General features: G+C 65.1%; 51 protein-coding genes, 1 tRNA gene and 1 pseudogene (1 of these 53 running past the window's edge). 34 read left to right on the forward strand and 19 right to left on the reverse strand.

All coding sequences use genetic code 11. The annotated features are described in order from the left end of the window. Positions 1 to 147: 147 nt before the first annotated feature. Positions 148 to 372 carry a DUF3072 domain-containing protein gene (locus QN347_RS07585; protein ID WP_133191834.1) on the reverse strand — a complete coding sequence of 75 codons (225 nt, stop codon included), beginning with the start codon at positions 370 to 372 and terminating at the stop codon, positions 148 to 150. 108 nt (positions 373 to 480) lie between these two features. On the opposite strand from QN347_RS07585, the gene dut reads away from it, so the two are divergent. The 6 genes from dut (at position 481) to QN347_RS07615 (ending at position 5,416) form a co-directional block, all read left to right on the forward strand. Beyond that, the gene (dut, locus tag QN347_RS07590) at positions 481 to 939 is read left to right on the forward strand and encodes a dUTP diphosphatase (RefSeq protein ID WP_133191833.1); all 459 of its coding nucleotides are present in this window, start codon (positions 481 to 483) and stop codon (positions 937 to 939) included. Next, a complete protein-coding gene (locus QN347_RS07595) occupies positions 936 to 1,316 on the forward strand; it encodes a hypothetical protein (protein WP_322162304.1) in 381 nt (126 codons plus the stop codon). Before dut ends, QN347_RS07595 begins: the two co-directional genes overlap by 4 nt. Then, complete coding sequence (locus QN347_RS07600) at positions 1,313 to 2,062, forward strand: molybdopterin-synthase adenylyltransferase MoeB (protein WP_322162303.1); 750 nt, start codon at positions 1,313 to 1,315, stop codon at positions 2,060 to 2,062. Before QN347_RS07595 ends, QN347_RS07600 begins: the two co-directional genes overlap by 4 nt. Positions 2,063 to 2,096: 34 nt before the next feature. After that, positions 2,097 to 3,236 (forward strand): non-hydrolyzing UDP-N-acetylglucosamine 2-epimerase, encoded by a 1,140-nt coding sequence (wecB, locus tag QN347_RS07605; RefSeq protein ID WP_322162301.1) that lies wholly within the window; start codon positions 2,097 to 2,099, stop codon positions 3,234 to 3,236. A 76-nt stretch (positions 3,237 to 3,312) separates the two neighbouring features. Further along, positions 3,313 to 4,614 (forward strand): UDP-N-acetyl-D-mannosamine dehydrogenase, encoded by a 1,302-nt coding sequence (gene wecC, locus QN347_RS07610; protein WP_322162299.1) that lies wholly within the window; start codon positions 3,313 to 3,315, stop codon positions 4,612 to 4,614. A 61-nt stretch (positions 4,615 to 4,675) separates the two neighbouring features. Beyond that, positions 4,676 to 5,416, forward strand: coding sequence for a metallophosphoesterase family protein (locus tag QN347_RS07615; protein WP_322162297.1), 741 nt, complete (start codon positions 4,676 to 4,678; stop codon positions 5,414 to 5,416). A gap of 157 nt (positions 5,417 to 5,573) precedes the next feature. On the opposite strand, the gene galU is transcribed toward QN347_RS07615, so the two are convergent. From galU to rpsU, 4 genes are all read right to left on the reverse strand, one after another. Next, positions 5,574 to 6,443 (reverse strand): UTP--glucose-1-phosphate uridylyltransferase GalU, encoded by an 870-nt coding sequence (galU, locus tag QN347_RS07620; protein WP_322162295.1) that lies wholly within the window; start codon positions 6,441 to 6,443, stop codon positions 5,574 to 5,576. Between the two features lie 91 nt (positions 6,444 to 6,534). After that, a complete protein-coding gene (locus QN347_RS07625; RefSeq protein WP_322162293.1) occupies positions 6,535 to 7,092 on the reverse strand; it encodes an FKBP-type peptidyl-prolyl cis-trans isomerase in 558 nt (185 codons plus the stop codon). A gap of 1 nt (position 7,093) precedes the next feature. Further along, positions 7,094 to 7,681: an FKBP-type peptidyl-prolyl cis-trans isomerase gene (locus QN347_RS07630; RefSeq protein WP_322162291.1), complete on the reverse strand. Its 588-nt coding sequence runs from the start codon at positions 7,679 to 7,681 to the stop codon at positions 7,094 to 7,096. Positions 7,682 to 7,760: 79 nt separating this feature from the next. Beyond that, complete coding sequence (gene rpsU / locus QN347_RS07635; protein WP_010162663.1) at positions 7,761 to 7,967, reverse strand: 30S ribosomal protein S21; 207 nt, start codon at positions 7,965 to 7,967, stop codon at positions 7,761 to 7,763. Positions 7,968 to 8,120: 153 nt separating this feature from the next. Between rpsU and cysS the strand changes: the two genes are divergently transcribed. Then, positions 8,121 to 9,548 (forward strand): cysteine--tRNA ligase, encoded by a 1,428-nt coding sequence (gene cysS / locus QN347_RS07640; RefSeq protein ID WP_322162287.1) that lies wholly within the window; start codon positions 8,121 to 8,123, stop codon positions 9,546 to 9,548. Between the two features lie 203 nt (positions 9,549 to 9,751). Then, entirely contained in the window at positions 9,752 to 10,687 is a 936-nt protein-coding gene (locus tag QN347_RS07645; protein ID WP_322162286.1) for a D-2-hydroxyacid dehydrogenase, read from the forward strand. Between the two features lie 42 nt (positions 10,688 to 10,729). Here the strand turns inward: QN347_RS07645 and QN347_RS07650 are convergent, their stop codons facing one another. Together QN347_RS07650 and QN347_RS07655 are read right to left on the reverse strand one after the other, a co-directional pair. After that, positions 10,730 to 11,035: a hypothetical protein gene (locus tag QN347_RS07650; protein WP_322162284.1), complete on the reverse strand. Its 306-nt coding sequence runs from the start codon at positions 11,033 to 11,035 to the stop codon at positions 10,730 to 10,732. Positions 11,036 to 11,272: 237 nt separating this feature from the next. After that, on the reverse strand, positions 11,273 to 12,550 hold the full coding sequence (locus QN347_RS07655) for a hypothetical protein (RefSeq protein ID WP_322162282.1): 1,278 nt from the start codon (positions 12,548 to 12,550) through the stop codon (positions 11,273 to 11,275). A gap of 159 nt (positions 12,551 to 12,709) precedes the next feature. Between QN347_RS07655 and QN347_RS07660 the strand changes: the two genes are divergently transcribed. Continuing rightward, positions 12,710 to 14,296: a class II 3-deoxy-7-phosphoheptulonate synthase gene (locus tag QN347_RS07660; RefSeq protein ID WP_322162280.1), complete on the forward strand. Its 1,587-nt coding sequence runs from the start codon at positions 12,710 to 12,712 to the stop codon at positions 14,294 to 14,296. A gap of 21 nt (positions 14,297 to 14,317) precedes the next feature. Here the strand turns inward: QN347_RS07660 and QN347_RS07665 are convergent, their stop codons facing one another. Further along, positions 14,318 to 14,464, reverse strand: coding sequence for a lmo0937 family membrane protein (locus tag QN347_RS07665; protein ID WP_010407531.1), 147 nt, complete (start codon positions 14,462 to 14,464; stop codon positions 14,318 to 14,320). 159 nt (positions 14,465 to 14,623) lie between these two features. On the opposite strand from QN347_RS07665, the gene QN347_RS07670 reads away from it, so the two are divergent. The 8 genes from QN347_RS07670 (at position 14,624) to QN347_RS07705 (ending at position 22,197) form a co-directional block, all read left to right on the forward strand. Then, positions 14,624 to 14,698, forward strand: a tRNA-Glu gene (locus QN347_RS07670). Between the two features lie 79 nt (positions 14,699 to 14,777). Continuing rightward, positions 14,778 to 16,610: a site-specific integrase gene (locus QN347_RS07675; RefSeq protein WP_322162278.1), complete on the forward strand. Its 1,833-nt coding sequence runs from the start codon at positions 14,778 to 14,780 to the stop codon at positions 16,608 to 16,610. Positions 16,611 to 16,656: 46 nt separating this feature from the next. Then, positions 16,657 to 17,106: a hypothetical protein gene (locus QN347_RS07680; RefSeq protein ID WP_322162276.1), complete on the forward strand. Its 450-nt coding sequence runs from the start codon at positions 16,657 to 16,659 to the stop codon at positions 17,104 to 17,106. Between the two features lie 55 nt (positions 17,107 to 17,161). Beyond that, entirely contained in the window at positions 17,162 to 17,848 is a 687-nt protein-coding gene (locus tag QN347_RS07685) for a hypothetical protein (protein ID WP_322162275.1), read from the forward strand. A gap of 125 nt (positions 17,849 to 17,973) precedes the next feature. Continuing rightward, positions 17,974 to 18,684 carry a vWA domain-containing protein gene (locus QN347_RS07690; RefSeq protein WP_323494006.1) on the forward strand — a complete coding sequence of 237 codons (711 nt, stop codon included), beginning with the start codon at positions 17,974 to 17,976 and terminating at the stop codon, positions 18,682 to 18,684. A 5-nt stretch (positions 18,685 to 18,689) separates the two neighbouring features. After that, positions 18,690 to 19,445, forward strand: a complete 756-nt coding sequence (locus QN347_RS07695; protein WP_322162272.1) for a PP2C family serine/threonine-protein phosphatase — start codon at positions 18,690 to 18,692, stop codon at positions 19,443 to 19,445. Next, complete coding sequence (locus QN347_RS07700) at positions 19,442 to 21,505, forward strand: hypothetical protein (protein WP_322162270.1); 2,064 nt, start codon at positions 19,442 to 19,444, stop codon at positions 21,503 to 21,505. Before QN347_RS07695 ends, QN347_RS07700 begins: the two co-directional genes overlap by 4 nt. A 338-nt stretch (positions 21,506 to 21,843) precedes the next feature. Next, positions 21,844 to 22,197: a hypothetical protein gene (locus QN347_RS07705; protein ID WP_322162269.1), complete on the forward strand. Its 354-nt coding sequence runs from the start codon at positions 21,844 to 21,846 to the stop codon at positions 22,195 to 22,197. Between the two features lie 29 nt (positions 22,198 to 22,226). Here QN347_RS07705 and QN347_RS07710 read toward each other — a convergent pair whose 3' ends face one another. After that, positions 22,227 to 22,529, reverse strand: a complete 303-nt coding sequence (locus QN347_RS07710; protein ID WP_322162267.1) for a hypothetical protein — start codon at positions 22,527 to 22,529, stop codon at positions 22,227 to 22,229. 389 nt (positions 22,530 to 22,918) lie between these two features. Here QN347_RS07710 and QN347_RS07715 point away from each other — a divergent pair, with 389 nt between their 5' ends. From QN347_RS07715 to QN347_RS07725, 3 genes are all read left to right on the forward strand, one after another. Then, positions 22,919 to 23,452: a hypothetical protein gene (locus QN347_RS07715; RefSeq protein ID WP_322162263.1), complete on the forward strand. Its 534-nt coding sequence runs from the start codon at positions 22,919 to 22,921 to the stop codon at positions 23,450 to 23,452. A 153-nt stretch (positions 23,453 to 23,605) separates the two neighbouring features. Further along, the gene (locus QN347_RS07720) at positions 23,606 to 23,974 is read left to right on the forward strand and encodes an ATP-grasp fold amidoligase family protein (RefSeq protein WP_322164173.1); all 369 of its coding nucleotides are present in this window, start codon (positions 23,606 to 23,608) and stop codon (positions 23,972 to 23,974) included. A 94-nt stretch (positions 23,975 to 24,068) separates the two neighbouring features. Next, positions 24,069 to 25,604: a L,D-transpeptidase family protein gene (locus QN347_RS07725; protein ID WP_322162262.1), complete on the forward strand. Its 1,536-nt coding sequence runs from the start codon at positions 24,069 to 24,071 to the stop codon at positions 25,602 to 25,604. A 375-nt stretch (positions 25,605 to 25,979) separates the two neighbouring features. Here QN347_RS07725 and QN347_RS07730 read toward each other — a convergent pair whose 3' ends face one another. From QN347_RS07730 to QN347_RS07745, 4 genes and pseudogenes are all read right to left on the reverse strand, one after another. Next, a complete protein-coding gene (locus QN347_RS07730; RefSeq protein ID WP_322162261.1) occupies positions 25,980 to 26,507 on the reverse strand; it encodes a hypothetical protein in 528 nt (175 codons plus the stop codon). 514 nt (positions 26,508 to 27,021) lie between these two features. After that, positions 27,022 to 27,435, reverse strand: coding sequence for a helix-turn-helix domain-containing protein (locus tag QN347_RS07735; RefSeq protein ID WP_322162257.1), 414 nt, complete (start codon positions 27,433 to 27,435; stop codon positions 27,022 to 27,024). A gap of 66 nt (positions 27,436 to 27,501) precedes the next feature. Next, complete coding sequence (locus tag QN347_RS07740) at positions 27,502 to 28,662, reverse strand: glycoside hydrolase family 97 catalytic domain-containing protein (RefSeq protein ID WP_322164172.1); 1,161 nt, start codon at positions 28,660 to 28,662, stop codon at positions 27,502 to 27,504. Beyond that, positions 28,651 to 29,553 (reverse strand): annotated as a pseudogene (locus tag QN347_RS07745) (glycoside hydrolase family 97 N-terminal domain-containing protein); the annotation flags it as partial. The pseudogene QN347_RS07745 and the gene QN347_RS07740, both read right to left, overlap by 12 nt. Before the next feature lie 141 nt (positions 29,554 to 29,694). On the opposite strand from QN347_RS07745, the gene QN347_RS07750 reads away from it, so the two are divergent. From QN347_RS07750 to QN347_RS07790, 9 genes are all read left to right on the forward strand, one after another. Beyond that, entirely contained in the window at positions 29,695 to 30,975 is a 1,281-nt protein-coding gene (locus QN347_RS07750; protein ID WP_322162256.1) for a mechanosensitive ion channel family protein, read from the forward strand. Positions 30,976 to 31,072: 97 nt separating this feature from the next. After that, a complete protein-coding gene (locus QN347_RS07755; protein WP_322162254.1) occupies positions 31,073 to 32,887 on the forward strand; it encodes a PQQ-dependent dehydrogenase, methanol/ethanol family in 1,815 nt (604 codons plus the stop codon). Continuing rightward, positions 32,887 to 33,459 (forward strand): c-type cytochrome, encoded by a 573-nt coding sequence (locus QN347_RS07760; protein WP_322162252.1) that lies wholly within the window; start codon positions 32,887 to 32,889, stop codon positions 33,457 to 33,459. The genes QN347_RS07755 and QN347_RS07760 overlap by 1 nt, the downstream gene beginning before the upstream one ends. Next, entirely contained in the window at positions 33,456 to 34,448 is a 993-nt protein-coding gene (locus tag QN347_RS07765) for a cytochrome c oxidase subunit II (protein ID WP_322162251.1), read from the forward strand. The genes QN347_RS07760 and QN347_RS07765 overlap by 4 nt, the downstream gene beginning before the upstream one ends. Continuing rightward, a complete protein-coding gene (ctaD, locus tag QN347_RS07770) occupies positions 34,445 to 36,403 on the forward strand; it encodes a cytochrome c oxidase subunit I (protein ID WP_322162249.1) in 1,959 nt (652 codons plus the stop codon). The genes QN347_RS07765 and ctaD overlap by 4 nt, the downstream gene beginning before the upstream one ends. Beyond that, complete coding sequence (locus tag QN347_RS07775) at positions 36,396 to 36,995, forward strand: cytochrome c oxidase subunit 3 (RefSeq protein ID WP_322162247.1); 600 nt, start codon at positions 36,396 to 36,398, stop codon at positions 36,993 to 36,995. Before ctaD ends, QN347_RS07775 begins: the two co-directional genes overlap by 8 nt. Continuing rightward, positions 36,992 to 37,426: a hypothetical protein gene (locus QN347_RS07780; protein ID WP_322162245.1), complete on the forward strand. Its 435-nt coding sequence runs from the start codon at positions 36,992 to 36,994 to the stop codon at positions 37,424 to 37,426. The genes QN347_RS07775 and QN347_RS07780 overlap by 4 nt, the downstream gene beginning before the upstream one ends. Next, positions 37,399 to 38,307: a cytochrome c oxidase assembly protein gene (locus QN347_RS07785; protein WP_322162243.1), complete on the forward strand. Its 909-nt coding sequence runs from the start codon at positions 37,399 to 37,401 to the stop codon at positions 38,305 to 38,307. Before QN347_RS07780 ends, QN347_RS07785 begins: the two co-directional genes overlap by 28 nt. Further along, positions 38,300 to 40,579 carry a TonB-dependent receptor gene (locus QN347_RS07790; RefSeq protein WP_322162242.1) on the forward strand — a complete coding sequence of 760 codons (2,280 nt, stop codon included), beginning with the start codon at positions 38,300 to 38,302 and terminating at the stop codon, positions 40,577 to 40,579. The genes QN347_RS07785 and QN347_RS07790 overlap by 8 nt, the downstream gene beginning before the upstream one ends. Positions 40,580 to 40,585: 6 nt before the next feature. Here the strand turns inward: QN347_RS07790 and QN347_RS07795 are convergent, their stop codons facing one another. Together QN347_RS07795 and QN347_RS07800 are read right to left on the reverse strand one after the other, a co-directional pair. Further along, complete coding sequence (locus tag QN347_RS07795) at positions 40,586 to 41,797, reverse strand: hypothetical protein (protein ID WP_322162240.1); 1,212 nt, start codon at positions 41,795 to 41,797, stop codon at positions 40,586 to 40,588. Between the two features lie 15 nt (positions 41,798 to 41,812). Next, positions 41,813 to 43,216 carry a DUF2254 domain-containing protein gene (locus QN347_RS07800; RefSeq protein ID WP_322162238.1) on the reverse strand — a complete coding sequence of 468 codons (1,404 nt, stop codon included), beginning with the start codon at positions 43,214 to 43,216 and terminating at the stop codon, positions 41,813 to 41,815. A 269-nt stretch (positions 43,217 to 43,485) separates the two neighbouring features. On the opposite strand from QN347_RS07800, the gene QN347_RS07805 reads away from it, so the two are divergent. From QN347_RS07805 to QN347_RS07825, 5 genes are read left to right on the forward strand one after another with little or no spacing between them, the layout of a single operon-like run. After that, a complete protein-coding gene (locus QN347_RS07805) occupies positions 43,486 to 45,048 on the forward strand; it encodes a DUF389 domain-containing protein (protein ID WP_322162237.1) in 1,563 nt (520 codons plus the stop codon). Further along, positions 45,045 to 46,325: a sodium:proton antiporter gene (locus tag QN347_RS07810; RefSeq protein ID WP_322162235.1), complete on the forward strand. Its 1,281-nt coding sequence runs from the start codon at positions 45,045 to 45,047 to the stop codon at positions 46,323 to 46,325. The genes QN347_RS07805 and QN347_RS07810 overlap by 4 nt, the downstream gene beginning before the upstream one ends. Next, positions 46,322 to 48,046: an SLC13 family permease gene (locus QN347_RS07815; RefSeq protein ID WP_322162233.1), complete on the forward strand. Its 1,725-nt coding sequence runs from the start codon at positions 46,322 to 46,324 to the stop codon at positions 48,044 to 48,046. Before QN347_RS07810 ends, QN347_RS07815 begins: the two co-directional genes overlap by 4 nt. Next, positions 48,043 to 49,395: a chloride channel protein gene (locus tag QN347_RS07820; RefSeq protein WP_416194488.1), complete on the forward strand. Its 1,353-nt coding sequence runs from the start codon at positions 48,043 to 48,045 to the stop codon at positions 49,393 to 49,395. The genes QN347_RS07815 and QN347_RS07820 overlap by 4 nt, the downstream gene beginning before the upstream one ends. A gap of 8 nt (positions 49,396 to 49,403) precedes the next feature. Next, positions 49,404 to 51,782 (forward strand): hypothetical protein, encoded by a 2,379-nt coding sequence (locus QN347_RS07825; protein WP_322162232.1) that lies wholly within the window; start codon positions 49,404 to 49,406, stop codon positions 51,780 to 51,782. Positions 51,783 to 52,221: 439 nt separating this feature from the next. Here QN347_RS07825 and QN347_RS07830 read toward each other — a convergent pair whose 3' ends face one another. From QN347_RS07830 to QN347_RS07845, 4 genes are all read right to left on the reverse strand, one after another. After that, the gene (locus tag QN347_RS07830) at positions 52,222 to 52,860 is read right to left on the reverse strand and encodes a MobA/MobL family protein (protein WP_322162230.1); all 639 of its coding nucleotides are present in this window, start codon (positions 52,858 to 52,860) and stop codon (positions 52,222 to 52,224) included. A 153-nt stretch (positions 52,861 to 53,013) separates the two neighbouring features. Next, a complete protein-coding gene (locus QN347_RS07835; RefSeq protein WP_322162228.1) occupies positions 53,014 to 53,631 on the reverse strand; it encodes a hypothetical protein in 618 nt (205 codons plus the stop codon). A gap of 121 nt (positions 53,632 to 53,752) precedes the next feature. Then, a complete protein-coding gene (locus QN347_RS07840; protein ID WP_322162226.1) occupies positions 53,753 to 54,589 on the reverse strand; it encodes a hypothetical protein in 837 nt (278 codons plus the stop codon). Between the two features lie 254 nt (positions 54,590 to 54,843). Then, positions 54,844 to 57,671, reverse strand: partial view of a hypothetical protein gene (locus QN347_RS07845; RefSeq protein ID WP_323494007.1) — the 3' portion only. 724 nt of this gene lie beyond the right edge of the window; the window shows 2,828 of its 3,552 coding nt (coding positions 725–3,552); the start codon falls outside the window, past its right edge — the gene reads right to left on this strand; it ends in the stop codon at positions 54,844 to 54,846.

Below are 57,671 nucleotides of genomic sequence, written 5' to 3' on the forward strand. Positions count from 1 at the left end.
CCCCCCCCCCCCCCCCCCCCCCCCCCCCCCCCCCGGCGGGGGGGGGGCCCCCCCCGGCCCCCCAATTGCCCCCGCCCGGCCGGCGCCCGGGGGCCCCCCCCCCCCGAGGCCGGGGTGACGGTTTGGGCGCACGGGGAGGGCAAACCCTTACAGGTCGAGCTTGCCCTTCAATTCGTCGATCCGCTTCGACGCATCGGCCTTGCTCAGGTCGGGGCTTGGCGGCTCGACATGCGCCTCTTCGCTGAGCGTGGTCAGATACGATTCCTGCGCGCCGGTCATTGGGTCACCGCCCGAAACCCACTGGTCGGGGTTCTTCTCGGTGTTCGATCCCGGATGCTCGTCGAGCTTCGGATTGTGCGGGGTGTCGGCCATGGGATACTCGCATGTTTCTGGTATGTTCTGAACCACCGAGACGCCGCGCGGTTCCGTTGCACGCGGCAGGCTTCGACACCGAGTGCCAGACTTGCTAAGGCTGTCCGCATGCATACGCCTGCCACGCCGCCGATCACGATTGCGCTCAAGCGCTTGCCGCACGGCGAAGACTTGCCCCTGCCCGCGTATGCGACCGATGGCGCCGCCGGGCTCGACGTCGTCGCCGCCGAGGCGCTGACGCTCGCGCCGGGCGCGCGTGCCGCGGTCGCGACGGGGTTTGCGATCGCGATCCCGCATGGCTTCGAGGTGCAGGTGCGCCCGCGCTCGGGGCTCGCGCTGAAACATGGCATCACGTGCCTCAACACCCCCGGCACGATCGACAGCGATTATCGCGGCGAAGTGAAGGTGATCCTCGCCAATCTCGGCCAGGCGCCGTTCGAGATCGCGCGCGGCGACCGGATTGCCCAGCTCGTTCCGGCCCCGGTTCAACGCGCGATCCTCGACGAAGTCGCCACGCTCGACGATACCGAGCGCGGAACCGGGGGCTTTGGATCGACCGGACGATGATACTTTTCCTGCTGCTGCAGGCCGCGGAGCTTCCCGCGGTCCCCGCCGACTGGGCGACGCTCGCGCCGCTGCCCTATGTCGCGGCGCCACGCCTCACGCCGCAATTGACGAGCTTCGTCGCGAGCGAGATCACCGCCAATCGCTGCCCGATGGCCAAGCCCGCCGACGGGCATTACGTCGTCAAGGTCGACGTCGCGATGCTGGTCGGCGCGGACGGGATCGTCCGCCGCACCGTGCCGCACGCGATCAACTGCCCGACGGTCGAGCAATATGCCGCGGGTCTCGTGACGGGGTTCGCGCGCGGCAACCTCGCGCTGCGCGCCGGGACGACCGATCATTGGTACCGCGCGACCATCGTGTTCGACTGGCGCGGATGACGCTCTCCGACGCCGAGCTCGAGCGCTATGCGCGCCACATCGTGCTGCGCGAGGTCGGCGGGGCGGGACAGCTTGCACTCAAGGCAGCGAGCGTCGCGCTGATCGGCGCGGGCGGGATCGGCAGCCCGGCGATCCAGTATCTCGCCGCAGCGGGTGTCGGGCGGCTCGTGCTGATCGACGACGACACGGTCGATCTGTCGAACCTCCAGCGCCAGACGCTGTTCGGCGAAGGCGACATCGGCGCATCGAAAGTCGCCGCCGCGGCCGACGCGGCACGCGCGATAAACGCGCATGTCGTGATCGACGCACGCCCCGCGCGGCTGATGCCCGCCAATGCCGTCGATCTGCTCGGCGGGGTCTCGGTCGTGCTCGACGGCAGCGATTCGTTCGCGACGCGGCTTGCGGTGTCCGATGCGGCGCACGCGCTGCGCATTCCGCTGGTGTCGGCCTCGGTCGGGCAGTTCGAAGGGCAGCTCGGCGTCTATCGCGGCTGGGAGCCGGACAAGCCCTGCTACCGCTGCTTTGTCGGCGACGCGCGCGACCGCGCGGGCGACAGTTGCTCCGAGCAGGGCGTGCTCGGCGCGATGGCGGGCGTCATGGGCAGCCTCGCCGCGCTCGAGGCGCTCCGCGCGATCGTCGGTTTCGGCGAGGATACGGCGGGCAAGTTGCTGCTCGTCGACGCGCTCGCCTTCCGCTTTCGCACGATCGCCTTGCCCAAGGATCCCGGCTGCCCGGGCTGCGGTTAGCAGCGCCTTAAGGGTGGCACGCTAGGACAGTCTCATGAAACGCGCGCGCATCCTCGTCATCTTCGGCACCCGCCCCGAAGCGATCAAGCTCTTCCCGGTGGTCGCCGCGCTCAAGGCAGTGTCCGGGCTCGACGTTCGCACCTGCGTCACCGCGCAGCATCGCGGGCTGCTCGACCAAGTGCTCGCGATCGCCGGGCTCACCCCCGACGTCGATCTCGATTTGATGGAGCCGGGCCAGTCGCTCGACCGCCTCACCGCGCGGTTGCTCACCGGCCTCGGTGACGTGATGGACGCCGAGAAGCCCGACCGCGTGATCGTTCAGGGCGATACCGCAACCGCGATGGTCGGTGCGCTCGCGGCCTATTACCGCAAGGTCCCAGTCAGCCATGTCGAGGCGGGCCTACGCTCGGGCGACATCTACCAGCCCTGGCCCGAGGAAGTGAACCGCCGCATCGTCGCGCCGATCGCCGACCAGCATTTCGCGCCGACGCAGACCGCCGCCGATGCGCTGTTGCGCGAGAATATCGATCCGGCGATGATCCATGTCACCGGCAACACCGTGATCGACGCGCTTCACGCAACGCGCGCGAAGCTCGCCGCCGATCCGTCGCTCGCCGCCGGGCTCGACGACATCGCGACACGCTTTGCGGGCAAGAAGATCGTGCTCGTCACGACGCATCGGCGCGAGAATTTCGGCGGCGGGATGGACAATATCGCGCACGCGCTCGGGCAGATCGCAGCGCGCGATGACGTTGCGATCGTCTTCCCGATGCATCCCAACCCCAATGTCGTCGAGGCGATGAACCGCGTGCTGGGGAATCGCCCCAATATCGCGCGGATCGACCCGCTCGATTACCCGCACTTCATCCGCGCGCTCGGCCTGTGCCATATCGCGCTGACCGATTCGGGCGGGGTGCAGGAGGAAGCCCCCGCGCTCGCCAAGCCCGTGCTGGTGATGCGCGAGACGACCGAACGCCCCGAAGGCGTCGTCGCCGGCACCGCCAAGCTGATCGGCACCGACCCGGAGCGCATCGTCGCCGAGGTCACCACGCTGCTCGACGACCCCGCCGCTTATGCCGCGATGGCACGCGCGCACAATCCGTTCGGCGACGGCCACGCGAGCGAACGGATTGCCAGCATCGTCGCCAACGGTTTTGGTGTGGCGACGCCGTGAGCGCACGCCGCGTTTCCGAAATATCAACGCTCCGCGCGCATGAGCCGGAACGTGAGCAAGTAAAGGCGCAGGATCGATGATGTCGCACGCTGACCTGAAGGTCGTTGTCGTTGGTCTGGGCTATATCGGCTTGCCGACCGCCGCGGTGATCGCGCGGACGGGCGCGAGCGTGCTCGGCATCGATGTCTCGGCGCACGTCGTCGAGACGGTCAATTCGGGCAAGGTCCATATCGAGGAGGTCGATCTCGACGGCCTCGTCTCGGGCGTCGTCGCGCGCGGCACGCTGCGCGCATCGACGCGGATCGAAGCCGCCGACGTGTTCGTCATCGCGGTGCCGACGCCGTTCGCCGCCGATCATGCGCCCGATATCGGCTATGTGCTCGACGCCGCGAAGTCGATCGCGAGCGTGTTGAAGGCCGGCAACGTGGTGGTGCTCGAATCGACCTCGCCGGTCGGCACGACCGAAAAGGTGCGCGATCTGCTCGCCGAGCTGCGCCCCGATCTCAAGGTGCCCGGCAAGAGCAACGGCGACAGCCCCGACGTTGCGATCGCCTACTGCCCCGAGCGCGTGCTGCCCGGCCGAATCCTCGTCGAGCTGATCGACAATGACCGCGTGATCGGCGGCATCACGCCGCGCTGTGCGCGCAAGGCGCTCCAATTCTACCGGCGCTTCGTGCGCGGCGCGTGCGTCACGACGACGAGCCGCGCCGCGGAAATGACCAAGCTGACCGAAAACGCCTTCCGCGACGTCAATATCGCGTTCGCCAACGAACTCAGCCGCGTCGCCGACACGATGGATGTCGATGTATGGGAGGTGATCCGCCTCGCCAACCGCCATCCGCGCGTCAATATCCTGTCGCCCGGCCCCGGCGTCGGCGGGCATTGCATCGCGGTCGATCCGTGGTTCCTCGTCCATGCCGACCCCGCCAACACGCCGCTGATCCGCACCGCGCGCGAAGTCAACGACGCCAAGATCGACTATGTCGTCGAACGCGCCGAGGCGATGGTCGCGGCCAATCCCGGCGAGCGCGTCGCCTGCCTCGGCCTCGCGTTCAAGGCCAATATCGACGATTTCCGCGAGAGTCCGGCGTTGAAGGTCGCGCTCGCGCTGGCGGCGCGCTTCGGCGACCGGCTGTGTGTCGTCGAGCCGTATACCGACACGCTCCCGCCGAGCTTCGATGGCAGCGGCACGACGCTGATCGACGTGGACAGCGCGATCGAGACGTGCGGGATCATGATCGTGCTGGTCGACCACGACATCTTCAAATCGGTTCCGCTCGACGAGCGCGCCGACAAGCACGTCTATGACACGCGCGGCATCTGGCCCGATCAGCCGCGCAGCGTTCCGCGCGGCGAAGCGTTACGACTGGCGAGCTGACGCGCGTGGCCTCCGAGCCGCGCGGTTGCTGCGAGTCGGGTCGCGATGAAAGGTCCAACGATTGCTGACGACTGACCCCCGCCCGCCCAGCGGACCACCCGAATCGCGCGCGTATGCGATCGGCGACCTGCATGGCCGACTCGACTTGCTCGACGCACTGCTCGAACAGATCGCGGCGGATCGCCAGGCCCGGCCCTGCGCGCGCGAATTCCTCGTCCTGCTCGGCGACGTGATCGATCGTGGTCCCGATTCGCAAGGGGTCATCGCGCGGCTGCGCGGGCTCGATGACCCGACGCTCCACACGGTGTTCCTGATGGGCAATCACGAGGAAATGCTGGTGCGCGCGCTCGGCGCGCAGCCGCAGCGGCTGCGCGACTGGCTCAAGTTCGGCGGCGCCGAATGCGTCGAGAGTTACGGCGTCGATGCGGGCGACGTCGCCGAGCTCGATCCCGCCGCCGCCGCCGCGGTGATCCGCGCTGCGATCCCACGCGGCGATCTCGCCTTTATCGATGGTTTCGCCGACAGCTTCCGCTTCGGCGACTATCTCTTCGTCCATGCCGGCATCCGCCCCGGCATCGCGCTCGAGCATCAGCGGACCGGCGACCTGCGCTGGATTCGCGAGGATTTCCTCGACAGCGAGGCCGCGCATCCGCTGTTCGTGGTCCACGGGCATACGATCAGCGTGGGGCCCGAGGAACGACCCAACCGGATCGGGATCGATACCGGCGCCTATGCCAGTGGCGTGCTGACCGCGCTGTGCATCGAGGGCACTGGGCGACGGTATCTAGCGACTGGGAGCTGACAGCGGGCCATCGCTCAGCTGAAGTGCCAGGCCCTTTCGTCACCCCGGCCTTGTGCCGGGGCCCACCGGGCAGCGTATCCTCCGCAGACAGCATGTGCGTCTCGGTGGACCCCGGGACGAGCCCGGGGTGACGAAGCGTTGGTGCCGTGGATCGCCGCTAGCGCAGCAGATCCACCGCGAACGCGCGCACCGTTTCGCCGATATCCTCGCGCCCGATCGCGACCGACAGATTGGCGGTGACGTACCCGGCCTTGTCGCCGCAATCATAGCGCTTGCCGTCGAAGGTCAGCCCGTGGAACGGCTGGTCGCCGATCATCCGCGCCATCGCGTCGGTCAGCTGGATCTCGCCGCCCGCGCCTTTCTCCTGATTTTCGAGCACGCGCATCACCTCGGGCTGGAGGATGTAGCGGCCGATCACCGACAGATTCGACGGCGCGGTGCCCTTGGCCGGCTTCTCGACCAGACCTTTGACCTCGGTCAGCGGCCCGTTGCGGACGCCCGGCGTGATCACGCCGTACATGTGCGTCTGGTCCTCGGGGACTTCCTGCGCGCAGATCAGATTGCCACCGACCTGCATGTACGCATCGACCATCTGCTTGAGGCAGCCTGGCTTGCCGAGCATGAAATCGTCGGCGAGCAGCACCGCGAACGGCTCGTCGCCGACGATGTCGCGCGCGCACCACACCGCATGGCCGAGCCCCATCGGCTCCTGCTGGCGGACATAAGCGACCGCGCCCGGCGCGAGACGCGTCTGATCGAGCACGTCCAACGGCTTGCCGCGCGCCGCCATCGTCGCCTCGAGCTCATAGGCGATGTCGAAATGATCCTCGATCGCCGACTTGCCGCGCCCGGTGACGAAGATCATCTGCTCGATCCCCGCTTCGAGCGCTTCGTCGACCGCATATTGGATCAGCGGACGATCGACGATCGGCAGCATTTCCTTTGGCATCGCCTTGGTCGCCGGCAGGAAGCGCGTCCCAAGCCCGCCTACGGGAAAAACGGCCTTACGCAGGGGTTTAATCGGCATCGATGTCTTTCGAATTCAAAGCACTTGGTACGCTTGATACGCCGCGTCCGACGCCAAGGAAAGCAACGACGCTCAGTCCGTTGCGGAGCGCTCAGGGCGCGGCGGGCGCTGGCGCGGCAGCCTGTTGCTGCATCTGCCGGAATTGCGCATTGGAGACGAAATCGAGCAGTTCGATATCGAACGCCAGTACCGATCCAGCCGGGATCGGCCCGGTCGCCCGATCGCCATAGCCGAGGCTCGGCTTTATCCAGACGCGGTATTTCGCACCCTTCGGCATCAGCTTCAACGCTTCGCTAAAGCCCGGGACGACGCCGGAAACCGGCATCGGCGTCGGGCGCGCGCTCTGGTCGAAGGTCGTGCCGTCGATCAGCTTGCCGACATAATTGACCAGCGTGACGTCCGCATCGGTTGGCTTGGCGGGGCCGACGCCGGGGGTCAGCACGCGATATTGCAGGCCCGACGGCGTCGTCACGACGCCGCGCTGCTTGCCGTTGCTAGCAAGGAAGGCTTCAGCCGGGTTCAGCGGCACGGCCGTCGCAGCGGGCTTCGCCTTGACCGCCCGGTGCACGACCTTGTGAGTCGCCGCGTGCAGTGGCGCCGCTGGGAGAAGAATCGCGCCGATCACGCCGGCAATCGCGAGGTTGCGCATCTCAGCGGCCGGTCGGCGGCCCGCCCGCACCCGGCGGCATGCCACCGGCCCCACCCTGCTGCTGCATCATCTGTTGCTGCTGCTGGATCTGGCGATAGGTGCTCATCGGGATGAATTCGAGCATCTCGACATCGAAGGCGAGCGTCGAATTGGCCGGGATGCCGGGGGGCGATTTGTCGCCATAGGCCAGGGTCGGCTTGAGCCAGATGCGATACTTCGCACCCTTGCGCATCAGCTTGAGCGCTTCGCTGAAGCCCGGCACGACGCCCGCGACGGGCATCGGGGTCGGCTGCTGCGACTTGTCGAATACCGTGCCGTCGAGCAGGCGGCCTTCATAGTTGACCAAAGCGACGTCGTCGTCGGTCGGCGACGCGCCGGTCCCCGGTGTCAGCACCTGATACTGCAGACCAGACGGCGTGGTCATGACGCCCGCCGCACGCGCGTTGCGCGCCAGGAAGCTGGTCGACGGATCGACCGGCGTCTGGAACGCCAGCGCGATCGCGGCGATCACCAGCACGGCGATGCCGATCCACAGGTACACCAAAATACCCCGCTTCACGGGCTTTAGCGGGACAGCGGTGATCGACATGGTGGCTCCCGGGCGGGGGTCGTGAGGTCTTTACGGACTTGAGGCAGGCAAAGCGGGCGCGACGGCCCGCTTTATCGTCTTACCGTGCGCCGTCGCGTTCCATGCGCTTGCGCTCGAGCTTGCGCGCGCGACGAACCGCAGCGGCACGCTCGCGGGCGCGCTTCTCGCTCGGCTTTTCGTAATGCCGGCGCAGCTTCATCTCGCGATAGACGCCCTCGCGCTGCAGCTTCTTCTTGAGCGCGCGCAGCGCCTGGTCGACATTGTTGTCGCGTACGATGATTTGCATAAAACCGAACAGCTCCGAATCGATAGAAAAGCGCCGCCGCAAACCCACGGCCCGCGTCGCAAGGCAGGCGCCCTACACGGGAGGTGCCCAACTTTCAAGCGATCCGTCACCTTTTACGTGACTTTGGGCTCGCCCGGTCTGTAAGCGAGCGGGATGACCGCAACCCCGCTCACGCTCTACAACAGCCTCACGCGCAGCCTGACGCCGTTCGTCCCGATCGATCCGGCGCAGGTGCGGGTCTACACCTGCGGGCCGACAGTCTACAATTATCAGCATATCGGCAACATGCGCGCCTTCCTGTTCGCCGACACGCTCGGGCGCGTGCTGCGCTGGAAGGGGTATCCGACCAAGCATGTCATTAACATCACCGACGTCGGCCATCTGACCTCGGATGCCGATGCCGGCGACGACAAGATGGAGAAGGCCGCCGCGGCCGAGGCCAAGTCGATCTGGGAGATCGCGGCGCACTATACGCAGGCGTTCAAGGCCGACGTCGCGCGGCTCAACATCGATCCGCCCGCCGAATGGACCGTCGCGACCGAGCACATCCCGCAGATGATCGCCTTCGCGCAAGCGATCGAGAAGGACTGCTACCTGATCGAAGGCGGCCTCTATTTCGATACGACGCGCGTGCCGAACTATGGCAGCCTGGCACGTGCGGTCTCCGATGAGGGCGAAAGCCGGATCGACCCCGTCTCGGGCAAGCGCCATCCACAGGACTTCGCGATCTGGCGGCGCTCGCCGCCCGGCGAGCAGCGCCAGATGGAATGGGAGTCGCCGTGGGGGCCGGGCGCGCCGGGCTGGCATCTCGAATGTTCGGTGATGAGCCGCCAGCATCTCGGCCATCCCTTCGACATCCACACCGGGGGAATCGACCACCGCGAGATCCACCATCCCAACGAGATCGCGCAGAACCAGTCCTTCTGCGGCTGCGACGACAGCGGCGCACGGATCTGGATGCACAACAATTTCCTGGTGGACCGCGGCGCGAAGATGTCGAAGTCGACCGGCGACTTCCTCCGCCTGCAGACGCTGGTCGACGCCGGCGTCCATCCGCTCGCCTATCGCCTGATGTGCCTCCAGGCGCAGTATCGCAGCGAATTGGAATTCACTTGGGAGAACCTCGCCGCCGCCTTCACGCGGCTCAAGCGGCTGGTGATCGCGCGCGACGCCTTGCGCGCGCGCGATGATTACGTCCTCAAGGGCGATCCCGAGCCGTATCTCGCGCAGCTCGACGCCGCGGTGAGCGACGATCTCAACACCCCGCGTGCCCTGATCGCACTCGACGAGATGCTGGCCGACAAGCGGCTGTCGCCCGCGACGCGGCTTCGCGCGCTCGAGGATTTCGATGCGGTGCTCGGGCTCGAGCTGGTCACGCTCAAGCGCGCGGCGCTGCGGCTGCGCCCGGTCGATGCGACGCTCGACGAATCCGCGATCGATGCGCAGCTCGCGGCGCGCAAGGACGCGCGTGCGGCAAAGGATTTCGCGGCATCCGATGCGATTCGCGACGCGCTCGCGGCGGCGGGCGTCGAAGTGATGGACGGCGATCCGCTCGGCTGGGACTGGAAACTCGCGCTCTGAACCCGTCGCCCCGGCGCAGGCCGGGGCCGCTTCGTAACCGCGCGCGTCGGTTCGACCAACGGAGCAGCCCCAGCCTTCGCCGGCGCGGCTACGAAACGGTCCGCAAGCGGAGCGCACCGCTTCCCTTCTCGCCCGTGCGCGCTACGCTCTTGCGCTATCGAGGGCGACGGTACTTGCTCACCGCGCCTATTTGGAGCCTCGCCATGAAAGTCGTCCTCCCCGCCCTCGCCCGCGCGCTGCTCGAGCCCAAGCTTCCCGCCGGGCTCGACATCAGCTGGGTCATGACGCGCGAAGAGGCGACCGCGGCGATGGCCGATGCCGATATCGGCTGGGTCGACCTCTATCCGCACGGGCTGACCGAGGAAGCCGTCGCCGCTGGGACCGCGCTCAAATGGCTGTTCACCGCGATCGCCGGGCTCGATTCGCTCGATCTGCCGGCATTGGCGCGGCGCGGGACGATCGTCACCAACGGCACCGGGATCAACGCGATCGCGGTCGCCGAATACACCGTGCTCGGCGTCCTCGCCGCAGCGAAGCGCTTCGACCAGGTGGTACGGATCGCCGACCGCCACGAATGGCCCGATTCGGCGCCCGGCCGGATCGAATTGTTCGAAAGCCGCGCGCTGATCGTCGGCTATGGCGCGATCGGCACGCTCGTCGCCGAGCGGCTGCGCGCGTTCGGCGTCGCGGTGACCGGCGTCACGCGTTCGGGGCGCGACGGCACGCTGACCCCCGATGCGTGGAAGGCCCGGCTCGGCGAGTATGACTGGGTGATCCTCGCCGCCCCCTCGACCGACACGACCAAGGCGATGATCGGCGCCGAAGAGCTCGCCGCGATGAAGCCCAGCGCCTGGCTGATCAACATCGCGCGCGGCGACATGATCGACCAGGACGCGCTGATCGCCGCGCTCACCGCAAAGACGATCGCCGGCGCCTATCTCGACACCGTCACGCCCGAGCCGCTGCCCGCCGACCATCCGCTGTGGTCGGCGCCCAACACGATCCATTCGATGCATCTGTCGGGCCGCAGCCAGACCAAGATGTTCCAGCGGGCGGCTGCGCTCTTCCTGCGCAACCTCGATGCGTTCCTGGCGGGTAGGCCGATGGAAAATGTGGTCGATCTCGACGCCGGCTATTGAGGCGACAACGGCGCCCGATCCATTCGGGCGCCGTCCTGCCGATCAATAGCCGTCGCTGCGCCAATCGCGACCGCGGCCCCAGCCGCCATGTTCGAAGCGCTCGCGCTGCCAGTGGCGGCGGCGGGCCTGCTCCTGCCAGCGACGATGCTCGATCCAGCGCTGACGGGCATAGCCCCCGCCGCGATAGCCGCGATCGTCATAGCGGCGGTCGCCGCGGTCGTGGTAGCCGTCCTGATACTGCGACTGTCTGTTCCAGCCATCGTAGCGCTGTGCCGAGGCCGCGCCGGGGATGATCGCCAGCAGGGCCGTCAGGCCGAGCGACGCCGGAAGGATCAATTTACGAAACATGCGCGAACTCCTCGTCGGCAAGAGGCCGATCGCCATCACCTAGCAATCCCCCGATGCGCCGACGCTGAACGCAGGATGCAGCCAAGGTTAACGTCGCCGGTCGCCAGGACGACGAATGCCCCGCCATTGCTGACGGGGCTTCGAATACACGAAGCGACGTTTTAGGGTTCGCCAGAGTCTTCGGCACCGAGCGTCGGCACGTCGAGAATCTCGACGCGCAACCTCACACGGCGCGTCTCAACAGCCGCCAAGCCCGGTGACCGCACCGAGCAGGCTTGGCTTGCAGCGTTTCCGCGGGCGTTCGCTGCTCGAACGGTCGCCGTTCGAGCGCTCACCGCCCGATTCGTCGTCCATCTCGGGCATGCCGGGGAAGAAGGTCGCCGAGGTGCGGAAGCGCACGCGCGCGCTCCATTCCTGGTTCCACGGCCCGGTCGCGGGCCGTTCGGGATAGACGAAGGTCGATTCGGGACCGTAGCCGATCAGCGTGCCGAACATCATTTCGCCCGCCGCCTGCTTCACTTCGGCGGGCACGACGCAATTGGTCTGCGTCGGTGCGAGCAACGTACCATCTGAGACGAGCCGCTGCGCAATGGCCGGGCTGATCCAGTCCCACAGCGCACCACCGAATTCACGGCTGGTCGAGGACGACCACCAGACGATGTCGCCGGTATCATTGTTGCCGCGCCGCCCGGCGTCCTTCGCCCCCATCATCCACGCGTAATAGCCCGTCGCCATCGGCACCCCGTTCCACGACAGCTGGACCGCGCCGTCGGGGCCGCCCCCGGTGCGGACGTGGAGCCCCTGCAGATAGTCCTGCTGGAGGTTGAAATTGATCGACGGCGCAAAGGTTGATTGGATGCGGTGATCGCCGAGCAGCGACCCGCCCTGCGGCTGACGGCCCGAGCGCGGGTTGGGCCATTCGGCATAGCTGCGGCTGTTGGCGAGCGTCGGCCCGCGATCGACCGGAACGCGCGCGCTGAACAGGTCGGGCGGCATCTGCCCCGCTGCCAGCTTCGCGAAATCGATCACGACCGGCTGCCCCGGCCGCGCATGCGCGCCGCATCCCCAGAAGATCAGCAACCGCCCCTTGGGTCGCTGGAAGCTCTCGGGCACATCCTCGCGCCCGCCGGTCCGCTGTGGCGCGAGCAGCGGGACCGACGCACCCATCGCCGCTTGCGGGAGGAAATAATGATCGCCCTGCGCCGCGCCCGTCGCGGCTATGGTCGATCCAAGGCGCAGACGAAGTTCATGCTGGTCGCCGCCGCGACGCCCGCCCATTCCCGCCATCATCTCGCCGATGTTGGGTCGGCCGCCGCCACCGGCCATGCCACCCATGCCGCCCATCCCGCCGATGCCCGTCATCGTCCCGACATCCATCGCATAGCGCGCCTTGGGCCCGGTGACGGTCTGGCTCGATGCGGGTCTGTTGGTTTTCGGGGCGGTCTTGCGTTGCGCCAGGACAGAACTGGCCGTCAACACCGCAGCTGCGGACGCGATCACGATCAGACGGCGCACAACGACCCCCTTCGAAACGGTCTCGAAACAATAGTCCCAAAACGGTCGTAAATCCAGCGCCGGTTTCGCGGCAGGCAAGATCCGCCATGCGCCCGCCGATTTACCCCGTCAGGGAAAATCACGCTTGCCTGCTTTACCCCGACTGGGTAACACCGACCCATGACGACGATGGCCGGCCTCAAGATCAAACGCTTCCGCGAGGAACGCAGCCTTACCCGCGCCGCGTTCGGGGCGTGGTACGGCGCGCCGGGCTCGACCGTCCAGGGATGGGAAGAGGATGGCAAGCGCGCCAGCGGCCCGGTCGTCAATCAGATCGCCGCCAACGCCATCGCCACGCACGCCGACTGGTACGTACAAATTCGCACGGAGAATGACATGAGCAGCTGGGCCCCCGATAGCTGGACGCGCGCCGACGCTCGGCAGATGCCGACCTATCCCGACGCCGCCGCGCTCGATGCCGCGACCGACCAGCTCGCCTCCTTCCCGCCGCTCGTCTTCGCCGGCGAAGCGCGCAACCTGACCGCCGATCTCGGCCGCGTCGCGGAAGGGAAAGCGTTCCTGCTGCAGGGCGGCGACTGCGCCGAATCGTTCGCCGAGCACAGCGCCAACAACATCCGCGACACCTTCCGCGTCATCCTGCAGATGGCGGTCGTGCTCACCTTCGCGTCGAAGCTGCCGACGGTGAAGCTCGGTCGCATGGCCGGCCAGTTCGCCAAGCCGCGCTCGGCCGATACCGAGACGATCGGCGACGTGACGCTTCCGTCGTATCGCGGCGACATCGTCAACGACATCGCCTTCACCCCCGAAGGCCGGCAGAACGACCCGCAGCGGATGATCCGCGCTTACTCGCAGTCGGCGGCGACGCTCAACCTGCTCCGCGCCTTCGCGACGGGCGGCTATGCCAACCTCCACCAGGTCCATCGCTGGACGCACGATTATATGGGTCGCAGCCCATGGGCCGAAAAATACAGCCACGTCGCCGACCGGATCGGCGAGGCGCTCGACTTCATGGAAGCGTGCGGGATCAGCCCCGAGACGGTGCCGCAACTCGCGCAGACGCAATTCTACACCAGCCACGAGGCGCTGCTGCTGCGCTACGAGCAGGCGCTGACGCGGCAGGATTCGCTGACCGGCGACTGGTACGACACCTCGGCGCACTTCCTGTGGATCGGCGATCGCACGCGCTTCGAGGGCAGCGCGCATGTCGAATATCTGCGCGGTATCGGCAATCCGATCGGGATGAAATGTGGGCCAAGCCTCGAGCCCGACGCGCTGCTACGGCTGCTCGACACGCTCAACCCCAACCGCGTCCCCGGCCGCATGACGCTGATCACGCGCTACGGTCACGACAAGATCGAGGCGGGGCTCCCCAAGCTGGTGCGCGCTGTGTTGCGCGAGGGGCATCCGGTGGTGTGGAGCTGCGACCCGATGCACGGCAACACCGTCAAGGCCGCGACGGGTTACAAGACGCGGCCGTTCGACCGGATCCTCGCCGAGGTGCGCGGCTTCTTCGCGGTACACCGCGCCGAAGGCTCGATCGCGGGCGGCATCCATGCCGAGATGACGGGGCAGAATGTGACGGAGTGCACCGGCGGTGCGGTCGACGTCACCGAGCAGTCCTTGGCGGACCGCTATCATACGCATTGCGACCCACGGCTGAATGCCGGTCAGTCGCTCGAGCTCGCGTTCCTGCTGGCCGAAATGCTCAACGAGGAAATGGCCGAACGGCGGCGCGCGGCGGCCTGAGCCGCCCCGCGCCACCCGGGGTCAAAGCGCGCTGCGGCCCTGCAGCAGGCGGACGACGACGACGATCAGAGCGATGACGAGCAGCAGATGGATCAAGCCACCGCCGATATGCACGGCAAACCCGAGTGCCCAGAGAACGAGCAGAACGACGACGATAGTCCAAAGCATCGGAGAACCCCTTTATTTGCAGCCGGAAATTCAAACCGCATCTGAAACGAAAACGTCCATCCGCGCGGCAAGTTCCGCTTCATCGGTGAATTGCCCCGGCTCGACCGCACCGTCTTGACGCCGCGTGCGCCGATGCGTATTGCGCCGTCTCGCGCAAGCGGCCCCTTCGTCTAGCGGTTAGGACGACGCCCTCTCACGGCGTAAGCACGAGTTCGATTCTCGTAGGGGTCACCATTTCCGGTTAAAGGCTGGAAATAGCCGGATTTACGTGCTCTTTACCCGTTGTGTGTACAGAACATGGGTACAGAAACACGTGAAGAAGACCAGCATGGCGTCGCCATTTGCAGACCCTCGGACGGGGCAGCTTTATTTCCGGCGCGCGGTTCCAGACGCGCTGCGGACGGCCTTCGACGGCAAGGCTCAGGTTAAGGTCACCCTCGGCACGAAGGACCCGGTTGCGGCCAAGGCGGCATTCGCGCGGGAGAACGCGAAGTTCGAGGAGCAGCTCGTCGATGCCCGCCGGCGCATGGCGGAGGGCACCTTACTGCCCACGCCTGCAGCACTCGTGCGGCGCTGGTGCGAAGGGACAGCCGTTGACGGCGGGCTGACCGGCCCGCAGCGTTTGATCATGACCTTCATGGAACTCGATGCCGCCGTCGGCGGTCGTTACACCGCCAGCGCGAGCGATATTTATCCACCGGCCATGCTCGGGCCCGCCGCGAATACGAACTGGGCAGCACTTCTCACGGACAAGGCGCGTTTTGATGCAGTGCTGTCCGAAGGGTATGGCGGCGACGCCGAGCAGGCCGGTACGAACTGGATCCGCGCCCGCTGGTACACCCCGGAGGAGCAATGGGTGCGCGGTCTCGCGGGCCCGGTCGCCCGGCTCCGCGCGTTCGACGACAGCGCTGCCCGCTTTGCCGACGACGACCTCGCCAAAGCACTGCTCGCAATCGTCGATGAGAAGCGCACAGGTGATGAAGAGGTCAATCGCGCGCGGCTCGCCCGCCATCGGCCGCGTACGCAGCAACCCAGGCTGCGTCCTCATATGCGGCTGAAGCAGCTGTACACCGAGTGGAAGGCCGGCAATAAACCCCGCCCGCAGAGTGCGCTTGAATACGAGGCAGCCGTCGATGATTTCATCGACTTCGCAGGCGATGTCGCGGTTTCCACGATCGATGCCGATATCCTGTATGATTATCGCGACGAGGCGGCGAAATTGCCCGCGACCATGCCGCGCGTTGATCGCGCCCTGCCCTTCCGCGCCCGTGTCGCGAAGCATGCGAACGCCGACCCGAAGATCGCAGCACCGACGCTCAAAAAGCGCATCGGCGCGCTCCAGGCGCTGCTGACCTATGCGTTTCAACAGCGGTGGACAGCGGCCAATGCTGGCACTGGCATCTTGATCGTCGGCTACAGCAAGAAGCGCCGCACGCGGCGCAGTTTCGAAGACCACGAACTCGCCAAGCTTTGCGAATGCCCACTGTTCGTCGATCCGCAAGGGTGGAGTTCGTCATCAAAGATCGGCGACGCGACGATTTTCTGGATATTCCTCCTGGCGATCACCACCGGCGCGCGACTGGAGGAAGTAGGCCAGGTCGCGTTGGCCGACGTGAAGCGCGACGGCGAGATCGTCTATCTCGACATCGATGAGTATGCAGCCGACGAAGAAGCGCCCGACAAGAGCGTCAAAACCGACGACTCGGTCCGGCTCGTGCCCGTCCACGCCAAGCTGATCGAACTCGGATTTTTGAACTATTACGATGCGCTGATTGCATCGGGCGAAACGCAGCTGTTTCCCGATCTAAAAGAGAATAGCGTTGGCAAGCGTACCAAGGAAGCCTCGCAGCGAATGAACCGGATCATCGACCGTCACGTCTCCGTGGACCGGCGGCTGGTATTTCATTCGCTTCGGCATGCTTTCAAGGCCAAGGGCAATGACGCCGGGATCACCGACAAGACGCTCGATCAGATTTGCGGGCATGCGCCGGTGAGCACGGGCAGCCGGTACGGCGCGGAACCTCGTGTGCGCACAATCCATCGTGAGTTGCACCTGATCGACTTCTCTTGCATCGACTGGGATCGTGTAGCCGAGGGTGTAAGCAAGATCAGCTGGGCTACCAACTTGCGAAATAATAAGGCTTGATGCCTATGCCGGCAGATCGTCATTCAATTGGCTCGGAGACGTCGCGATGAAGCGATACCTCTCCAGCCCCGCGCTGGAACTTTTCAACCGAACAGGTCTGTCGCCCACGAGTGTCGACGCCGCCCTTGAGGACCTGGTGTGGGGCAAAGGCAGCGCCATCCTTCGCAGCCACCATCCGCTGGTGCAACGCATTCGGCAGGTGACCGCCTTAAATGTCGTTCAGATATCGCGTCGCTCGCACTACGTGCTGCTTCAGATCGAACAGCAAAAGGACGGTGCGCCATCGTGGCAGTACCGCGAGATTACGCCACTAAACTGCAATTTCTCGTGCCGCGGGCAATTGCCCACAACCATCGAGGTCGCGCTGAACGGCGAACTGCTCGACAAACTCGTGAAGCCCGCGATCGCGATGGGAGGCACGGTTATCAAACACGTCGGCCCGACCGGCGACGGTTGGCTGACCGTCGACGTGACGCCGCCGTGGCACCTGTTTTAGCAGGGCGCCGGAGACCGAGGTTACGCAAGCAACCGCTAGGATGTAGCAATCGAGAATGACTGATTCGGACATCCAGCGCGTGCCGTCGGCACAACTCGAAGATCTCGCCTTCATCGTCCTGTCCGCCCGTACCGACGGGGAAGGGTTTAGCCCCTACCCGGACATTGGTGATGACATGCGCACACGGCTCAGGTCTCGGATCAAGCAGCTGTCTCGTTACGATTGGCCGTCCTCCCTGCGTGACGACCCGGCATTCCGGCGCGGTCTTACGCTGCGCCAATGCCTGCGGCTGACCGTCGCACTCTTGCTACTCGATGCGCACCTGCCGCCGAGCTTGGCGGTCATGCTGGCGCAGAACAATGAGTTGGGTGTTCTGCGAGCGGTCAGCGCGGCGTTGTCTCCTAAACCGGAAGCTCGCATGACCGCGGACGACGCCGTCGCCGTGATCTTCGCGACCGAGATACAGGACACGCTGGAATTTCTCAATCGTTTCGAGGTGCAAGAAGAGCGTATCCGCTTCGTGCGCCGAGCTGACGTTGCGCAAATTTGGTCAGGAGATTGCGCAGGATCTGGTGCAAGAATTATCGTCGATGCCGTAACGGCAACCGCGGCGCTCTGGCGTTGGCTGAGCGAGCGGCGACTGATGAGCGATGCCGCAAGGGTAGAACTAATGGTAGAAATCGAGGTCGCTTCCGCCAGGCCTGAGTTCGAGCGGGTGACCGATCGAAAGCTCCGACGATAGGAACAAAGAAAGTACGGGTGTCTTACGCGTCTGTGCACTAGCTATTGTCAAACAAGGTGTTATATTCCCACTCGAGGCTACTCGCTGCCGTAGCGGAGAGGAGCCTTGGTATGGAAGGTAACGATATGACCGACGACTATGCACAGGTGCCGTTCGGCGACGATGTCGCCCCGGGCGGGTTCGATCTGATTGAGTTTGCCGACAACCCCGAGCCGCGCTGCGCCTGCGTACTGCTGCTCGATGTCTCGGGTTCGATGAACGGCGTTTCGCTCATCGCGCTCAACGCGGGGCTGCAGCAATTCGCGAAGGATGTTCGCGCGGACAGTCTCGCAGCAAGGCGCGTCGATCTGGCGGCCGTGACTTTTGGCGATTCGGTGAACGTGGTCGCCGAGTTCGGGTCGGCGCAGCACTTCTATCCTCAGCCGCTCACGGCAAAGGGTAGCACTCCGATGGGCGAGGCGATCAACGTCTCGCTCGACCTCATGGCAAACCGGCAGCAACAGTATCGAAGCGCCGGGATCACACCGTACCGCGGGGTGATCTTCCTCGTCACGGACGGCAAGCCCACGGATAGTTGGGAGCGCGCCGCGCGCCGGATCGAGGAGGGCGAACGCCGCAAGAGCTTTTCGTTCTTCGCCGTTGGGGTGGACGATGCCGATATCGACACGCTGGCCAAGATCTCGGTTAGCGCGCCGGTGATGCTGCGCGAAACCGATTTCGCGGCCATGTTCCGCTGGTTGTCGAGTTCGCTGTCCGCCGTTTCGCGTTCGAGCACAGGGCAGACCGTCAACCTGACCAACCCGGCCGGCCCCGCGGGCTGGGCATCGATCGTCTGAGCCAAGTGACCGACTGGACCTGGATCGCCGCCTCGCGGCGCGGCACCGCGCACGCGCAGGCAGGCGAACGCCGTCAGGACGCTTGTCGCGTCATGACGGCGGAGCCTGGATTCTTAATTGCGGTAGCCTGCGACGGAGCCGGCAGCGCGGTGTTCGGCGGGTACGGCGCGGCGATCGCGGCACGCGTCCTGACGAACCGTGCGGCGGACTGGCTTTCCAGCACGGGTGCGATTCCTGCTCCGGCAGCAATCGACCTGTGGGTCGCCGAAGTCCGACTGATGATCTTATTTTCCGCTGACCGAATCGACTGCTCGGCAGGCGACTTCGCGGCGACGCTCGTGATGGCGATCAGCGACGGATTCAACACTATCACCGCACATATCGGCGACGGCGCCATCATCGCGCGGCAGCCGGGATCGCTAGATCTGGTCGAGCTTAGCTGGCCCGAGAGCGGCGAACACGCATCGACGACCTACTTCATCACAGACCTTAATCTCCGCCTACGCATCGGTGTGTTGAAGGACTATCGGCTCGATCGCATCGCGCTGCTGACCGATGGAATCGAGCGGCTGGCGCTCGATTTTGTTAGGCGTGTCGCCCATCGTCCATTCTTCGATGGTTTATTCAAGACGGTCACTTCCGGCTGCAGCGCCGGCGCCAACCGCCCGCTGTCGCGCCAACTGGCCGCGTTCCTGGATTCTGACGGCGTGAACACCCGCACCGACGACGACAAGACGCTGATCCTCGCGGCGCTGGGATGACCACGCCGACCTTGCTGTGCGGCGGCGCGCGCCTTCCCCTCGGCGATCGCATCGGTCGCGGTGGCGAGGGCGAAGTCAATGCGGTCGCCGATGGCTCGGGCCGGGCAGTCAAGATCTACTTGAACCCCGACGCCGCGCGCGAGGCCAAGGTCCGCGCAATCGTCGCTGGCGGTCTAGGTGCTGTCTGTCCGGACGTAACGTTCCCGCTTGAGATCGTACGCACACCCGATGGCCGCTTCGCCGGGTTCACGATGCGGCAGGTGACCGGGCACAAGCCGATTCACGAGCTCATTGCCACTTCCGCCCGCCGCCAGCATTTCCCAAAGGCCAATTTCCGGTTCCTGGCGCATGTCGCGCTCAACGTCGCGCGCATCGTAGCAAATGTGCATGCCGCCGGCGTCGTGATCGGCGACGTCAACGCCTCTGGGTTCCTTGTGTCGCAGAACGGTACTGTCACGTTGATCGACGCCGACAGTCTTCAGATCGGATCCCATCGCTGCCGGGTCGGCATGGTTGAATACACCCCACCCGAGTTGCAGGGCGTGCCCTTCGGCACTATTAATCGCACTCCCGACCATGACGCGTTCGGGCTCGCCGTTATGCTGTTTCAAATCCTTGCGCTCGGTCGTCACCCTTTCGCCGGGGTCGTGCGCGGGCGGTCGAACCAGCTCGATCAGGCGATTGTCGAGGGGCGGTTTGCCTATTCACTGCTCAGAACGGTCAGCGCTACCCCGCCTCCAGGCGCGCTTCGTTTGGAAGAATTGCCAAGAGCTATCCGACTGCTGTTCGAGCGCGCCTTCGCTCAGCGTCTTGGTCCAAGACCAACTGCCGCCGAGTGGGTTCCCGCCCTTCGCGCGCTTGCCTCAAATTTAACGCAGTGCCCCCGGATCTCCAATCATTACGTGGCGACGCCTTCCATACCGTGCCCGTGGTGCCGCATCGAGCGCGCGACCCGCCAACCGATCTTTCCGGGCGGCGTTGCCAATCCTGCCAGCGCTGCTTTGCCATCGCGACTGCGCGAAGAGGCCATAAGCTCCATGAGGTCGGCAAAGTCGCATGCGCACGATACCGTAACGCCAATGTGGTCGAGGTCACAGACCCGCCCAAGCAAAGCCGCCAGAAAGGTGCTCGACAGCGAAAGCCATACGACCCTGCCTGCCAGCATCCGAGCGCTGGAGCTTTCTTTGGGTGACGGGCGTAAGTTCATCGACCGCTACTTTGCGTTCGACTTGGCGGCGACTCGTGCGGTGGAGGGCTGGCGGTCGCGGCTCGGCATCTGGGATATCGCGAAGCTCGCTGACGAACTGCGCGGCCATGTCGATCAACTCGATCGCATGCACATATCCAGATCGTCGATGGTAGCCCAGGCTACCGCGCGCATCGCCAGCACGGAGATCAAGGACTATATGACGCGCGAGCGGATCGAAAGCGCGCAGATCGTCGGGATTGGCCCTGCTTTGCGAGCAAACCTCGCCCGCAACGGCATTACGACCGCGGCGGACGTCACTCGCCCCGCCCTCACCGCCATTTGCAACATCGGTGAAAGCCGGGTCGTATCTTTGCTATTTTGGCGCGAGGCTGTCGCGGTCAAGGCCGAAGATGCGGCACGAACGGCTCCGCCAGCGAGCGGTACGACTGCTGCCGAAGCTTTGGTGGATCAGCATATTCGACAACTGGAGCACGACGTTCGAACCCGTATCGCCGATCTCGAAGCCCGGGTCGCGCGCGTCAGGAAGTCCGTGTGGCTGATTGATTGCGCTGTGGAAGAAGCCTTGGTCGCGCTCGACCAGGCGTCGTCGGACCTGACGCATCTCGGGCTTGCTGAGTTTGCGCGGCGCAGCGTGAAGCTCGGCCCCACACCTTCCCCGCCGCCTCCCACAAAGCCCAGACGCAAGTCCGGTAAAAAGCCTACCGCTAAGGGCTGTACGCGTTGCGGCGCACCGATGGTCAAGCGCTGGGGTCTGCCGAACAACGTTAAAGCCAGTGTGTTTTTCGGCTGCAGCAATTACCCAAGATGCGCCGACACGCAATCCGTCCGCGGAAAGTCCGGTGCGCCATGAAGCGGCAGCAAGACCCCGATGCGCAAGGTCCGGATGGGCCATTACCTGCCGACGCCTGCCAAATGCGAACTGCTCGGGCTATGGCACGGCGCACAATCGTCGCTGCTGAAGCGCGCTATATTGCGTGCGCAACCGCAGCGTTACGGCAGGAGATCGGCGCCACCGTCAGGTCGGCATCACCCATCCTAATCGCACTGCTTTCGTTCGAAGGCTTGCTCCTAGACGACGTGGTCGAGACGATCGAACCGGCCTATGGCTGGCCGCGGCGTCCTCGGATATCTCCGCGGGAAATTGCGTGGTCGGCGGGCAAGCACGCGTGTCGGTATCTTGCAGCAACTATGCAACCCTATCTGGATCCAGGCAAACTCACGACGCATGGAACAAGCGTCGATCTTTGGGGCTACACGTCAGCCAAAGTGCGCGTCGACGTACATTCGATCGAGGTTCGCGTTCGTCTCAAAACGGTGACCTTCGACACTTGTTTCGGACTGCTGCGGATCGAACTCGGGAGGCATCTGCCAGAAACGCTCGCCATCGCCTGCGTCGGCCGACTGGTTATAGAGGTGGTTGATCACCTGTCCCTGCGCGGTTCGGGATGGCGCATAGCCGCCGTCGAGGCAACAAGCATTGGCTCAGTGCTGGTCGTGGTAACCGGGTCGGCTGCATACCGTTTGCAATGGGCCAGGGGATGAGAACCAAAACCGCATCACTGCATGCCCGCTCATCGCGCCAGCCCGCTCCACCGATCCACCCAAACGGCGGTAGATGGAAACAGGCTTCGCAGCTCGGTTTGATCGAGCGCGAGACGCAAGCTCTTGCGCATCAGGCGGCGCTCGGCACGACTGGGCTTGCGATCGTAGTTCAGGTCGCTGCGAATGCTGCTATCGGCAAGCAGCAGGAGTGCTATCCGGCGGGACCGGCAAACCAGGGTCGCAGCGATAAGAATCGCCAGGAGCGCGACCAGCATGCGTGGCGCAATCAGGACAGCTGCAAATGCTGCCACATAAGTAATGTTCAAGATCATGGTCGTTCCTTTTCCTTAACCCATCCAGGTCACCCCCACCCGTTTTCTCAGAGGCCTTGGACGATCAAAGCACTTGCGTCGGTGCAAGGTGGCAAATCGCGACGATCGCTAACGCCCGTCTTTCCCGTATCCCGGAGCTAGAAAATGACAGCCACGAGTGATGACGATCTCGAACACGATACGCTCGGCAATGCGGCTGGGCGCAAGATCAAGGTGACGCGTACCGACGTAACGATGCACTGCGATACACTGCCGGAGACGCTTATCGAAAGCTTGCGCGGCCAGCCGGTCCACAGCAGGTCGGATATAGCTACGCTCAATTCGCCGACGTGCCGCCGAATCGAGTTTTCCCCGGCGGTTAGCGGGAACGGTTTTAGGAGATCATTCAAGTGACCGATGTTTGGAACAACGTGACCATCTACGGTCCCCGGGATGATATAGAACGGTTCAAGCGAGAGTGCCTAGAACCGGACGAACAGGTATACCGTGGCGGCCAGAGCGGCTGGGACGGCTGCGCGTGCACGATTTCCTTGCCACCCCCTGACGACGTCGAAGGTGCACCGCCTTCATCTAGCGGATATCTAGATTACGTCTGGAACTTTCAGCAATTTAAATCAGCATCCACCGTCCGATATTCGTTCAGCTTCGACAGCGACGGCGAATTCCCTGTGCAAACCTTCGAACAGCTCGCGGCGAGTTTCCCTCGTCTGGCGTTCGACTGCACCTGCATCGAGGCCTTGGACGAATTCATGGGGTACGGTTGGTTCAATGCTCCACCAGGCGGTGAGGGGTTCCGGCAGGACTTTAAGGTTCCGAAAGACTACTGGACGGGTGGCGGCGGTGAGAAGCGCAGCCTGAAGGCACAGGCAGCGCACGAGGCGCGCGTCGCTGGACTCGAGAAGGCCGCTATCGAATGTGGATAGGCGTCCAAAGGGGGGACCCCATCCCCCCGCGGTACAAACAATTGAAAGTGCAATAGAATAAGACTTTTGAGGGGGTCCCGATCGGCGCCGATCGGAACCCCCTATAACGCAGATCTATTTGCTATTACACTTATTTAGACAGGTTCGGGCAGGATCCCGCTTGGACGCTTATCCACAGACTATAAGCTCTACGTCTTCCATGGCCGGGTTGCGGCGGTGCAGGTGCATCTCGACCGGGAACATGGCCACCGCTGGATGCTGTTCGATCCGGCGTGGCGTCGACTGTCCTCTGCATCGGCCAATCCGGATCCGCCGCCGCCGGGCTCGCTCGCTCAGATGATCATCGGTGCTGAACGCCTGGCACATGGCTTCGATTTTGTGCGTGTCGATTTTTACGATATCGGCAGCATCCCGCGCTTTGGCGAGATGACCTTTTATCCCGGCTCGGGCCTCGACCGGTTCGATCCTCCCGATCTCGATGCATGGCTCGGTAAGCTGTGGCTGGCTGACGCTGCGCTATAAGCACCTAATACTAACCCCGCGCAGCCCCGTGCCGTGCCCGCCCCGAAATCGGTGTAGGACGGAGCGATCGAGCCTGTCACTCGTTGGTCCTGTAATGACTTATCGCAAAACGCGCCCGCTGCGGCGCATCACGTTGAGTGTCATGTTGCTGTCGGGATGCAACTACACCTCGGCAAGCTCTGCTCAGCCCCGCCATACCGATCTGCCCGCAGACACTAGCGCCACGCCGTCCCCCACTCTCACCGCAGACTTGGCGGCTTCACCGCAAGCAAGCGCCTCCTGGTCCGACGCGAATGCCGCCGAGCTCGATGAGGCGCTTGGCAATCGCGCCGTCGATGGACTGGATCATATCGATTTTGGGACTGCGCCCACGCTTGGCGAGTCTGCGGCAACGCGCGACGCGGCGCTGACGCGGATAGCGCTACGCTACGCCACCGCGCTTGCTTTGGGCGTTGCCGATCCCACAGTCCTGCACCCCATCTACACGATCCCCCGCCCTCATCCGGACCTCGCCGCCGCACTCTCGCGCGCACTCCGAAAGGGCGATTTGGCGCAGTGGTTTGCTACGCTCGCACCGCAGGATGACGAATATCGCGCGCTCTCCAAGGCCTATCTCGCCAATCGTGGGGAAGCGCAGACCGCGTCCGCTGCCGTGCTCCGCTCCGGCGACGCGATTCAGCCGGGAGATCATGACGATCGCATCCCGACGATCGCGGAACATCTCGCGCAAGGCGAATATCTCGGCGCTCAGTCATCAGCGGCGGCGCAATCCGCCGACGCCGGCCGCTATACGCCACCAATGGTCGATGCAGTGAAAGCGCTGCAGCGCGATTACGGCGTCGCCGATGACGGCGTGATCGGCGAGAAGACACTCGCGATCCTCAATCTGCGGCCAGGCGACCGCGCCCGCGCGCTTGCGGTGGCGATGGAGCGTCGGCGGTGGCTGTCGCGCACGCCGCCGGGCACGCGGGTCGATGTGAATGTGGCAGCCGCGCGACTCTATTATTATCGCGATGGCAAACTCGTGGACGAACGGCGCGTGATTGCCGGCCAGCCGGGCAAAGAAACCCCGCCGCTGCTTGCTCCGATCTACCGCCTGGTCGCCAACCCGACCTGGACAATTCCGAAATCGATCCAGAATGGCGAGATGGCGCATGTGGCACGCGCCTATTTACGGCGCCACAACATGGTACTGAGGAACGGTTGGATCGTCCAGAAACCTGGACCGAGCAATGCGTTGGGCGTCGTCAAGTTCGACATGAAGGATGATCAGGCGATCTATCTTCACGACACGTCGAACCGCTCGCTGTTCGCCCGTAGCCAGCGGCATCTGAGCCATGGCTGTGTGCGTGTCGAGAACGCGGCCGAATTCGCACAGCGCCTTGCCGATGACGAAGGTATTGGCGACCGGTGGCGCAAGGCGCAAGCGTCGGGCCGGCACCGGTTCGTGGCATTGCCGCACGCTATTCCGGTGCGCCTGCTCTACCACAATGTTTTCATCGATCCGCGCGGCGGCCTCGCGTTCCGCACCGATCCCTATGACTGGAATCCGGCAGTGGCTACCGCACTCGGCTTCGGCGATGGCGCGCACATGAGAGCCAAGGCCGACGCGATCGACGTCGGGCCATGACGGGGATGCTCCCCGCATCACTGCATGCGCTCGCCACTGCCTTGATCGCGCCGATGCGGCATCTTTCGCTCGGCATGGGTTTGGGATCCAGACTCTAGGTCGATATCGCGTCGATAGGAGGTTGGCAGGTCGGCATGCATGGGATGAGGCGCTACTTCAATTCGGATGGCACGCGCCACGACTTGGCGGGATCGCGCCGGTCGACAGCGTGGCATTCCGGTTGGCGATGGAAGTGGCGATGCTCGCCGGCTTCGTCACGCCTGCCCAGTCAAGTGACCGCTGATACGCATCGGCTGAGGAAAAGATTTTAGGGGCCCTGGATATGCCCAGTCAGCCCTAAGCACGCCGGGTATATTTGGGCGCGGACGGTCTGGTTTATGGTTTGACCGGCGCCGCCGTCGCAGCAGCAGCAGCGAGTTCGAGCGCACCTGCAGTCATGGCGATGGACGGCCCGTTCGCTCCCACTGCCAGTCCGTCCCGCGCAATCTTGATCATCTTGCCCGATGTCAGCTTAAGCGTTGGAAACTGAGCGTCGATCGTTTCGATCGTTCCGACCGGCGCACCCTGCGACCCGACCACCGCTGCGCCGGACACCAGTTTGGCCGCGGCATCGGCGAGGCTCCTGTCGATCGCGGTATCGAGCTGGACTTGGGTCATGCCAAGCAGCAACATGCCCTTGTCGGGCGTGAACGCGGTTTTGGCGATTTGCGCACTGTGCCGATCCGTCCTGACCATGACGGACTCGCCGTCGAAGGACGTGACTGTGCCGACCAGCCCGCCTGCTGGATCCTTCACCTGCATCCCCGCGACAATCGATGCGGGTTGCTGTGCCGCTACAATAGCGGGCGCGCCAAACACCAGTATCGCCGCTGCACACAGGCCGGATTTCGTGATCATAAGCATGGGAGCTTTCCTTCGACTAATGATTGGATCGTACGAAGCGTGCGATCTCGCTTCGGTTGAAGCTATCTGCCAACTAACCGTGCTTGAAGTGCGTGCGCCTAGCCGCTGGCTCGGATTGCGACAGTCGTAGAAGGGCGCTGTCCGATGAGGACGGGGAAACCCATCCAACGCCCGCGGCAAGCGCGCTGAACAGCAACAGCGTCTGCGCCAATTCGTTGGTCCGCAACCACGGAAAGGCAGCGGCCAAGACCAGCACGAACGCGAGTGTCGGGCCCCATTGCGGATGGTGGATTAGCCTGAAGGCGGTCCAGAACAGCCAAGCGATTACTCCAGCGCCCAGCAAGCCACCGGCCGTAGCAAGCGCGACAGTTAAAACCGTATGGAGGACGTACATGATTCACCTCTCCTGATGGGCCGGAGCGTGGATTACGATGAACGACTCGCTTCGCGTCCCAACATAAATATATGTCGGGTTGCGATATAATGCAAGCGTTTCGCGTATTAGAACTAACGCTCAAATGCGATCGAGGATGGCGGTCAGCGTTTCGCGGATGCGGATGACTTCGGCGCGATGGACCGTCGACATCTGCGTCAAGATCGCCGTCGCCGAAGACGTCAGCGCTAGTACCGAGCGACGCCGGTCCTGCTCGGAGCTTTGCTTGGAGAGCAGGTCGAGCGCGACAAGCCGATCAACGAGCTCGCTCGCGCTGTGCGGCTGGATGAACAATTGCTCGCCGAGATCGCCGATGCCCATCGTCTGCCCCGGCGCGGCTCGGATGGCCAGCAATGCCTGATGCTGTTGCGGGGTCAGCCCGAGCGCCTTCGCGGCCTGTTCGCTGAATTGGAGAAACTGGCGAAGCTCGTAGCGGAAGGCCGCAAGTGATTCATAATCCGCTTGCGAAAGCGTGGTGGTTGCAGCGCCGGTCATGCCAATGCGGTATCGAAGCCGGCGGAGTGGTGCAACGCTCAGGCGAGAGTCGCCGCGCTGACCGCGTCATCGTACCGGTCGAAACCGCAGCGCCGCACCGCCATTGGCATGGGCATCTAGAATCAAACTGCCCGACCGCGAGCGCACCGCTCCTTCGCGTCGGTCGATGGCGGTATAGCCCGTGCCGTCGGTCCAGCTATCGACGCGCCAGCGCCCCTCGCCCAGGAAGGAGAGCGGGATCGCCAGATGCCGCGGATGCTCATCGGTCAGCACGCCAACGAACCAGTCGCTCCCTTTGCGCCGCGCGACGATTATAGAGTTGCCGAAGGTGCCTCCCAAAGCGCGCGTCTCGTCCCACGCGGCGGGCACAAGCTTAAGGAAATCCGCGCCGGGGACCGGGCGGTGCGCGGCATCCTCATAGGCCGAAGGCGCATCGGCCAGCATCATGAACGGACTGGGATAGACCACGAACAGCGCGAGCTGCTGCGCCCGCGTCGTCATCACCATCGGTCCGATCGAGCGTTCCTGGAATTGTGCCGGCGGAACGTTGCGGAAGCCGCCCGGCGTATAGTCCATTGGCCCTACGATCGCGCGCGTGTAGGCGGTGCGAACATTGTAGCCGGACGTCACCTTGGTCGACCAGCGATTGTATTCGAGCCCCATCACCCCTTCTTGGGTCAGGAAATTGGGATAGGTGCGCGCCAGCCCGCGCGGAACCATCGCGGCGTGCAGATCGACCATCAGATGATGCTTGGCCGCTTCGCTGAGCAAGCGATGATAGAAAGCGACGATTTCCTGATCCTGGCGATAGATGAAATCGACCTTGATCCCGGCGATTCCGAGCCGTTCGTAGAGCGGCAGCGCTTGCGCCATTTGCTTGTCGAGCGTCAGCCAATTGACCCACAGCCAAACCTTCACGTGGCGCGCGCGGGCATAGCGCACCAGTTCGGGGATATGCACACCGACTGCGTTGCGCGTGATATTGGCATTGGGCAGGTTGACGCTTTCGCCCTGCGGTCGCCACGCCCACCCCTTGTCGATCATCATATAGGGAAGGCCGAAACGGCCGGCGAAATCGATATAGGCCTTGTAGGTCGTATCATTATGCCCGGCATGCGCCACGCTCGGCGCGACCGATCCCGACCACCAGTCCCACGCCGCCTTGCCCGGTCGGACCCAGTTTTTCGCGTCGGCGACGCGCGAAGGGCCGGCGAGATCATCGACCATGGTCGAGGCGATGAGATCTTCGGGCCGGTCGGCCAGCATCACCACTCGCCACGGCGTCACTACCGCATCCTGCGCAATCGTTACCGGCGGCGCTTTCGGCGTCGCCGGGTTGGGCGTCAGCCGCAGTCGGACACCCTTTTTGTCGCCGGTCCCCGCGAAGTAGGCGGCCGAGAAATTCTCGATCCCGCTTTCGGTCAGCGCCAGCGTTTCCCCGCCATGGCCGGTGCGGCATACCAAAGGCAGGTCATAAAGGCCGCTGTGCGCCAGCGCGCTCGCCTTGATCGGCGTATAGTCGCCTTCATGGCTGTTCTTCATCTCGTAATGCCGCACGGCGAGGCACGCCCGGTCCTGCGGGAACACAAATTGCGTGCGATCAGCTGCGACCGCGATCTGGTCGATGCCGGCCTGCCGCGGCACGACGATCCGCACCGCAGCGCCTTGGTCGCTCACCCGCGCTTCGAGGTCGAAGCGCCGCACCGGCGCTTGGCGGCTTTACACGTGCACCGTCATCGTCGTGAATTGCGAGACCACGGGCGTAGCCCGACCGGGCATCGCATAGCGCTCGTCACGCTTTCCATGATCGACCGCAGTGATCACCAGGTCGTCGAAGCGCACGGCGGTCCCACGCTCGGTCATGTCGAGCGCGAGCGTCGAGGGCGCGATTACGTCGCGGTCGTCGCGGCGAACGCGGAACAATGGGCCGCCGTCGTGGGCCAATCCGATTTCGAGCGAAATCCGCGCATTGGGTGAAAGGACAACGCGCGAGCTAACAATTAGCGGCTTCGTGCAACCGGCCAGTGGGACGGCAGTCAGGAGCGCACAACCCGCCCATAAACGGATCGCCAACACGTCCTCCTTAGTCAAATCTGTAGCGGCGCTACGCGAACACACGACGCTTGACGAGTGGGCACACGATAGATCGATCGCTACGTCAGCCTCACAAGGGTATCCTAACGGCAAAGCCTTGTGCGACGAGTGCGCTCACGGCATCGGGGCTCATCTCGGTCGAGCGCTATGGAACAGGAAGCTGCGATGGACTGGCATACGTGGCTCGCAAGTGCCGGCGTGACCATACCGAATTCGCCCGATGTGGAGTCGCTCGTTGTTGCCGTCGTGCTGGTTGCGGGTGCGGTTGCGATCGGCTGGTTCGCCGGGCACCGCGCCGCGCCTCCAGTTGCTGTTCGACTGAAACGCCTCGGCGGTCGCGCCGCGGCCTTTCCGGAAACTTTTGTCGCCGCGGTCATCCAATATAGCGTGATCGCGCTGCTACTGTTGATCGTTGGCAATTCGGTTGCGCTCAGCCCCCTCGCGTTGATGCTGCTGGCAGTGGCGCTCGGGATTGCGGTCGCGCGACTCGTCCATCGCATCGCCCGCGCCGCAGGTTTGGGCAAGAGCACGGCTACGATCCTGGCGCTCGTAGCGTTGGTCGCGACCACCGCGGCGACGCTCGGCGGAATGCAGCCGCTGATCCACGGACTGGACGAGATCGGCGTCACGATCGGCAAACATCGTATCACGCTGCTCGCGGTGATCAATGCGATCGTCATTGTCGCGTTGCTTTACGTCGTCGCCAAGGCAGCCAACCATGTGCTGGTCCATCTGATAGGCCGCACCAGCAGTCTCGACCTCTCGCAGCGTGCGCTGGTGCAGAAACTCGCCGGGATCGGCGTGGTCGTCGTGGCTGTGCTGCTCGGGATCGACTTGCTCGGCATCGACCTGACCGCGCTCACCGTCTTCTCCGGCGCCGCTGGCCTCGCCATCGGGTTCGGCCTGCAAAAGACCTTCGGCAATCTGATCGCCGGGCTGATCCTGCTGATGGACCGCTCGATCAAGCCTGGCGACGTGATCGTCGTCGGCGACACGTTTGGATCGGTCGGCAAGATCGGGGTGCGCGCGGGGTCGGTCGTAACGCGCGACGGCAAGGAGCACCTCATCCCGAACGAGCAATTGATGACCGACGCGGTAGAGAACTGGTCCTATTCGGACCGCAACGTGCGCATCCATATCCCGGTGGGCGTCGCCTATGGCTGCGACCTCGCTAAGGCGCAGCAATTGATGGTCGAGGCCGCAACCGGGGCCGCGCGCGTGCTCGACACGCCCAAGCCTTCGGTCTGGCTTAAGGACTTCAGCGATAGCTCGGTCGATCACGACATTCTTGTCTGGATCGCCGACCCGGAGTTGGGCGTCGGCAATGTCCGTTCCGATATCCTCAATCGTCTTTGGCGGCTGTTCGCCGACAACGACATCGAACTGCCCTTCCCTCAGCGCGACATCCATGTTCGGTCGATGCCTCCGCCGCCAGCGACTGGCTGACCTGCCGATCAGATGACAATATCGTCATCCGACAGAATTCGTGCGCTGAATATCGTAATTCCCGATACAGATGCAGGATAAGAACGCGGAGACGGTAATGCGGGGATTACTGGCGGTTGCGACTTTGGGGCTGTTGATCGGCGCGTGCAGTTCGCCGTCTGCTGTCAAGCAGCCGCCGCAACCGCACCAGGCGACCGCCCTCGGCGGATTCAGCACCGCACCCGGCGGCAAGCCCGGCGACTGGACCAGTCAGGCCAAGGACTTCGCCAATTCACGCTACAGTACGCTCAACCAGATCAACACGGGTAACGTCGGCCGGCTACGCGTGGCGTGGACCTTCTCCGATGGCGCGCTCTACGGCCATGAAGGCGCGCCGCTGGTCGTCGACAACACGATGTATACTGTGTCGCCGTTCCCAGACCGCGCCTTCGCGCTCGATCTGACCAAGCCGGGTGGGCCGATCAAATGGACCTATGATCCCGCCCCTAGCCCGATGGCGATCGGCAAGGCGTGCTGCGACCCGGTGCTGCGCGGCTGGGCGATCGCCGATGGCAAGCTGATCTACAATCTGCTCGACGCGCATGTCGTCGCGGTCGATCTGAAGACCGGCAAGGAGATGTGGCGCACCAAGATGGCCGACGTGTCGCGCGGCGTCACCATGACGATGTCGGCCTTTGTCGCGGGCGACAAGGTCTATGTCGGCAATTCGGGCGGCGAGATGGGCGTCTCGGGCTGGTTCGCCGCGCTCGACGTCCACACCGGCAAAGAATTGTGGCGGGCGTATTCGACCGGCTCCGACAAGGACGTGAAGATCGGCGCACGCTTCAAGCCGCTCTATCCGCAATACCAGGGTAAGGATCTGGGGCTTAAGAGTTGGCCAACCGGCGCCTCGCCCAAGGGCGCGGGCGCGGTGTGGGGGTTCATCTCCTACGATCCCAAACTCAACCTAGTCTATTACGGCACCTCCAACCCAAGCCCGCGTGTCCCCAGCCAGCGGCCGGGCGACAATCTGTGGACCTCCTCGGTGTTCGCGCGCGACGCAACCACCGGCGAGGCGGTCTGGGCCTACCAATTCACCCCGCACGACCAATGGGATTATGACGGCGTAAACGAGATGATGCTGCTCGACCTGCCGATCAACGGCAAGATGCGTCACACCATCGTCCATTTCGATCGCAACACCTATGCCTATGTGCTCGACCGCGAGACCGGCGAAGTGCTCAAGGCCGATACCTTCGCGCACGAGACCTGGTCGAGCGGGTTCGACTGGAAGACCAAGCGACCGATCGTCAACCAGGTCGCCACACCCAAGGTCGAGCAGCAGGTGACCAACATCTGCCCGCCCGACATCGGCCAGAAGGATTGGGAGCCACCATCATATTCGCCGCGGACCGGGCTGATCTACGTCGGCATCTTCAATCTTTGCATGAATTTGACCGATCACAAAGTTAGCTACATTCCCGGCACGCCCTATGACGGGATGGAGATGACGCGCCAGTCGGCTGATGGTGACAAGGGCAATTGGGGGGCGCTGATTGCCTGGGATCCGGTCGCGGGCAAGCGCGCCTGGGCGATCCCCGAAAAGTTCATGGTGATGTCGGGCACGATCGCGACCGCCGGCGACGTGGTTTTCTATGGTACGACCGACGGCTGGTTCCGCGCGATCGACGCGCGCAGCGGCAAGATCCTGTGGCAGCAGAAATTGTCGTCGGGCGTTATCGGGCAACCGATGACCTATCTTGGTCCCGACGGTCACCAATATGTCGCGGTCGCCAGCGGCGTCGGCGGGGGCGCGATGGTGCAGTCGGGCAAGCCCGGTTTCCCGGCGCGCGGCTCGACGCTCTACGTCTTCTCGATCGACGGCCAGGACGTCTCCGGGCCGGCCACCCCGGCATGGCAGGACAAGGATTGATGCGCACCCCCGCCATCGTCGCGATCACGCTCACCGCCGCGGCACTGAGCGCAAGCCTCACCGGTTGGGTGATCCTGTCGCGCGCGCCGCATGCCGGCGGCGTGATCGCCACCAACGAGGGCTATCGCGGGCCGGCCTCGGTCCCGCTCGGTGATGTCGCGGGCGCGGCACATCCGGGAGTGGCGATCACGATGGCCAATCCACTGGGGGACGGCCCGGCGGTCGTCGGCCAGGGCAAGGCGCTTTATCGCGCGATGAACTGCGCCGGGTGCCACGGCTATTCGGGCGAGGGCGGAATGGGACCGGCGCTCAACGACCATTATTGGCGCTATGGCGGCGCGCCGGTGCAGATCTATAAGACGCTGTACGAGGGCCGGCCGCAGGGCATGCCCGCCTGGGGCGCCGCGCTACCCGCCGATCAATTGTGGAAGCTGGCCGCCTATGTCGGCTCGCTCGGTGGCGGTGTTCCCGCGGCGCAAGCGGTGGCGGCCAACGAAGGCGATCGTGGTGTGGCGGTCAAAAAAGCCCAGAAGAACGCGGCCGAAGGCGGCAACGGGCTCGAGGGCCAGTGAAACGGTCGCACGTCGCGCTGCCGGCGTTGTTGCTGGCGGGCTGCGCGTCGCACCCGCTCGGCTATCTCGACCACACCGACAGCGCCGCCGCCGACCGGATCCGCATACTCGGGCTCGGTTTCGGCGCAATCGCGATCGGCGTGACGCTGGTCATCGTGCTGCTGATCGGACTGGCGATCGTGCGCGGGCGCCGGCGGCTTCATGCGGAGGGCGACCTAGTCGGGCGCGACATGTCGGGCCTGTACTGGATCTATTGGGGCGTCGGGATTTCCTTTCCGATCCTCGTCGCGATGGCGGTGTGGAACTTCGTCGTCACCCGCGCCGTCACCGATCCGCCGCGCACCCCGCCGCTGACGGTCGAAATCACCGCGCATCGCTGGTGGTGGGAAATCCGCTATCTCGATCCGCAGCATCCCGCAGGCGTGTTTCTCACAGCGAACGACCTCGTCCTGCCGGTCGGCGTGCCGGTCAAGGTCGAGCTGCGCTCGGCCGATGTGATCCATGATTTCTGGGTTCCCAAACTCGGCCCGAAGATGGACGTGGTGCCAGGGCGTACCAACGTGACCTGGATCGAAGCCGACCATATTGGCAGCTATCGCGGCCAGTGCGCCGAATATTGCGGGCTCGAACATGCGCGCATGGCCTTCACCGTGCAGGCGCTGACACCCGCTGCGTTCGTGCAGTGGCGCTCGGCCCAGCTCGCGCCAGGCCCTGCACTGGCAAGCGCCGGACGCACACTCTTTGCGACCGCCTGCGCCGCGTGCCACAGCGTGCGTGGCACCGAAGCGGAGGGCATCCTCGGCCCCGATCTCACCCACTTCGCCAGCCGCCCGACGATCGCGGCGGGCGTTCTGCCCAACACCGTCGCCGGGCGCCTGAAATGGCTGGCCGACACGCAAGGGGTAAAACCCGGCGCGCTGATGCCGCAAGTGCCGCTATCCGCTACAGATCGCCAGGCCGTGGTCCGTTACCTGGGGAGCCTGCGATGAGCACCACCAACGCGAGCCCGGTCGATCCGCATCCGCCGATCTCGCCCAACCCGCCCGACATCGCCGTCACGCTCGAAAAGGCGTGGGCCGAGGCGCCGGGGTTGTTCGGCTGGTTCGGGACGGTCGATCATAAGACGATCGGCATCCGCTACATCATCACTGCCTTCGTCTTCCTGATCCTCGGCGGGGTCGAGGCGCTGGTGATGCGCGTCCAGCTCGCGCGGCCCGACGCGACCGTGCTAACGCCGGAGCAGTACAACCAGCTCTTCTCGCTTCACGGCGTGACGATGATCTTCCTCTACGCGATGCCGGTGCTGTCGGGCTTTTCCAACTATCTGTGGCCGCTGATGCTCGGCAGCCGCGACATGGCCTTTCCGCGGCTCAATGCGCTGAGCTACTGGCTCTTCCTCGGCTCGGGTATCTTCATGTATCTGGGGCTGCCGATCGGCGCGGCGCCCGATGGCGGGTGGTTCGCCTATGTGCCCAATAGCGGCGTCGAATATTCGCCCGGCGCGGGGATCGACATCTACGCGCTTGGGCTGATCTTCCTCGGCATCTCGACGGTCGTCGGCGCCGCCAATTTCATCGTCACGTTGCTTCGGATGCGCGCGCCAGGCATGTCGGTCAACCGGCTGCCGATCCTCGTCTGGGGCACGCTCACCGCCAGCATCGCCAATTTGTTCGCGGTGCCCGCGGTCAGCCTCGCCTGCTTCATGCTGTGGATGGATCGCAACCACGGCACCCATTTCTTCGACGTGTCGCGTGGCGGCCAGCCACTCTTATGGCAGCATCTCTTCTGGCTGTTCGGACACCCCTGGGTCTACGCGGTCGTGCTGCCGGCGATGGGGATGGTGTCGGATGCCCTGCCCGTCCACTGCCGCCGCCCGCTCGTAGGCTATACCTTGGTGGCGACCGCGACGGTCGCGACGATGGTGGTCGGCTTCGGCGTCTGGCTACACCATATGTTCGCGACCGGCGTGCCAAGCCTCGCGCTCAGCTTCTTTTCCGCGGCGAGCTTCGTCATCGCCATCCCTTCGGCGGTATCTGTGTTCGCGTGGATCGCAACGATCCATACCGGGCGGGTCAAGCTGACCGTGCCGTTCCTGTTCTTCACCAGCGTCATCCTGCTGTTCGTGATCGGCGGCGTGTCGGGCGTGATGACCGCCAGCCTCGCGCTCGACTGGCAGCTGACCGACACCTATTTCATCGTTGCGCATCTCCATTACGTGCTGATCGGCATCAACCTGTTCGCGGTGGTCGGCGCGATCTATCACTGGATGCCCAAGTTTAGCGGTCGGATGATGGACGAACGGATCGGCCGCGGGGTGTTCGGCCTGATGTTCGCCGGCTTCAACATCGCCTTTCTCCCCATGCACTGGCTCGGCGTGCTCGGCATGCCGCGCCGCGTGTGGACGTACCCCGCCGGAATGGGCTTTTCGACGACCAACCTCATCATCACGTGCGGCGCGTTCCTGCTGGCGAGCGGCGTGCTGCTGTTCCTAATCAACATCTGGGCGACGCTGCGGAACGGGCGCCTCGCCGGTCCCAATCCATGGGACGCGCCGACGCTCGAATGGGCGATCGAATCGCCGCCGCCAGTGTATAATTTCGCGATCCTGCCGCTGATCGCGTCCCGCCATCCCTTGTGGGAGGACCGCCTCGACGAGACGCCCGACCGCAGCCTGTTCGCGACCGGCTTCCTGCTCGACCAGGGCAAGGAGACGCTCGCCGTCACGCCGCTCGACGGCGAGCCCGACGTCATCCTCAAGATGCCCGGCGACAGCCTGTTGCCGGTGTCGCTGTCGGTCGGCTTGCTGGTCCTGTTTGGCGGCCTGCTCGCGGGCAGCGGATGGGCGACCGGGATCGGCGCGGCGGCCAGCATCGTGATCCTGGCGCTGTGGTTCCGCCCGACGCAGCAGTTGCAGAGCGAAGAGAAGGTCCGGGTCTATGGTTGAGGCCCGTACGCTCGAGCAATCGCTGCCGATCCACGGTCGCGGCAAGGTCGGCACGCCGATCTGGGGCATGTATTGCCTGATCGCGACCGAGGGCATCCTCTTCGCCTATCTGATCTTCACTTATGCCTATCTTGGCAGCCAGGGGATCGGGCGCTGGCCGCCCGGCGGGCCGCCAAGCCTGACGCTGGCGATCCCGGCGACGATCCTGCTGCTGGGATCGAGCTTTGTGCTCGAATGGGCAAAACGGCGCAGCCGCGACGGCCACCAGACCAGCGGCCGGATCGGGCTCGGAGTGACCTTCCTGATGGGGCTCGGCTTTCTCGCGCTGAGCCTAGAGGAATGGTCCGTCAAAACGTTCGGCCTGACCGATTCGAGCTACAGTTCGATCTATTTCCTGCTCACCGGCACGCATCTCGCGCACGTCGTGCTCGGGCTGACGGCACTACTGGTGCTCCTGGTATGGAGCCTGACCGGCAAGGTCGGCGCAGGACATGAACAGCACCGTGCGCTTGCCACGCTCTACTGGCATTTCGTCGATGGCGTGTGGGTGTTCGTGTTTATCACCATCTATGTCTCGCCGAGGCTGACATGAGCGACCTCCACCCGCTCGCCACAGCAGTCAGCCATCCCGCGCCCTCACGTTCTAAGGTGCCGGGATGGCGCATCGCGCTGGGCCTCATGCTCGCGCCCGCCGTCTTTTCGTTGCAGGTTGTCGTCAGCTACGTCGTGGCGGCGGTCGGTTGCGGCGCGAGCGATGACGCCCGGCCGATCCTAATCGCGGTCAATCTCCTCGCCGTCGTGCTGACCTTCGGCGGCGCGTCGATCGCCTTTGCCAATTATCGCGCGACCCGCCACGAAAAGGCGGGCGGATCGAGCCGCACCGAGGAAATCGGCGAAGGCCGCACACGCTTCCTCGCCTATTTCGGACTGTGCGCGAGCAGCGTCTTCGGGCTTGCGGTTCTGCTCCAATTGACCGCGGTCCTGATCGTATCGACATGCCTCGGCTTCGCCTCCTTTACCTGATCCCGGCCTCCGCCGCGCTGCTCGTGCCGGGGATCGCGCTCGCCCATGGCGACGAGGCGAGCGAGTCGGGCTGGTCGTTCGAGCCGCTCGCGGCGGTTCTGCTGACCTGTTCGGTCGCGCTCTACGCGCTCGGCTGGGCGCGGATGCGCGCGTCGGCGCGGCAAGCAATCGCGCCGTGGTGGCGTGTGTCGGCCTATGTGGCGGCCGTGGTCACCCTGATCATCGCCTTGTTCTCACCGCTCGACGCAGCAGCCGACACCAGCTTCGCCTGGCATATGGCGCAGCACCTGATGCTGATGCTGCTCGCCGCGCCGCTGATGGCGCTCGCAAACACCCATCTCGTCGCCTTGTTCGCGCTCCCCATCGGCCCGCGTCGCCGGATCGGTCGGCTGGTCAACCGCGCGCCGGGCGTACGCAGCGGCGCATCGAGCCGGTCGGCCCCGATCTGGGCGGCGGTCGCCTTCGCGCTCGGGCTGTGGCTGTGGCATGCGCCGGCCGCCTATGATCTGGCGCTGGCCGATCCGGCGCTGCACACGATCGAGCATCTCACATTCCTCGTCACCAGTGCGATCTTCTGGCGAATGGTGTCGACCAGCGGCGATCGCCGGCTCGACGGCGGCAGTGCGATCGTGCTCGTCACTTTGGTCGGTCTGCAGGGCAATCTGATGGCTGCGCTCATCACGCTCGCCCCAACCCCGATCTATCAGCATTATACGACCGGCGGCCTCGCCGACCAGCAGGTCGCCGGGCTGCTGATGTGGGTGCCGGCCGGGCTGCTTTATCTCGGCAGCACGTGCTGGGCGATCTACCGGCTGGTCAGTCCTTCGACTAAGCGCCGGCAAGCTTCCGCGCCGATCGACAAGCTGCGCTTCCTTGCCTGAAGCCGCCACGATCAAGGTCGTATTCGCCGCATTATCCCTGCTGACGCCGCTCCCCGCCATCGCTCAGGATCAGCCCGACATCGTCGTGGTCGGATCGACCCTGCCCGGCCCGGTAGTCGACCGCGCCCGTCTGCCCGGCGCGAGCCAGACGATCGGCACCGCTGCGCTCGCGCGCGACGGCTCCCCCGATATGTTGCGCAGCGCGTTGCGCGACCTGGCCGGTGTCAGCTTCACCGAAGCGCAGGACAATGCCTATCAGCCAGACCTGTTCTATCGTGGTTATGAAGCAAGCCCGCTCGGCGGCGATGCGCAGGGGCTCGCCGTCTATGTCGACGGCGCTCGCTTCAACCAGCCGTTCGGCGACACGATTAACTGGGACCTGCTGCCCGATATCGCGATCCGCCGCGTCACGCTGGAAAGCGCCAATCCGGCATTCGGCCTCAACGCGCTGGGCGGCGCGCTGGCAGTCGATCTCAAGTCCGGGCGCGACCTGCACGGCGTCACGGCCACGGCATCCGGCGGCGCATTCAGCAAACGGCAAATCACCGCCGAGGCCGGCGCGCACGCGGGGCCATGGTCCTTCTACCTCGCCGGGCAGAGCGCGCATGATGATGGCTGGCGCGATTTCTCGCTGTCGACGTTGCACCAGCTTTATGGCGATGTAGGGCTCGACGGCGGCTGGGGGTCGCTCGACCTCAAAGTGATCGGCGCCGAGACCGCGCTGACCGGCAACGGCGCGACGCCGGTCGAACTGCTCGCTGTGCGGCGGCAGGCGGTGTTCACTTGGCCCGACAGCAGCGACAATCGCTACGGACGAGGTCAGCTTTCGGCAGTGATCGACCTCGGCAATGGCTTTCACGTGAGGCCGCAAGCCTATCTCACGGGATACCGGCAGCGCACTGCCAATGGCGATCTCTCCGACGCCGGCGAGTGCGACGTCGATGCCACGCTGCTGTGCCTCGACGACACGCCCTTGACCGGCTCGCTGGGCCAGGCTTTTGCGGCCTTTGGAGGTGACGCCAGTTATGCCCAGCTCAACCAGACCCAGACGCGCACCATCAGCTTCGGCGGGTCGTTGCAACTCGACGGCACCCGCGGCCGGCATAGCCTGGCGATCGGCGCGAGTTGGGATGCCAGCCAGTCGCGGTTCGACGCGCAGTCGATCCTCGGCACGCTGACCGACAATCGCGGTTTCGGCGATCCGCAGGGCGTGATAGCCAGCGCGGACGGCACGATCGAGCCGGTCGACGTGAAGAACCGGCGCGACGATCTTAGCCTTTATGTGAGCGACGTCGTCGCGATCACGCCACAGTTCGACCTGTCGCTGTCGGCGCGCTACAATTCGAGCCGCGTGAATCTCGACGACCAGCTCGGCGATGCGCTCGATGGGCGGCATCTTTACACCCGCCTCAATCCCGCGGCGGGCACAGTTTGGCACGTCGGAGGCGGCACGTCGCTCTATGCGGGCTATGCCGAATCGAGCCGCACCCCGACGCCTGCAGAATTGTCCTGCGCCGATCCGGACGCCCCCTGCGCGCTCTCCGCCTTCTTCGTTGGCGATCCGAACCTCAAGCAAGTCGTGGCGCGCACCTGGGAAGCCGGGGTGCGCGGGACTGGGGCGGTATCGGGATTCACGCTCGGCTGGCAGCTCGGTGGATGGCGGGCGACCAACGCCGACGACATCATCTTTTCGGCGAGCGACACCCGCGGTCGCGCCTATTTCCGCAACGTCGGCCGCACCCGCCGGCAAGGAGTCGAGGCGTGGCTGACGCTGCACGACCCGAAGTGGGATGCACGCATCAGCTACGTGCTGACCGATGCCACGTTCCGCGACGGTTTCGACATCGCCTCGCCGGATAATCCGGAAGCGCGCGACGATGGCACGCTCCAGGTAAATCCCGGCGACCGTTTGCCCGGCATCCCGCGCCATCTCGGCAAGGTCAGCGTCACCAGGCGCTTCGGCGCCGTCGCATCACTGTCACTGGATGGGCAATGTTCGTCCGGCCGCTGGCTGGCCGGCGACGAGGCCAATTTGACCTACCCCACGGCCGGCTACTGCGTCGCGAACCTCGCCGGGACGCTCAACATTGCGAACGGGCTGTCGCTCTTCAGCGAGGTGCGCAACCTGCTCGACCACGACTACGCCACCTACGGCACCTTTTCGGAAGTCAGCGCGGTCGCGATCGCCGAAGCGCCCAGCGCCAGCAATACGCGCTCGCTAAGCCCGGCCGCGCCGCGCAGCTGGTCAATCGGCGCACGCGTCCGCTTTTGAACGCGCTTAGCCTTCGGCAGGGGCCCCAGCCAGCGCGGCGACGAGGCAAACCAACCCCACGATGACGAAGCCAGCCCGCGCTATCGCGCTCCCCTTCCCCGTCCGGATCGACACCCACAGCGCGAGCACCGCCTGCATCGCGTAGAACATGGCGAACGCGCGTGAGGACAGCGCGATCACCGAGAAGGGATCGGTCAGCCACACCACCGCGATCGACAGCGCGCTGGCGGTAATGAACGCGCCACGCACCCCAAGCTTACGGCGCGAAACTTCGACCATCAAGCCACCCGAGCCGATCGAATCCGCGATCGCCGCGCTCAATTGGCTCGACACCGCCCCGATCAGTACGAAAATGCCGAGTGCCGGCGCGACCAACTTCATTATGTCGAGGATCCCCGCCACGCCCTCTGCGTGCTGCGCCCGACTGAGAAACGGGGTGAGCAAAGCAAGGAACGCAAGGTAGATCGCCGAGGACAGCCACTGTGCATAGCGCATCGTCTTGACGCGCGTTGCCTGATCATAACTGTCGCCCATGTAACGCGACGTCTCGAACCCCTGCACTGTAATCAACAGCCCGAGCAGCATCGGTATTCCGCCCCACGATAGCCGCGTCGGCGGGAGATCGAGCGGCGCGCCGGTCCGCGTCGACCACCACAGAGCAAGACCGGCGAGCAGCCCGGCGATAATGCCGAGCTTGACCGAGACGCTGGCATGCGCGGCATGTTCGATCTTACGAATGTCGCCCGAGAAGGTCAGCGCGGTGAGCACGAGGATGATCACCGTCACGAGGATATTGGCGGTTAGCCCATGCCAGTGCGGCGTGACGCCCAGTGGCTTCATGGTGAATTCGGCGAGCAGCTTGAGATAGTAAGCGACCGACACGGCATAGGCGATCGCGAGCATCACCTGTGCCGCGCGCATCGCCCAAGCCATCGGATCGTTAAGCGACAGCTTGGGCGCGATGTTCTCGACATGGATAATATTGAAGCGGATCACCGCGCCTACCGCATAAGCGATCGCGAGCAACGCGGCCATGGCGAGGATCGCGGCCGAGCCGAACTCTCGGGCGAGCAGCGGCCCGCAGATGAGGAAGCCCGACCCGATAATCGAGGCGAGCGGCGTCACCGTCGCGCGCCAGGCGGTCGATTTGGCGAACCGACTGAACGTCAGCAGTGTCGTGACCGCGACGGCGGCGAGAATGGCAATAGCAACGATCATGCGGTTATGGCCTCGTCATGCAGTCCCGCCGAGCCAAGCGGCACTATCGCGCAAGCGGCGCTTATAGTCGGGTTCGCGCAGTGCATGGCGCAATTCTTCGGCACGCTGCTTGATCCGTTCGAGATTGAACCCGCCGAGTGCATTTTCGGCGAGTATCTCGAGTTTGTCGGCATAACCGGCAATTAGGGCAAGGCGGTCGGGATCGTCACAGTCGAGCGACACTTCGCCGAGCGCGCGGATGAAGCGCAACGCCGCGACCATGTCGGCCGCGCTGTATTGCGCCAGCGCCCCGAACGATCGATCCATGAACCCGTCAAATGTCTCGGGATGCGCGATCACGCGCAACATGCCATCATCGTCGACGCGCAGATGCGATGGGAGTTCGCGCCCGGCCATGTCTGAGAGCGCAGCACCGAGCCAATCCATGCACGTGACCGCCGTGAACGGATCGTTGACCCCGGGCGAAAGCGCGCGAGCGGCGATCTCCACCAGTTCGTCAATCATGAAGCGCAGATCCTGCAGGGCCGATCTCCGCGAACTGACCGAGAAGGCATCGCGAATGACATGCGCGGCTTCGTCATCGCAGCGCTCGGGCGGCCATGCCTCGACCAGCGTACGGCCGACATGGGTGAAGTCGCCTGGCTGATATTGCAGCCGCAGCACCAGATCATGCTTGCGCGCCTGGTCGATAAGCGTGTCGCCGTCGATCAGCTCGATATAGCCGGTGCGCTTGGCGGCGATCAGCATCCGCCGGTTAGCGTCCTCGCTGCTTGCATCCTTGCGGAAGGTAGCGGGAATGCGCGCCGCCCCCGCGCCGTGCGCGAGCGGCGTGCCGATGAAGCGCGGAAAGCGATGGCCGATCTCGAGGATAAGCCGTTCGCCGATGTCCTCAATCACGCTGTTAATGTGAATCTTGCTGGGGACATGGTGGATGAAGAAGATCAGCACCGCGATCGAGCAGATCGCCAGCGCGACTGCAACCAGCAACGCAATATTGGGCACAAAGCTGTACCCGCCGCTCTCGTTGGCCGAGCGGATCGTGCGTAGCACGACCAGACAATAGAGGAAGGTCGCGATGAATGTACCGAGGGTGACCTGATTGCCGCGGTCGCGCATGAAATTGGTCAGCAGCCGCGGGCCATATTGCCCCGAAGCATAAACCACCGCGGCGATCGTCACCGAAAACACCGTACCCGCCACGGTGATCATCGAGCCGCCGATCGACGATAGCATCTGCCGCGCGCCATTGGGGTGCGCGGCGTAGAGCCAGCTGACGTGCTGCATCCAGGCCGAGCCCGCATAGCCGTCGAGCGCGATCATCGCCATCGCCAGCACCACTGCGGCAAACGCCATGATCGTCGGCACGAACCAATAGCTCGCGCTGAGCTTGTCGCCGACGCGCAGGAACCAGCTTTTCATCAGTGGCCGAAGGTCATTCGGGTAGCCCGAACTGCTCGCTCGGCGCCGGATCGCATTTCATGAGCTGTCTTTCGTTCGGGGAAAAGGGCGCGTCCGGGGCGCACTCGAACCTATCGCAAATTAAAACCTCACCACTCGTATCGTTCCGTATAGCTATTGGCGCGGTCTTTATCACCCCCGCCGCGTTTTGCGTAAACAGGCGTAGCCGGTCCGCATGTGGCGCGCCGTCGGGCCATGCTGTGTGATTGCCTGTCCGGAGATGTTTCGAAATGCCCGATTTCCCGTCGACCGGAGCCGCCGAACGGGCGGCCAGCCCTCGCCTCGAGCATTTCGCGCTGTACCGCTGGTGGCGGGTGACGGTGGTCGCGCCCATCGATCACGAGCGCGTCGTCGCCCGTATCGTCGAGGAGAGCGGCTGGTCCAACCGCTATGCCTTCATGACGCTGATGTCGGCGGGAATCGCCGTGCTGGGACTGTTGCTGTCGTCGCCAGCCGTCGTGATCGGCGCAATGCTGATCTCGCCGTTGATGAATCCGATCCTGGGGCTGGGTTTCAGCCTGGCGCTGTTCGATTTCCGCGAGATGCGGCGTTCGCTGACCGCTCTGGTGATCGGTGCCGCGGCCGCGGTCGCGTTCACCGCGCTGATCGTGCTGGCGTCGCCGCTCAAGGCGCCGACCGCCGAGATTCTCGCACGCACGCGTCCCAACCTGTTCGATTTGCTTGTCGCTCTGTTCGCCGCGCTCGCTGGCACCTTCGCGATCATTCGCGGGCGCGGTGAAACGATCGTCGGCGTTGCCATCGCCACGGCGCTGATGCCGCCGCTCGCGGTCGTCGGTTACGGACTTGCCACCGGTAATATGGCGGTCCTCGGGGGCGCGCTCGCGCTGTTCGCGACCAACTTCCTGACGATCGCGCTCGCGGCGACGGTGTTGGCGCGTTTTTACGGCTTCGGCCATTATCTCTCGGGTACGCAGAGTTGGGCGCAAACGATCGTGCTGGCATTCGTATTCGTCGCAATGGGCATCCCGCTCGCGATTTCGCTCGGCCGGATCGCGCGCGAGACCGTGATCGCAACCCAGATCCGCTCGTTCCTCAACACCGCCTTCGGCGCCAGCGCGCGCGTGACGCAGCTCGACATTGATTTCGACCGCACTCCGATCGTCGTGCGCTCGGTGGTGATCGCCCCGCGCACCAACGCGAAGAGTAGTCCCGCGATGCAAGCGGACCTCGCCAAGCGCCTCGACCAGCCGGTCAAGCTCCAGCTCGATCAGGTGCTGCTCGATCCGTCGGCGGGGGCGCTCGAGACCCAGCGTGCAGAACTGCGCCAGGCGTCCGACAGCGCCGCCGCCGAAGACGCCGAGGCGGCGCGCGTCGTCGGTCTGGTGGCGCTCGCTGCCGGCGTCCCCAATGACGGTGTGACGCTCGACCGCGACCATCATCGAGCGGCCGCCACCGCCGTGCCGCTGCCTGGCGCGGGCCCCGACGCCTTCCGCGTGCTCGAGCAACGCGCGTCGCTCGCCGCGCAGGGCTGGCAGATCACGATCGTACCCCCGCTCGGCCAGCTCCCCGCGGTCCGCTTCGCCAACAATGTCGATACGCTCGACCTGGCCGCGCATGACGCAGTGCTCCTTTCGATCTGGGAAGCGCGCCGCTGGAACATCGCCGAGCTCGCGGTGCCGGGTCTCCCCGACGGCGCCAAGCCGCCTGCCAAGCCCAAGCTTAATGAGCGCCGCGCGCTCGCCATCGCGAAGCTGCTGCGCGCCAATGGCATGCGCGCCGTCCCCGCCCCCGCGGCTGGCCAGATCGTCACCCTGAAAGCCGCCAGCCAATGAGCGCCCTAGCAATCACCCCGTTCGACGCCGCCGCAATCCTGATCGTGCTGGCTGCCACCCTCGGCTATCTCAACCGGCGCTTCCTCAAGCTGCCCCAGTCGATCGCGCTGACCGTGATGGGCGCGGTTGCCTCGCTGATCGTCGTCGGCATCGACCGGATGCTGCCGGGGAGCGCGGTCAGCCATGACATCGTGCGCTTCATAGCGGGAATCGATTTTCACACCACGCTGATGGACGGGATGCTGTCGTTCCTGCTGTTTGCCGGCGCGCTCCACGTCGACTGGAGCGAGATGCGGCGAGGGCGCTGGCCGATCGTGGTCCTCAGCACGATCGGTGTGATCCTCTCGACCGCATTGATCGGCCTCGGTTTTCAACTGATCGCCGGCTGGCTCGGCGTCGCCATTCCGATCGCCTGGTGCCTGGTGTTCGGCGCGCTGATCAGCCCGACCGATCCGGTCGCGGTGATGGGCATCATGAAGGAAGCCGCCGTTCCGCCGACGTTGCAGGCGACAGTGGCCGGTGAAAGCCTGTTCAACGACGGGGTCGGCGTGGTCGTGTTTGCGATCATCCTCGCGGCGGCACTAAGCGGCCAGCCGCTGTCGGTGCCCGACGCCGCCAAATTGTTCGCCGTCGAGGCGGGCGGCGGCATCCTGCTTGGCCTGGCGACCGGCTGGCTCGCCTATCGCGCGATGCATTCGATCGACGATTACAAGGTCGAGGTGATGATCAGCCTGGCAGTGGTGATGGGTGGCTATGCGCTTGCCAGCCAGCTCCATGTCAGCGGGCCCGTGGCGATGGCGGTCGCCGGCCTCATCATCGGCAACCAGGGCGTCGCACATGCGATGAGCGACACCACTAGCGATTATCTGATAAAATTCTGGGCGCTGATCGACGATATTCTCAATGCCGTGTTGTTCCTGCTGATCGGACTTGAGGTGGTGACGATCCCCAGCGACGGCCGGCTGATCGTGCTCGGCCTCGCATCGATCCCGCTCGTGCTGATCGCGCGCGGCATCTCGGTGGTGGGGCCACTCGCCGTGATGCGGCCATTCCTGTCGCTCGGGAAGCTAGCGCCGATAACGCTCATCTGGGGCGGCTTGCGCGGCGGCATTTCGGTCGCACTGGCGCTTGGATTGCCCAGCGGCCCCGCGCGCTCATACGCGCTGGCGGCGACCTACATCGTCGTGCTGTTCTCGGTAATCGTCCAGGGCGGCACGATCGAACGCGTGATCCGCTGGCGCTCGGGCCCGTCGAACCCCTCGAGTGGGGACGCATGACCCCTGCCCTGCTCAGCGCGCTGATCCTAGTCGGCGCGCTGATCCTGTTCGTCTCGGAAAAAGTGCGGCACGATCTCGTCGCGCTTATCGCCTTGTTCGCCTGCGTCGCGCTCGGCCTCACCAAGCCGGCCGATGCCTTTGCCGGTTTCGCTGACCCTGCAGTGCTCGCCGTCGCCGCGATCCTGGTGGTTGGCCGCGCGATCGAGCTGTCGGGGATCGCCGCGGGCGTTGCCCGCGTCCTCATCCCTACGCGGGCCGGTTTCACCGTGCGGTTGGCAATGCTGCTGGTCGTCGGCGCATTCCTTTCGGCTTTCATGAACAACATCGCCGCCTTGGTCATCACCATGCCGATTGCGGCCGAGATCGCGCGCACCGCCAAACGGCCGCCCGCCGCCACGCTGATGCCGCTGGCCTTCGCGACGATCCTTGGCGGGATGACGACGCTGATCGGCACGCCCGCCAACCTCATCCTGTCGTCGGTGCGCGAAAAGGAACTCGGCGCGCCATTCGGCTTCTTCACGATGGCCCCGGTCGGCACGGCGGTCGCGTTGCTCGGGTTGGTCTATCTCGCTTTGGTCGGATGGCGGCTGCTGCCGATCCGCGAAACCGCACGGCGTGCGGCCCGTCCTCCTTGGCGGGTCTATGAGCTCGCGGCCGAGCGCGCTCTCCCAGTGGCGAGCATCCTTCCGAAATTGCGCGCCGCATCGGTGCGGATGCTCGCGCTGTTCCGCGATGGCGTTCGCGTGCCCGCGGACCGTGATGCCGCAATCCTTGCCGGGGATCGCCTGCTGGTCGTGTCGCGCCAGCAGCAATGGGTCACCGCGACGGCGACCGGTCTCCACGCCGATACCGATCCGGAGCAGAGTCCCGACGCGGTCACCGCACGCGTTGCGGTCGCGCACGGTTCGTTTCTGATTGGCTTGTCACACGAGGCGGTGCGGATCCGCAGCGCCGAGCGGGTGCGGGTCGTCGCAGTCGGTCCCCGCGCGGCAAGGCGCAAGGTGCCGCTGTCGATGCTCAGGATCGAAGCCGGCGATCAGCTCTACGTCCGCGGCAAGCCCGCAGACCTCGCCACGTTCGTCGGCAGCGCGCGCCTGCTCGAGATCGACCGGCTCGACATGGTCCCGCTCGCTAGACGCCGCGCCCTGCCGATCGCCGGCATTTTCTTCGCCTCGATCGTCGCGATCGTCGCCTTCGGCGCCCCGCCGGCGCTCGCCTTCCTCGCCGCTGCGGTGATCCTGGCGGCGACGCGGCTGATCCCCAGCGAGGACATCTACCGCTCGATCGACTGGAGTGTGATCGTCCTGCTCGCGGCGATGATCCCGGTCGGGCAGAGCTTCGAAACCAGCGGCGCGGCCGAGATCGCCGCACACTGGCTGGGAACGACACTCGCCGGCCTGCCTCTGTTCTGGGTGATCGCCGCCTTGTGCAGCGTGACGATGCTGCTCTCGATCTTCCTCAACAATGTCGCGACCGCGATCATCATGGGGCCGCTCGCGATCGATGCCGCGCATTTGCTCGGCATCAGCGCCGATGCGGCGCTGCTCGCGGTGCTGATCGGCGCATCGTCGGATTTTCTCACCCCGATCGGCCATCAGAACAACTTGCTGGTGATGGGGCCGGGCGGCTATCGCTTCACCGATTATGCCCGGATGGGCGCGTTGCTGGTGGTGATCGTGATCGTAACAGCGGCGGCAACGCTCTCGATCGGCTATCGTTGACCATTGCACGCTTTCTTTCTTCCGACGATCTACACCGCCTGGCGGCGTATTGGCGTCGGCGCCGTGCGAGCCACATCGATCCGTCGCTCGTGGTTTTGCGCCGCCGCGTCGCGACCGGCGTCGGCGCGGTGCTGTTGGGGCTGGTCGCGCTCGGTTTTGCCAAGGCGGGTGATCTGGCACAGCACGGCTTTGCGCGCCTCGTCGCGCTGTGGCCCTATGCACCGCTGGTGACGACGCCCGCCTTGTTCGCCGGCGTGATGTTCCTGACCGCGCGCTGGGCACCCGACGCGCGCGGCTCGGGCATACCGCAGGTCATCGCGTCGACCCGCGCGCCGGAAGCTTCCTCGCGTGGACCGCTCGTTTCGATGCGTACCGCGGCCGCCAAATTCGGTTTGACGATCACCATGCTGTTCGCCGGCGCTTCGGTTGGTCGCGAAGGGCCCACGGTGCAGATCAGTGCCGCCCTCATGGTCATGGTCCACCGCCTGTTCCGCGTGCCGATCACCGCTGGCGTGCTGATCGCGGGCGGCGCGGCCGGCGTGGCCGCGGCGTTCAACACGCCGCTTGCCGGCGTTGCTTTCGCGATCGAGGAACTGGCGTCCGCCTATGAGCAGAAAGTGGCGGTGCTGGTGATGGCGGCGGTGATGATCGCCGGTCTGATCAGCCTCGGCATCGCCGGCGACTATGTCTATTTCGGCGCGATGCGCCAGACGCTGGCGGTCGCGGCGATGCTCGTCATCTGCCCGGTCGCGGGAATCCTCGGCGGGCTCGCCGGTGGGCTGTTCACGCGCCTGGTGCTCTCGTTCGCCGCTCCGACGCACCCCCTGCTCAAGCGTCTGCGCTCGCGTCCCATCCTGTTTGCCGGGAGCTGCGGCCTCATCGTCGCGGTTCTCGGCATCGTCACAGGCGGCGGAACCTGGGGCACCGGCTATGAGACCACCCGCTCGCTGGTAGAGGGCACGGGCGCGACCCTGTGGTTCGGCCCGGCCAAGGCACTGGCGACGCTGGCGACGACGCTCAGCGGCACGCCGGGCGGGATTTTCGCGCCGTCGCTGGCAGTAGGCGCCGGGGTCGGCAATCTGCTAACGCCGATCTTTCCAGGGAACCCGGCAGGCGCGGTCGTGCTGCTCGGCATGGTCGCCTATTTCACCGGGGTGGTGCGCGCGCCGCTCACGGCCGTCATCATCATCAGCGAAGCCACCGCCAGTCGCGGGATGATCGTGCCGCTGTTCGCGACGGCGTTGATCGCTGATGGCGTCAGCGCTTTGGTGTCGCGCGAGCGCCTGTATCACGGTCTGGCAAAACCCTTTTTGCCGGCGGTGAAAACCTCTGCCTCTGTCGACGAATGAGACCTCCCGTGACCCGCCGTTTGCGTTTTCTCCTGCTGCCGGGCCTGCTGGCGACCGTGCTGCCAGCGCACGCCGCCTCGTCATCATTTGATCTGATCGGGCCGCACCTGGAGGTGAGCGTCACCCATGACGGCATCACGCTTCCGCTCGAACGCGTCCCCAATCTCGCCGAAGGCGACCGCATATCGGTGAAGCTCGATCTGCCACCGGGCGCGAGCGAGCGCTACCGTGTCGTATCCGCTTTCCTGCGCGGCGCGATCGACCGCCCGCCCACCGGCTGGTTCCACGAATCCCAGAGCTGGAAGCCGAAGGGCGACCAGATGACGCTGACCGTGCCCAAGGGCGCACAGCAAGTCGTTCTGTTCATTTCGCCCGAAAGCGGGGGCAGCGCGAAAGCGATCATCGGCACGATCCGCAAGCAGCCCGGCGCCTTCGTTCGCGCGGTGCAGGAACTCGACCAGGCCTCGCTCGATCGCGCGCGGCTCGACGCGTTTCTACAGGGGCTGCAGCAGGCCGAACGCAAAAGCCCCGAGAGCGTCGCGGCCATATCGCCGGTGCTGACGCGCAGCCTGGCGATCAAGTTGAAGGCGGAATGTCTGCAACAGGTCGCGCAAGTGCAGGCGGCGTGCCTGTCGGGCGACCGCGAAACGCTGGTGCTGGCCGATTCGCACAGCTCGGCCTTGGCCGACACCGTGACCGGCACTCCGACCGACCTTGCGTTGCAATTGAGCGCCACGCCGCAGGCCGGCTATGGCGCCTATAGTTCCTATATCGGCGTCGTCCGTGATGTCTTCCGGCTGTTCGGCGCATTTCAGTCGACCCAGCTGAAGTTCATTCCCGCGCTATCGCAGTTGCGCGATGGACAGGTGACCGTGTTGCTCAACACCCCCCTGTCTTTCTCCAAACCGACCTCTGTGATGGTCGTGGCGTTGCCCTTGGTCGAGGCCCCCAAGCCACCACCGCTTACCAGCACGGCGCCTGGCAACACGCTGTGCGCCACGCCGGGGCTGGTGTTACCGGTCGAGGGGGCGCCGCTGGTCTATGCAACCGGCTTTGCGCATGATCTTACGCTACGCTTCAAGCAGGCGAACGGAACCCAGGCGGCGGTACCGCTCCGCGCCGACCCCAGCGCCGGTGGCTTCGTTGTCGATGGCCCCATGCCCTCTGGCGGGTTCGGTGCACGCGTCGAAGCGCAGGTCCACGGCACTTGGGGCTTCCTGCCGTTCGATGGTCCGCAGTTCGCGCTGTCCGGCCCCGATCTCGGCGCGTGGCGCGTGGCCGCCGACACCTCGCTTGTCGTGGGCCGCGCCAATGCAGTGACATTGCTCGGCGATGGCGTTGGCTGCGTTACGCAGGTGGCCCTGCGTGGCCGCGACGGCGCCGTCCAGCCACTGACCTGGAAACAGTCCGGGCCAAGAGCGATCGTGGCGACGGTCCCACTGGAGACCGCACAGCCGGGTCCGGTCGCATTGCTGATCGACGGCGTCGGGCGACCGAGCCCTGCGATGGTGACGATGCGCGCCCTCCAGGAAGCTGCGAGCATCGACACGTTGAGCTTCCGTGCGACCGAACAGGAAGCGGTCTTGACGGGCACCCGGCTCGACCAGGTCGAGGGCCTGACCCTCGGTCCGGTGGCGTTCCATCCAGGTGCGTTGGCCCGGGTCGGCAAGCAGGATCGCCTGACGCTGCACACCAGCGATCCGACCACCGCGCTCGTGGCCGATCAGACCGCAACCGCCGACATCGCCTTGACTCGCAACCGGCACCGAACCCTCGCGATCACGGTCGCTTCGGCCGCGCCGACGGTCGTGCTGGTCGGGGTCACGGCAAAGGCAGCGCCGCACCCGGGCCTGCTGCCGATCACACTCATTACGCAGGGCGTGTTCGCACAGGATGCGCAGCTCACTTTCGCTTTCCACCCGGGCGGGACAGCGACGCTGACCGGGCGGGAGACGGTCGAAATCGGCACGGTCGATGGCCGGGCGAGCGCGCTGCTGCAGATCGGCAAAGGCTACGATTTGCAAGATCCGACGACCGGCATCGTCACCTTCATTCCCGCCGAGGCGCTCGGAGCGCTTGCTTATGGTCCGCTGCGTTTCCGCGTCGTGCGGGACGACGAGGTCTCAAGCTGGACCCCGCTCGCGATCATCGTGCGCTTGCCCGACATCCGTCGATTGACCTGCGCGCGGGGCAAGACCTGCACTTTGGCAGGCGACCGCCTCTTTCTCATTAAGGCGCTCAGCGCGACGGAGGATTTCCGCACGTCGCAGGAAGTCCCGGATGGATTTATTGCGAGCGACATCACGACGCATGTGGGCTCGGACTACCGCCTATTCCTGCAGTTGCGTGACGCGCCGCAGGCAAGTGCGGTGGTGTCCGCGCGCTGACCGCCTCGCGAAATGACGGAGCGATATCCGCGAATATTAAGATGCCGGCCACCAGCGTCGACAGACGGCCGCCCGCCATAACAGAATTTGCCGACCATTGACCGATTATGCCACGTCCGACGATGTCGCCGAACAGCCGGCGAGCCCATTTGAGAACGACGATGGCGTACCGGGTATAGTCCTGAACCGGTTGGGACGCGGGGCAGGCTACCTGCGCGTGGTGAACACGCCGTGGCGCCACCTCTCAAGCGCGGAGTTAGCGTTATCGCCAAATAGATTGTTCTGAAAGTGTCTCTAGCTTCACGGCCTAGACTCCGTTCTTCCGGTCACCGGAAATATGCTGACGATGAATATAGACTTGGCTCTTTCTGTTTGCATGGCGAGTAGCGTGGCGGCGGATGTTAAGCCCACCGTCCGCATGGGGCGGTGGGCTTCATCATCAGGCCGCCAACTTCCGCAAAGGTACTCCCATCGTGGCCGGATAAAGATCAACGAGCGGATACCATTTTTCCGCGAGCGACTTGCACGCGTTGGGCGTACGCAACCAGTTCTGCCGACGACGCCCGAAATCGGCGTGCGTGCGATCATACACGCGCGCCGTGACCAGCATGTGGACATGCGGGAGGATCTCCCGTTTGCCCTCGCCTTCCGACTGGGCGTGGATCGCCCAATCCGTGATCATGCCCTGCGTCGATAAATGATCGTCACAAAAACCCTCGACGATCTCGCGCCAGGTGGCGGGCGTCTCGTGGATCGGCAGCGAGGCGACACAGTGGGCGAGCGTCGCTTCGGTCGGGCGATAGATCTTGGCAATCTGATCCATCATCTCCCACAGCTTGATCCCCTCGAGCGCCGGGTCGTTGGCACGGCCCGGCCCGCAGCGACCGCGATCGACGAGATCCTGTCGGGCAGTATAATTCGGCGTCGGCCCCACCTCGTCGATCCCGTGCAGCCTGTTGATGTACCAGTACGAGCATTTCGCGGTGCGATGCGTAGAGCGCATGTCCTCGCCGTATGCGTTGATGGTATTCCAAATGACGTAGCGGGTGTTGAACGGACGATCCTGATGGATGCTCATGATTAGTCTCCTTGGTTGGACCGGAACACGGCCGGTGGTCCAGCGGCGACCTGCCGCGGGATATCGTGATTGGGATTTTTAAAATGGCCGGCGATCGCGGCCGTCCGGACGATGACGTCCGGACGGGTTCAGCGTGTCGCACCCAGCATTCGCCTACGGGCGAGTTCGTCCCGCCAGCCACGAAGCGAACGCTTCGCTGGCGGCCATGGCCTTCCCATTGCTTTCGGCGAGCCACAGTTGCCAAACCGCAATGGCTTCCCGCGCGACATGGGCGTTCAGCGACGGAAGATCGCCGAACGCCCAGGCGCTTTCGATCTCCCCTGCCGACAGTGGCGTGAGAACGATGCCCTGCTCAGCGCAGACGCTTGCAAGGTCGGGCGCACCAGCGCCCCCATGGTGGATCGCCAGATCAATGCTCGGCATCGTCACGAGCGTCATCAGCCGGTCTAGAAACGCGCGCCCGATCTCTGGGTCGCCAATCGTGCCGGCATCGAGCAGCGGCGCTATAATGCGATCTGCGAGTTGCCAGCCGAGCACCGTGCCGGCCTTCGGCATTACGTGCGTCGCCCATTTGAGCAATGCGTCCTCGCCGTCACCGGCCGCGATGGCGTGACGTTCGAGCGAGAAGGCCCACGCCCCCTCGCCTTCGCGTTCCGCGATGAGCAGGGCGAAGCTAGCCAGATGCGACATGAGTGGAAACTTGCCGCCGACGGAGGCAGGCGCATCGACGGTCGCGACCGCGAGGGTCACGAAACGGCAGGTCTTGGTCATGATGATGTCCTTGAATGGACGCGCGTCGACCCACCGCCGGCGAAGACCGGCAGTGCGAGACGCGCGATGGTGGGATTTTCGATGGTGAGGATCGACCGGAGATCCGGTCGGGGTCAGACGTTCAGAGGATCGGACGTTCGCCGCTGAACACGCGTTCGTCGGCGGCGATCTGAACGCGGCGTTCCGCCGCTTTCAGCGCGGCCGCTACGTCGAACGCCACCGCGCGCGGCCGTGCCCAGGCAGCGCTCGGACTTTGCGCAAACTGTATGAGGTGCGGACGCTCGGGTGCCCCCTCGATCCAGTGCGCGAAGGCGGCGAGCGGTCTGCTCATCAGCGCCGCGTCACTGTGTCGCCAGGCATGCCATGCGAGCCAGGCGCAGTAGGTCGCCGCGACATCCTCCTCGCAATAGCGCGCGATCGCATCGACGTCCCCCGCTCTCCACAGCGCACCGACATCGCTGCCATGGACGGAGGTCTTAACCGGGATACCCAGCCGATCGCAGATCTCGGCGAGGCTCGGCCGCTTGGTGCCACCATAGAGCGAGTACATTTCGGCTAAGTCGCAGTGGTCGCGGCCGAACCGATGCGCACGCGCATGATGCGAAAGCCCGCCGAGATCGAAGCGCCGCTCGGAGATCGCGCCGAGTTGCAGCGCCGGCAGGTCATAGCCACGCGAATTGAAACCGATGCTCGTTACCCCGATCGGGATCAGGGCATCCACCGCCGCATAGAACGCGCTTTCGTTTCCCGGTTCGCACACGACGCTGGTCAGCTCAAACGCGTACTTCGCGTCCCGCAGCGATGCGGACAGGACAGTCGCCACGACCGGTCGGTGGAGCGGCCATTTGGGGAAGCTGCCGTCGGCGGGTTCGTCTTCGACGATCGATTCGATGTCGAACACGACGATATTGTCGCCCGAATGCTCGTCGCTCGGGCGCTGCGGGTGGAAAGACCGCATGATACATCTCCTTGAGATGGACGTGCACGCGGTCGCGTGCACGGATCGAAGGAATGAAAAGAAAACTGTCTTGGCACCTGTCGGCGCCTTTCCAATTTTCCTCTTCACCCCTTCAATCACCCCTTTTCGCTTCTGCTCCCCTCTTCACCCTGTGCGTGCGCATCCCGCTGCCGCGGGCATTTTCCGACGACGGTCAAAAAGGGGTCGGTTCGTGGGAATCCGGCGGAGCGCCCCGCGACTATGCCATCGCGACGTCAGCGCGACGGATCGAGACGCCCGGGATGAAGGGGCAAGCGACTGCGCGGACCGCGAAGTTTACGGCTGGGTGTGATGGCGGCAGGCGGCGGCTTCAGTAGTGCGCCGAGCGCGCGCGCATCCCCATCGGTCATGCCCGCCGTGCCCACCCCGCCCGCAAGCGCGCGGACCTGCTGGGCGAGCAGGTCGACCACCGGCGCGGCCGCGCCTTCGTCGCTGGCGGTAAGCCATGCGCGTACAACAGCGCTGTCATGCCGCAGCGCGGGCGCCGGCAATCCGGCAGCCGCTTCCCGGCTGCGGAAATAGAAACCGGCATCGAACTGCCGCAGATCGACGAATGCGCGGTCTTCGGGCGTTCCGCCGATCAGTCTCACATGCGTGCGCACGTCGAGGGATCGGGCATCCTGCTTGATGCTGGCTTCGACCTTCAGCGCGCCGGTCCGGACGCGTGACAGGATTTCACGCTCGACTTCGGCCTGGATCCTGCGCTGAACATCGAGCGCGTGCTGGATCTCGAGGTGCAGGAGCCCGAGATAATTATAGTTCGAAAACCGCAACACATCGCCGTCGTGCAAACCAACGAGCCCGTCCCGCCGGCTGAGCGGCATCCCACGCTCGGCAATGACCGCGACCGTGTCCCGGGCCCATTCCAGCGGCGTGCGCAAGGGGGACTGATTACCGGGAGCGGTGGGTGCCGCGGCACCGAACCCTATGCGGCCGTGCGTGACCGCGACCCTGCCGAGGAAATCAGGACCGGTTGTCGCAGGCGGCGCGGCGGCCACGAGCCTTGCGGTCTTCGGATCGGACCGACGAGCAGTTTCGAGGTACGCGCGGAATTTTGGATGACGCGACAGGACCGCCATCTCGGCGGCATCGCGCTGATCAAGCGTCGGACCGACGGGGCCTATTCTGCTTCCAACACGCGCCGGATCAAAGCCCTTGCCGACCTTCTCGATAAGGCGCGCGGCATAGGGCGTAATAGCATCGCCGTCGCCGACCCGCTCGATGAGAGCCCGGTCGATCTCCTGGGCAACGTCGACCCGATGACGCTCCGCCCGCCATTCAATGTGATCGCGGTGATCCCGTTCGAGTTGCGTCCAGACGATCTCAGGCCTAGACGGCGGAGAGGGTGCGGATGGCTTGTCCTGGGCCGGTAGCGCCGGGGCCGGCGTATCTTCGGCAGGACCTCGAACGACCTGTTCTTCGCGAAGACCCGTAGGTTCGAGGCGGTCATCGCCGATATCCCAGATGTCCGCCAGGAACGGCACGTCTGCCAACGACGGCAGTTCGTCGAGCTCGATGATTTCGCTAGCAGCGCGTGCAGTGCGGCGTCCGTACCGCTCGCGGGCATCGACCTGACGTTCATGCATGATCCGCGTTTCGAGTTTGGCGAGATGCCGCTCCATGACCGGCGTATCGCGCCATTTGCGCACCGCCTGCCCGAACCACGCGCTGTGGGTATCGCACGTCTCATCGAACAGCGACGCGGCTCCGTGGCGCCGGGCGAAGGCTTGCACCTGTGCAAGCTCGCGCTGCTGCGCGGCGCGAATACCGGCCAGACGCCTCTGCTCGCGGCCACCGCCAAGATCGACGCCGCGAACCAGATCGTCCGGGTCATCGCGTGGATCAATCGCGAGCCCGTGCTCGCCTCCGCTTACGAGGAGGGGGGCCTTGGCGATAAGGTCGATGGCCCGGTGTGTCGGGGTCACGGTCGGCACCGTCATGTGCTCGTGCATGTCGACAGGCTCTAAGCGCTTTGCATTATCTGCCGACAGGGCGCTCCTCGCCAATAGCTCGATCGCCTCGATCTCCATCCGCGCCGCCCGGGCTACGCGGTCCGCCACCGCTTCTTGCTCCAGCTTCAGTTCGAGATCGAGCGCCTGCAGATGCCGCTCTGCTTCCCTACCCCGTTCCGTCCATCCGGCGACCGCGCGCGGCGACGTCGTCACCGTGGCATATTCGGGGGCAAAGCGCGCGGTTCGCGCGGCGCGGCTTCGCGACATATCAATCAGGATCTGGATCTGGGCAGCCTCGTGCCGCAGCTCAACCGCCTCGACCTTTGCCGCGCGTGCGCGCTCGTGGTTCGGGTCCGGCGCGGGCAGCGCACGATCGATCGCGCCCAGCTCGGCGGCATGGTTGGTGGCGGCAGCCGCGAACACGCGACGCCAGCCTTCGACGTCGTTGGAGAGCCCCCGCTCGGTGCTGAATCCTGCTCGCTCCAGCACGGTACGCCGGCCATGCATCTTGCGCTGCGCGGTTGCATCGATGCCCATCTCGGCCAAGGTGCCCGGATGATATCGGACATCGGCATCGATCGTGGCCAGTTCGATGTTGGTCAGGCGCGCAACCTCCTCGCGCATGACGTCGATCCATCCGTCGCGGGTGATAGCACCGACCTTGTTCGCTTCGAATTCGAGGCTGCCGTCCTCCAGATAGCGAGCCTGCCTCGTCCCCATCAACCAGTGGAAATGGTCGTTCAGCGGATCGTTGAGCCCGTCAGGCATATGGTCGCAGATCGTCATCGGAATGAACCAGCCCGGCTCGTCCGTGCTGGCAGGATTGCGCTGGCGCTGGACGAGGTCGATCATGCCGGCCTGTATCCGGGCGCAAGCATCCGCGCCCAGATCGGCATGATACTCGCCTTCGCCCGCCAAATGAGTCTGCACCGCGCGGCCTTCCGATACCCGAGCCGGCCGGGTAGTCTTGTCGACCGTATCCGGCCAATGGTCTTGGGTCTTGATCCAGGCATAGACGTCGAACGCGCGCGCATCGATCCACCGAACACCGTCGCGCGCCTTGCGATTCGACAGCGGTCTGCCCGCCGCGA

It is taken from the genome of Sphingomonas sp. 10B4, from assembly GCF_035019905.1.
In the GTDB taxonomy this organism is placed as follows: Bacteria; Pseudomonadota; Alphaproteobacteria; order Sphingomonadales; family Sphingomonadaceae; genus Sphingomonas; species Sphingomonas glacialis.

Bases quoted from the DNA above. Each gene is read 5' to 3' on its own strand.
- QN347_RS07585 (WP_133191834.1), bottom strand. From the start codon at position 372: ATGGCCGACACCCCGCACAATCCGAAGCTCGACGAGCATCCGGGATCG.
- QN347_RS07785 (WP_322162243.1), top strand. From the start codon at position 37,399: ATGCCTCGGCTTCGCCTCCTTTACCTGATCCCGGCCTCCGCCGCGCTG.
- dut (WP_133191833.1), top strand. From the start codon at position 481: ATGCATACGCCTGCCACGCCGCCGATCACGATTGCGCTCAAGCGCTTG.
- galU (WP_322162295.1), bottom strand. From the start codon at position 6,443: ATGCCGATTAAACCCCTGCGTAAGGCCGTTTTTCCCGTAGGCGGGCTT.
- QN347_RS07700 (WP_322162270.1), top strand. From the start codon at position 19,442: ATGACCACGCCGACCTTGCTGTGCGGCGGCGCGCGCCTTCCCCTCGGC.
- cysS (WP_322162287.1), top strand. From the start codon at position 8,121: ATGACCGCAACCCCGCTCACGCTCTACAACAGCCTCACGCGCAGCCTG.
- QN347_RS07775 (WP_322162247.1), top strand. From the start codon at position 36,396: ATGGTTGAGGCCCGTACGCTCGAGCAATCGCTGCCGATCCACGGTCGC.
- QN347_RS07755 (WP_322162254.1), top strand. From the start codon at position 31,073: ATGCGGGGATTACTGGCGGTTGCGACTTTGGGGCTGTTGATCGGCGCG.
- QN347_RS07665 (WP_010407531.1), bottom strand. From the start codon at position 14,464: ATGCTTTGGACTATCGTCGTCGTTCTGCTCGTTCTCTGGGCACTCGGG.
- QN347_RS07730 (WP_322162261.1), bottom strand. From the start codon at position 26,507: ATGCTTATGATCACGAAATCCGGCCTGTGTGCAGCGGCGATACTGGTG.
- rpsU (WP_010162663.1), bottom strand. From the start codon at position 7,967: ATGCAAATCATCGTACGCGACAACAATGTCGACCAGGCGCTGCGCGCG.
- QN347_RS07705 (WP_322162269.1), top strand. From the start codon at position 21,844: ATGCAACCCTATCTGGATCCAGGCAAACTCACGACGCATGGAACAAGC.
- QN347_RS07795 (WP_322162240.1), bottom strand. From the start codon at position 41,797: ATGATCGTTGCTATTGCCATTCTCGCCGCCGTCGCGGTCACGACACTG.
- wecC (WP_322162299.1), top strand. From the start codon at position 3,313: ATGATGTCGCACGCTGACCTGAAGGTCGTTGTCGTTGGTCTGGGCTAT.
- QN347_RS07680 (WP_322162276.1), top strand. From the start codon at position 16,657: ATGAAGCGATACCTCTCCAGCCCCGCGCTGGAACTTTTCAACCGAACA.
- QN347_RS07805 (WP_322162237.1), top strand. From the start codon at position 43,486: ATGCCCGATTTCCCGTCGACCGGAGCCGCCGAACGGGCGGCCAGCCCT.
- QN347_RS07600 (WP_322162303.1), top strand. From the start codon at position 1,313: ATGACGCTCTCCGACGCCGAGCTCGAGCGCTATGCGCGCCACATCGTG.
- QN347_RS07740 (WP_322164172.1), bottom strand. From the start codon at position 28,662: ATGGTCGATGATCTCGCCGGCCCTTCGCGCGTCGCCGACGCGAAAAAC.
- wecB (WP_322162301.1), top strand. From the start codon at position 2,097: ATGAAACGCGCGCGCATCCTCGTCATCTTCGGCACCCGCCCCGAAGCG.
- QN347_RS07840 (WP_322162226.1), bottom strand. From the start codon at position 54,589: ATGCGGTCTTTCCACCCGCAGCGCCCGAGCGACGAGCATTCGGGCGAC.
- QN347_RS07650 (WP_322162284.1), bottom strand. From the start codon at position 11,035: ATGTTTCGTAAATTGATCCTTCCGGCGTCGCTCGGCCTGACGGCCCTG.
- QN347_RS07725 (WP_322162262.1), top strand. From the start codon at position 24,069: ATGACTTATCGCAAAACGCGCCCGCTGCGGCGCATCACGTTGAGTGTC.
- QN347_RS07780 (WP_322162245.1), top strand. From the start codon at position 36,992: ATGAGCGACCTCCACCCGCTCGCCACAGCAGTCAGCCATCCCGCGCCC.
- QN347_RS07660 (WP_322162280.1), top strand. From the start codon at position 12,710: ATGACGACGATGGCCGGCCTCAAGATCAAACGCTTCCGCGAGGAACGC.
- QN347_RS07645 (WP_322162286.1), top strand. From the start codon at position 9,752: ATGAAAGTCGTCCTCCCCGCCCTCGCCCGCGCGCTGCTCGAGCCCAAG.
- ctaD (WP_322162249.1), top strand. From the start codon at position 34,445: ATGAGCACCACCAACGCGAGCCCGGTCGATCCGCATCCGCCGATCTCG.
- QN347_RS07815 (WP_322162233.1), top strand. From the start codon at position 46,322: ATGACCCCTGCCCTGCTCAGCGCGCTGATCCTAGTCGGCGCGCTGATC.
- QN347_RS07800 (WP_322162238.1), bottom strand. From the start codon at position 43,216: ATGAAAAGCTGGTTCCTGCGCGTCGGCGACAAGCTCAGCGCGAGCTAT.
- QN347_RS07625 (WP_322162293.1), bottom strand. From the start codon at position 7,092: ATGCGCAACCTCGCGATTGCCGGCGTGATCGGCGCGATTCTTCTCCCA.
- QN347_RS07750 (WP_322162256.1), top strand. From the start codon at position 29,695: ATGGACTGGCATACGTGGCTCGCAAGTGCCGGCGTGACCATACCGAAT.
- QN347_RS07630 (WP_322162291.1), bottom strand. From the start codon at position 7,681: ATGTCGATCACCGCTGTCCCGCTAAAGCCCGTGAAGCGGGGTATTTTG.
- QN347_RS07595 (WP_322162304.1), top strand. From the start codon at position 936: ATGATACTTTTCCTGCTGCTGCAGGCCGCGGAGCTTCCCGCGGTCCCC.
- QN347_RS07735 (WP_322162257.1), bottom strand. From the start codon at position 27,435: ATGACCGGCGCTGCAACCACCACGCTTTCGCAAGCGGATTATGAATCA.
- QN347_RS07710 (WP_322162267.1), bottom strand. From the start codon at position 22,529: ATGATCTTGAACATTACTTATGTGGCAGCATTTGCAGCTGTCCTGATT.
- QN347_RS07690 (WP_323494006.1), top strand. From the start codon at position 17,974: ATGACCGACGACTATGCACAGGTGCCGTTCGGCGACGATGTCGCCCCG.
- QN347_RS07685 (WP_322162275.1), top strand. From the start codon at position 17,162: ATGACTGATTCGGACATCCAGCGCGTGCCGTCGGCACAACTCGAAGAT.
- QN347_RS07810 (WP_322162235.1), top strand. From the start codon at position 45,045: ATGAGCGCCCTAGCAATCACCCCGTTCGACGCCGCCGCAATCCTGATC.
- QN347_RS07760 (WP_322162252.1), top strand. From the start codon at position 32,887: ATGCGCACCCCCGCCATCGTCGCGATCACGCTCACCGCCGCGGCACTG.
- QN347_RS07830 (WP_322162230.1), bottom strand. From the start codon at position 52,860: ATGAGCATCCATCAGGATCGTCCGTTCAACACCCGCTACGTCATTTGG.
- QN347_RS07835 (WP_322162228.1), bottom strand. From the start codon at position 53,631: ATGACCAAGACCTGCCGTTTCGTGACCCTCGCGGTCGCGACCGTCGAT.